Source organism: Campylobacter majalis (genome assembly GCF_905120465.1).
Lineage (GTDB): Bacteria > Campylobacterota > Campylobacteria > Campylobacterales > Campylobacteraceae > Campylobacter_A > Campylobacter_A majalis.
This window is the reverse complement of the sequence record NZ_CAJHOF010000011.1, coordinates 1-57,671: the sequence shown is the minus strand read 5'-3', so window position 1 is coordinate 57,671 and position 57,671 is coordinate 1. Positions and strand designations below refer to the sequence as shown.

The 57,671-nt window shown below is 34.9% G+C and carries 50 protein-coding genes, 1 tRNA gene and 1 other RNA gene (1 of these 52 running past the window's edge); 21 read left to right on the top strand and 31 right to left on the bottom strand.

The window, feature by feature from the left end; translation table 11 throughout:
• Window positions 1-430, bottom strand: partial view of a phosphopyruvate hydratase gene (eno, locus tag LQU93_RS06590; RefSeq protein ID WP_229933092.1) — the beginning only. The gene continues 821 nt to the left of window position 1, outside the view; 430 of the gene's 1,251 nt are visible here — the first part of the coding sequence; the start codon lies at window positions 428-430; its stop codon lies beyond the left edge, outside the window.
• Window positions 427-1,518 (bottom strand): recombinase RecA, encoded by a 1,092-nt coding sequence (gene recA / locus LQU93_RS06585; RefSeq protein WP_229933091.1) that lies wholly within the window; start codon window positions 1,516-1,518, stop codon window positions 427-429. Before recA ends, eno begins: the two co-directional genes overlap by 4 nt.
• A 181-nt stretch (window positions 1,519-1,699) precedes the next feature.
• Here recA and LQU93_RS06580 point away from each other — a divergent pair, with 181 nt between their 5' ends.
• From LQU93_RS06580 to LQU93_RS06550, 7 genes are all read left to right on the top strand, one after another.
• Window positions 1,700-1,930 (top strand): FeoA family protein, encoded by a 231-nt coding sequence (locus LQU93_RS06580; protein WP_229933090.1) that lies wholly within the window; start codon window positions 1,700-1,702, stop codon window positions 1,928-1,930.
• Window positions 1,918-4,437, top strand: coding sequence for a ferrous iron transport protein B (feoB, locus tag LQU93_RS06575; RefSeq protein ID WP_229933089.1), 2,520 nt, complete (start codon window positions 1,918-1,920; stop codon window positions 4,435-4,437). Before LQU93_RS06580 ends, feoB begins: the two co-directional genes overlap by 13 nt.
• Window positions 4,438-4,512: 75 nt before the next feature.
• Entirely contained in the window at window positions 4,513-4,821 is a 309-nt protein-coding gene (locus LQU93_RS06570; protein WP_229933088.1) for a hypothetical protein, read from the top strand.
• Between the two features lie 25 nt (window positions 4,822-4,846).
• Window positions 4,847-5,668, top strand: coding sequence for a DUF4198 domain-containing protein (locus LQU93_RS06565; protein ID WP_229933087.1), 822 nt, complete (start codon window positions 4,847-4,849; stop codon window positions 5,666-5,668).
• 39 nt (window positions 5,669-5,707) lie between these two features.
• Window positions 5,708-5,842, top strand: coding sequence for a FeoB-associated Cys-rich membrane protein (locus LQU93_RS06560; RefSeq protein WP_229933086.1), 135 nt, complete (start codon window positions 5,708-5,710; stop codon window positions 5,840-5,842).
• 904 nt (window positions 5,843-6,746) lie between these two features.
• Window positions 6,747-7,010, top strand: a complete 264-nt coding sequence (locus LQU93_RS06555) for a hypothetical protein (RefSeq protein ID WP_229933085.1) — start codon at window positions 6,747-6,749, stop codon at window positions 7,008-7,010.
• A 398-nt stretch (window positions 7,011-7,408) separates the two neighbouring features.
• Window positions 7,409-7,645 carry a hypothetical protein gene (locus LQU93_RS06550; protein ID WP_229933084.1) on the top strand — a complete coding sequence of 79 codons (237 nt, stop codon included), beginning with the start codon at window positions 7,409-7,411 and terminating at the stop codon, window positions 7,643-7,645.
• Between the two features lie 19 nt (window positions 7,646-7,664).
• Here the strand turns inward: LQU93_RS06550 and ruvB are convergent, their stop codons facing one another.
• Entirely contained in the window at window positions 7,665-8,693 is a 1,029-nt protein-coding gene (ruvB, locus tag LQU93_RS06545; RefSeq protein ID WP_229933083.1) for a Holliday junction branch migration DNA helicase RuvB, read from the bottom strand.
• Window positions 8,694-8,695: 2 nt separating this feature from the next.
• Window positions 8,696-9,493 (bottom strand): 3-methyl-2-oxobutanoate hydroxymethyltransferase, encoded by a 798-nt coding sequence (gene panB, locus LQU93_RS06540; RefSeq protein WP_229933082.1) that lies wholly within the window; start codon window positions 9,491-9,493, stop codon window positions 8,696-8,698.
• A gap of 83 nt (window positions 9,494-9,576) precedes the next feature.
• Between panB and LQU93_RS06535 the strand changes: the two genes are divergently transcribed.
• Together LQU93_RS06535 and ssrA are read left to right on the top strand one after the other, a co-directional pair.
• On the top strand, window positions 9,577-9,981 hold the full coding sequence (locus tag LQU93_RS06535) for an Hpt domain-containing protein (RefSeq protein WP_229933081.1): 405 nt from the start codon (window positions 9,577-9,579) through the stop codon (window positions 9,979-9,981).
• A 38-nt stretch (window positions 9,982-10,019) separates the two neighbouring features.
• Window positions 10,020-10,378: a transfer-messenger RNA gene (ssrA, locus tag LQU93_RS06530) on the top strand.
• A 379-nt stretch (window positions 10,379-10,757) separates the two neighbouring features.
• On the opposite strand, the gene LQU93_RS06525 is transcribed toward ssrA, so the two are convergent.
• The 9 genes from LQU93_RS06525 to LQU93_RS06485 all read right to left on the bottom strand — a co-directional run bounded on the left by LQU93_RS06525 (window position 10,758) and on the right by LQU93_RS06485 (window position 18,494).
• Entirely contained in the window at window positions 10,758-11,024 is a 267-nt protein-coding gene (locus LQU93_RS06525) for a tetratricopeptide repeat protein (RefSeq protein WP_229933080.1), read from the bottom strand.
• On the bottom strand, window positions 10,996-11,202 hold the full coding sequence (locus LQU93_RS06520; protein ID WP_229933079.1) for an SEL1-like repeat protein: 207 nt from the start codon (window positions 11,200-11,202) through the stop codon (window positions 10,996-10,998). The genes LQU93_RS06525 and LQU93_RS06520 overlap by 29 nt, the downstream gene beginning before the upstream one ends.
• Window positions 11,203-11,407: 205 nt before the next feature.
• Window positions 11,408-12,415: a tRNA (adenosine(37)-N6)-threonylcarbamoyltransferase complex transferase subunit TsaD gene (gene tsaD / locus LQU93_RS06515; RefSeq protein ID WP_229933078.1), complete on the bottom strand. Its 1,008-nt coding sequence runs from the start codon at window positions 12,413-12,415 to the stop codon at window positions 11,408-11,410.
• Complete coding sequence (locus LQU93_RS06510) at window positions 12,412-13,689, bottom strand: M99 family carboxypeptidase catalytic domain-containing protein (protein WP_418884070.1); 1,278 nt, start codon at window positions 13,687-13,689, stop codon at window positions 12,412-12,414. The genes tsaD and LQU93_RS06510 overlap by 4 nt, the downstream gene beginning before the upstream one ends.
• Window positions 13,690-13,701: 12 nt before the next feature.
• Window positions 13,702-14,955: a uracil-xanthine permease family protein gene (locus LQU93_RS06505; RefSeq protein WP_229933077.1), complete on the bottom strand. Its 1,254-nt coding sequence runs from the start codon at window positions 14,953-14,955 to the stop codon at window positions 13,702-13,704.
• Complete coding sequence (gene dxr / locus LQU93_RS06500) at window positions 14,955-16,052, bottom strand: 1-deoxy-D-xylulose-5-phosphate reductoisomerase (RefSeq protein WP_229933076.1); 1,098 nt, start codon at window positions 16,050-16,052, stop codon at window positions 14,955-14,957. Before dxr ends, LQU93_RS06505 begins: the two co-directional genes overlap by 1 nt.
• On the bottom strand, window positions 16,034-16,768 hold the full coding sequence (locus LQU93_RS06495) for a phosphatidate cytidylyltransferase (protein WP_229933075.1): 735 nt from the start codon (window positions 16,766-16,768) through the stop codon (window positions 16,034-16,036). The genes dxr and LQU93_RS06495 overlap by 19 nt, the downstream gene beginning before the upstream one ends.
• Before the next feature lie 45 nt (window positions 16,769-16,813).
• Window positions 16,814-17,137, bottom strand: coding sequence for a hypothetical protein (locus tag LQU93_RS06490; RefSeq protein WP_229933074.1), 324 nt, complete (start codon window positions 17,135-17,137; stop codon window positions 16,814-16,816).
• A 40-nt stretch (window positions 17,138-17,177) separates the two neighbouring features.
• A complete protein-coding gene (locus LQU93_RS06485) occupies window positions 17,178-18,494 on the bottom strand; it encodes an NFACT family protein (protein ID WP_229933073.1) in 1,317 nt (438 codons plus the stop codon).
• Window positions 18,495-18,612: 118 nt separating this feature from the next.
• Here LQU93_RS06485 and LQU93_RS06480 point away from each other — a divergent pair, with 118 nt between their 5' ends.
• The 5 genes from LQU93_RS06480 (at window position 18,613) to LQU93_RS06460 (ending at window position 24,343) form a co-directional block, all read left to right on the top strand.
• A complete protein-coding gene (locus tag LQU93_RS06480) occupies window positions 18,613-19,137 on the top strand; it encodes a TonB-dependent receptor plug domain-containing protein (protein WP_229933072.1) in 525 nt (174 codons plus the stop codon).
• Window positions 19,138-19,205: 68 nt separating this feature from the next.
• Window positions 19,206-20,735, top strand: coding sequence for a TonB-dependent siderophore receptor (locus LQU93_RS06475; RefSeq protein WP_229933071.1), 1,530 nt, complete (start codon window positions 19,206-19,208; stop codon window positions 20,733-20,735).
• A gap of 306 nt (window positions 20,736-21,041) precedes the next feature.
• Complete coding sequence (locus LQU93_RS06470) at window positions 21,042-22,382, top strand: DUF262 domain-containing protein (protein WP_229933070.1); 1,341 nt, start codon at window positions 21,042-21,044, stop codon at window positions 22,380-22,382.
• Window positions 22,366-24,000: a DUF262 domain-containing protein gene (locus tag LQU93_RS06465; RefSeq protein ID WP_229933069.1), complete on the top strand. Its 1,635-nt coding sequence runs from the start codon at window positions 22,366-22,368 to the stop codon at window positions 23,998-24,000. Before LQU93_RS06470 ends, LQU93_RS06465 begins: the two co-directional genes overlap by 17 nt.
• A 61-nt stretch (window positions 24,001-24,061) precedes the next feature.
• Window positions 24,062-24,343, top strand: a complete 282-nt coding sequence (locus LQU93_RS06460; RefSeq protein ID WP_229933068.1) for a hypothetical protein — start codon at window positions 24,062-24,064, stop codon at window positions 24,341-24,343.
• Between the two features lie 211 nt (window positions 24,344-24,554).
• On the opposite strand, the gene LQU93_RS06455 is transcribed toward LQU93_RS06460, so the two are convergent.
• Window positions 24,555-25,199, bottom strand: coding sequence for a hypothetical protein (locus LQU93_RS06455; protein ID WP_229933067.1), 645 nt, complete (start codon window positions 25,197-25,199; stop codon window positions 24,555-24,557).
• Between the two features lie 927 nt (window positions 25,200-26,126).
• On the opposite strand from LQU93_RS06455, the gene LQU93_RS06450 reads away from it, so the two are divergent.
• Entirely contained in the window at window positions 26,127-30,206 is a 4,080-nt protein-coding gene (locus LQU93_RS06450; protein ID WP_229933066.1) for an ATP-binding protein, read from the top strand.
• 444 nt (window positions 30,207-30,650) lie between these two features.
• The gene (locus LQU93_RS06445; RefSeq protein ID WP_229933065.1) at window positions 30,651-31,832 is read left to right on the top strand and encodes an ATP-binding protein; all 1,182 of its coding nucleotides are present in this window, start codon (window positions 30,651-30,653) and stop codon (window positions 31,830-31,832) included.
• An 86-nt stretch (window positions 31,833-31,918) separates the two neighbouring features.
• On the opposite strand, the gene LQU93_RS06440 is transcribed toward LQU93_RS06445, so the two are convergent.
• A complete protein-coding gene (locus tag LQU93_RS06440) occupies window positions 31,919-32,479 on the bottom strand; it encodes a hypothetical protein (RefSeq protein ID WP_229933064.1) in 561 nt (186 codons plus the stop codon).
• Window positions 32,476-33,111 carry a hypothetical protein gene (locus tag LQU93_RS06435; protein ID WP_229933063.1) on the bottom strand — a complete coding sequence of 212 codons (636 nt, stop codon included), beginning with the start codon at window positions 33,109-33,111 and terminating at the stop codon, window positions 32,476-32,478. Before LQU93_RS06435 ends, LQU93_RS06440 begins: the two co-directional genes overlap by 4 nt.
• 111 nt (window positions 33,112-33,222) lie before the next feature.
• Here LQU93_RS06435 and LQU93_RS06430 point away from each other — a divergent pair, with 111 nt between their 5' ends.
• Both LQU93_RS06430 and LQU93_RS06425 read left to right on the top strand, forming a co-directional pair.
• Window positions 33,223-34,086 (top strand): helix-turn-helix transcriptional regulator, encoded by an 864-nt coding sequence (locus tag LQU93_RS06430; protein ID WP_229933062.1) that lies wholly within the window; start codon window positions 33,223-33,225, stop codon window positions 34,084-34,086.
• 62 nt (window positions 34,087-34,148) lie between these two features.
• Window positions 34,149-34,646: a hypothetical protein gene (locus tag LQU93_RS06425; RefSeq protein ID WP_229933061.1), complete on the top strand. Its 498-nt coding sequence runs from the start codon at window positions 34,149-34,151 to the stop codon at window positions 34,644-34,646.
• A 407-nt stretch (window positions 34,647-35,053) separates the two neighbouring features.
• Here the strand turns inward: LQU93_RS06425 and LQU93_RS06420 are convergent.
• The 13 genes from LQU93_RS06420 to LQU93_RS06360 all read right to left on the bottom strand — a co-directional run bounded on the left by LQU93_RS06420 (window position 35,054) and on the right by LQU93_RS06360 (window position 47,487).
• Window positions 35,054-35,129 (bottom strand) — tRNA-Phe (locus tag LQU93_RS06420).
• Between the two features lie 285 nt (window positions 35,130-35,414).
• On the bottom strand, window positions 35,415-38,669 hold the full coding sequence (gene carB, locus LQU93_RS06415) for a carbamoyl-phosphate synthase large subunit (protein WP_229933060.1): 3,255 nt from the start codon (window positions 38,667-38,669) through the stop codon (window positions 35,415-35,417).
• A complete protein-coding gene (gene mreC, locus LQU93_RS06410; protein ID WP_229933059.1) occupies window positions 38,669-39,424 on the bottom strand; it encodes a rod shape-determining protein MreC in 756 nt (251 codons plus the stop codon). Before mreC ends, carB begins: the two co-directional genes overlap by 1 nt.
• On the bottom strand, window positions 39,414-40,451 hold the full coding sequence (locus LQU93_RS06405) for a rod shape-determining protein (RefSeq protein ID WP_229933058.1): 1,038 nt from the start codon (window positions 40,449-40,451) through the stop codon (window positions 39,414-39,416). The genes mreC and LQU93_RS06405 overlap by 11 nt, the downstream gene beginning before the upstream one ends.
• A 9-nt stretch (window positions 40,452-40,460) precedes the next feature.
• Complete coding sequence (gene clpX / locus LQU93_RS06400; protein ID WP_229933057.1) at window positions 40,461-41,699, bottom strand: ATP-dependent Clp protease ATP-binding subunit ClpX; 1,239 nt, start codon at window positions 41,697-41,699, stop codon at window positions 40,461-40,463.
• The gene (gene lpxA / locus LQU93_RS06395) at window positions 41,700-42,488 is read right to left on the bottom strand and encodes an acyl-ACP--UDP-N-acetylglucosamine O-acyltransferase (protein WP_229933056.1); all 789 of its coding nucleotides are present in this window, start codon (window positions 42,486-42,488) and stop codon (window positions 41,700-41,702) included.
• Between the two features lies 1 nt (window position 42,489).
• On the bottom strand, window positions 42,490-42,936 hold the full coding sequence (fabZ, locus tag LQU93_RS06390; RefSeq protein WP_229933055.1) for a 3-hydroxyacyl-ACP dehydratase FabZ: 447 nt from the start codon (window positions 42,934-42,936) through the stop codon (window positions 42,490-42,492).
• Between the two features lie 72 nt (window positions 42,937-43,008).
• A complete protein-coding gene (locus LQU93_RS06385) occupies window positions 43,009-43,431 on the bottom strand; it encodes a type II secretion system protein (RefSeq protein ID WP_229933054.1) in 423 nt (140 codons plus the stop codon).
• Window positions 43,432-43,439: 8 nt separating this feature from the next.
• Complete coding sequence (locus LQU93_RS06380) at window positions 43,440-43,994, bottom strand: DUF2393 family protein (protein ID WP_229933053.1); 555 nt, start codon at window positions 43,992-43,994, stop codon at window positions 43,440-43,442.
• Window positions 43,995-44,110: 116 nt separating this feature from the next.
• Entirely contained in the window at window positions 44,111-44,638 is a 528-nt protein-coding gene (locus LQU93_RS06375; protein WP_229933052.1) for a DUF2393 family protein, read from the bottom strand.
• Window positions 44,628-45,338 (bottom strand): bifunctional phosphoribosyl-AMP cyclohydrolase/phosphoribosyl-ATP diphosphatase HisIE, encoded by a 711-nt coding sequence (gene hisIE / locus LQU93_RS06370; RefSeq protein ID WP_229933051.1) that lies wholly within the window; start codon window positions 45,336-45,338, stop codon window positions 44,628-44,630. Before hisIE ends, LQU93_RS06375 begins: the two co-directional genes overlap by 11 nt.
• A 105-nt stretch (window positions 45,339-45,443) precedes the next feature.
• The gene (locus LQU93_RS06365) at window positions 45,444-46,562 is read right to left on the bottom strand and encodes a prohibitin family protein (protein ID WP_229933050.1); all 1,119 of its coding nucleotides are present in this window, start codon (window positions 46,560-46,562) and stop codon (window positions 45,444-45,446) included.
• Window positions 46,563-46,572: 10 nt separating this feature from the next.
• Window positions 46,573-47,487, bottom strand: a complete 915-nt coding sequence (locus LQU93_RS06360) for a branched-chain amino acid transaminase (RefSeq protein WP_229933049.1) — start codon at window positions 47,485-47,487, stop codon at window positions 46,573-46,575.
• 124 nt (window positions 47,488-47,611) lie between these two features.
• Here LQU93_RS06360 and folE point away from each other — a divergent pair, with 124 nt between their 5' ends.
• Both folE and fliI read left to right on the top strand, forming a co-directional pair.
• The gene (folE, locus tag LQU93_RS06355) at window positions 47,612-48,184 is read left to right on the top strand and encodes a GTP cyclohydrolase I FolE (protein ID WP_229933048.1); all 573 of its coding nucleotides are present in this window, start codon (window positions 47,612-47,614) and stop codon (window positions 48,182-48,184) included.
• Window positions 48,181-49,491 (top strand): flagellar protein export ATPase FliI, encoded by a 1,311-nt coding sequence (gene fliI, locus LQU93_RS06350; RefSeq protein WP_229933047.1) that lies wholly within the window; start codon window positions 48,181-48,183, stop codon window positions 49,489-49,491. The genes folE and fliI overlap by 4 nt, the downstream gene beginning before the upstream one ends.
• On the opposite strand, the gene LQU93_RS06345 is transcribed toward fliI, so the two are convergent.
• Both LQU93_RS06345 and LQU93_RS06340 read right to left on the bottom strand, forming a co-directional pair.
• Window positions 49,488-50,648 carry a MalY/PatB family protein gene (locus LQU93_RS06345; RefSeq protein WP_229933046.1) on the bottom strand — a complete coding sequence of 387 codons (1,161 nt, stop codon included), beginning with the start codon at window positions 50,646-50,648 and terminating at the stop codon, window positions 49,488-49,490. The two genes, fliI and LQU93_RS06345, sit on opposite strands and share 4 nt — an antisense overlap.
• A 23-nt stretch (window positions 50,649-50,671) precedes the next feature.
• A complete protein-coding gene (locus LQU93_RS06340; RefSeq protein WP_229933045.1) occupies window positions 50,672-51,847 on the bottom strand; it encodes a multidrug effflux MFS transporter in 1,176 nt (391 codons plus the stop codon).
• A gap of 203 nt (window positions 51,848-52,050) precedes the next feature.
• On the opposite strand from LQU93_RS06340, the gene LQU93_RS06335 reads away from it, so the two are divergent.
• Window positions 52,051-57,360, top strand: a complete 5,310-nt coding sequence (locus tag LQU93_RS06335; RefSeq protein ID WP_229933044.1) for a retention module-containing protein — start codon at window positions 52,051-52,053, stop codon at window positions 57,358-57,360.
• Window positions 57,361-57,671 lie beyond the last annotated feature (311 nt).

Sequence of the window (57,671 nt, the reverse complement as noted above, 5' to 3'; positions counted from 1 at the left end):
GCACTGGTAAAATACTAGCATTAGCCCCACCCAAATATCTATATAGTGGCATATTTAGGCTTTTTGCTGCTGCTCTAGCTACCGCCATAGATACGCCAAGCACAGCGTTTGCACCTAAATTTGAGTAGTTTTGTGTCCCATCAAGTTCTCTCATTTCATCATCTACTGCTTTTTGATTATAAGCATCTAGTCCTATAATGGCTTCAGCTATTTTTTCATTTACATTAGATACAGCCTTTAAAACGCCTTTGCCACAATATCTCTCATCTTTATCGCGAAGCTCTAGTGCTTCTTTTTTGCCAGTGCTTGCACCACTTGGAACTATTGCGTGAGCAGTTGTGCCATCGCTTAGAGTAACAAATGCTTTTATTGTTGGATTTCCCCTGCTGTCTAGGACTTCTATTGCACTTACATCTTCTATATATGTCATTCTTCGTCTCCTTTTGTGTCCTCGTCGCCATTGTCATTTAACAATCCAGCAACTCCCATTGAGTTTTTAATCGTTTCTATTATTTCGTTTGCGATATTTGGATTTTCTTTTAGATATGCTTTTGAGTTCTCTCTGCCTTGTCCAAGTTTTGATGCTTTGTAACTAAACCAAGCACCAGATTTATCAATTACGTCAAGTTTTACACCGTAGTCAATAATCTCGCCCTCTTTACTTACGCCCTCGCCGTACATTATGTCAAACTCAGCTGTTTTAAATGGAGGTGCAACTTTGTTTTTTACAACTTTAACTTTTGTGCGGTTTCCGATAGGCTGTTCGTTTTGTTTTAGCGTTGCTACGCGCCTTACATCAAGGCGAACTGATGAGTAAAATTTAAGTGCATTGCCGCCTGTTGTTGTCTCAGGTGTGCCATATCCAGTCATGCCTATTTTCATTCTTATTTGGTTTATGAAAATTACAGTAGTTCCCATTTTATGAACAATACCTGTTAGTTTTCTTAGAGCTTGGCTCATAAGTCTTGCTTGTAATCCCACGTGCTGATCGCCCATGTCGCCATCTATCTCGGTCTTAGGAGTTAGTGCGGCAACGCTATCAACTACGATTAAATCAACAGCTCCGCTTCTAGCTAACGACTCAACGATATCTAGTGCTTGTTCGCCGTAATCTGGCTGAGATACATATAAGTTATCTGTATCTACGCCTAAATTTTTGGCATAAACCACGTCTAATGCATGTTCTGCATCAACAAAAGCACATATACCACCTGCTTTTTGAGACTCTGCGATGATGTGAAGTGTTAGAGTTGTTTTACCAGAGCTTTCAGGGCCGTAAATTTCAATAATCCTGCCTTTTGGAACTCCGCCTATTCCAAGTGCTAAATCTAGTCCAATTGAGCCTGTCGGTATAAATTCTATAGGCTCTACTTGTTTATCACCAAGACGCACCATTGTGCCTTTGCCAAATGCTTTATCTATGCTTTTTAAAGCAGCTTCAAGAGCCTTTTTTTTATCGGCTTCTGTTTTTGGTTGCTCTAGCGTGTCTTTGTCTTTTTTTTTGCTTTTTTCTTCCATGATTAACCTTAGATAAAATTTCCGCTGATTTTATCTAAAAAATATGAAATTTTACTTTAACAACTGTGTTAAAATGCTACATTTTAAATATTTTTTGATAAGAATTATTGAATTTATATTATGCAAAGGTTAAAAGTATTAAAATTACACTTTGATGCTTATTAGAGTAAAAAGGGTGTGTATGAAACTGAGTGAAATTGGAGAAAAACAACGCTGTAAAATCACAGCCATCTTGGCAAAAGATAAGCTTTTGCAAAAGCTTTTAGATATGGGATTTGTCATTGGTGCCGAGCTAGAAGTAGTAAGAGAAGCACCACTTTATGATCCAATGGAGCTAAAAATACATAATTATTTAATAACTTTAAGAAAAAGTGAAGCAGTTTTAGTTAAGGTTGAGCCATGCAAGAGTTAAAAGTCGCACTAGCTGGACAACCAAATTGCGGTAAATCAACTATATTTAATATGCTTAGTGGCATTCACCAGCATATTGCAAACTATCCTGGTGTAACGGTAGATAAAAAATCTGGCTATTTTGATCTAGGCGATATAGAAGTAGAGATGGTGGATTTGCCGGGGACTTACTCGTTTAGTTCATATTCGCTTGAAGAAAAAGTTGCAAAAGAATTTATTATAAACGAAAAGCCAGACTTGATTTTAAATATCGTTGATGCATCAAATTTAAAGCGAAATTTATATTTGACATTCCAGCTTTTAGAGATTGGTGTGCCTGTTGCTATTGTGCTAAATATGTGCGATGTTGCTCAAGCTCGTGGCATAAAGATAGACGATAAAAAAATGTCTGAAATTTTAAAATGTCCTGTTGTAAAAGCTAGCGCAAGAAAAGGCGAGGGCAAAGATGAGATATATGAAATTTTAAAAAATGTTGATGAGATTAAGAAAAACTATAGCGAATTTAAAATCAACTATGACGAGCTTGAAAAACACATTGTGTCACTTCAAACGAGTTTAAATTTTGAAGATAGTGGCATCAGTAGGCGTTGGCTATGCATAAAAACACTTGAAAAAGATACTAGTATAATTGAAATTTTAACAAAAAATAATTCAAACATAAATGATGTCATAGAAAAACAAAGACAAGAATTTCATGATCATTATGACAAAGATGTTGAGAGTTTTTTGGCATCGTTTAGATATGAGAGTGCGGATATTATATTTCACAAATGTGTTACTGAGACAAAAAAAGGCAAAGAAACCATCACTGATATAGTGGATAGGTATGTGTTAAATCGGTGGCTTAGCTTTCCATTTTTACTGCTTATCATATTTATAACGTATGAAAGCAGTATTGTATTTGGATATAAGCTAACAGAATATACATGGCCTATTTTTGCATGGATTAAGAATTTTGTTTCAGATTTGTTGCCAGCCGCCGATGTAGCAAAAATACCTATGATAACCGATCTTGGCATATGGCTTGTTAATTCAGCCATTGCTTTGCTTAATTATTTGCCGATATTTTTTATACTTTTTGCCTTGATTGCGATTTTAGAAGATGTTGGATATATGCCTAGAATGGCATTTATACTAGATAAACTATTTAGAAAATTTGGACTTCATGGACAAAGCACTTTACCACTAGTGCTTGGCGGTGCATTTGTTGGAGGGTGTGCGGTGCCTGGTGTAATGACAACAAAGGGCATATCTGATGATAGGGCTAGAATGGCTACTATTTTAACCGTTCCGCTTATGAATTGCTTGGCAAAAGTGCCATTTTATACTTTGCTTTTGGGTGCATTTTTCCCACAAAATATGAGCATTATGATGTTTTATATATCAACTGTGACAGTTTTGGCGGCGTTAATTATTGCTAAGTTTCTTACTTCCACTATACTTAAAACACGTCATACCGCACCTTTTGTTATGGAGCTTCCGCCTTATCATTTGCCAACTTTCAAAGGCGTTATTTTGCGTTCGTTTGAGAGAGTTTGGGTGTATATTAAGAAGGTTTGCACTATCGTCATTGCTGTTGCTATCGTGTTGTTTGCTCTGCTTCAGTTTCCAGGTGTACCTAATGATATAAATGATAGATTAAACGCCGATGAAGAAAAAGCGATTGAAAATTTTATCAAATCTGCTGAAAAAACAGGCTATAAAGATTTGCTTGACACTCGTGAATCCGTGGCTGATGTTTTAAATTTCTACGATGGATACAGAGCCAAAAAAATGGGTGGAAGCAAGAGCGTGGATGATGAGTATGCTAAGAAAAATCCAGAATTTTATAAATTTATCAAAGTTGATAAAGATGATAAAGATGCAAGGACTATCAATACAGCCCTTCGCAAACTTTCAACCGCTAGAAACAAGATTTTAAGAGAGCAAAAAGAGGCTAAGATCGAGCATTCTGTGCTTGGAATGGCAGGTCGTGCTTTAGAGCCGATTTCTAGGTTTGCTGGATTTGATTGGAAGATAAATGTCGCATTTTTAAGCTCATTTGCCGCACGTGAATCTGCTGTGGCAACGCTTGGAAATATCTATGAAAGTAACAAAGATGATTCAAGCATCAGGCAAGTAGATGCTAATGCTAGTGTTGCTGAAGCTGGTGAATTTGTGGAGCAAACACTAAGACCAGAAGAGCAAATGGCTAAAAACAGCGGTTATACACCACTTCATGCAGCGTCTATTATTATTTTTATGTTACTTACTCCACCTTGTATTGCCACAATGATAGTTGTAAAAATGCAAACAAATAGCTACAAATGGATGGCATTTGGGATATTTTTCCCATTTGGCTTGGCACTACTTGTTTCATCGCTGTTTTTTACTATCTCATCGATTTTTGGATTAAGCGGATTAATGGCTATGAGTATTTATTATTTCTTGCTTGTATTTATTGTGATAGTGCTTTGGATGATGCCTGAAAAACAGATAAACTGGAGCGGAGGAGTTCAAAAAATATGATAAATTCAAGAAACTATTTAACTTTAATTTTTGTGATTAAGCAGATTATTAAATTAAATTTTTAAAGGAGATTGTATGAAAAAGTTTTTGTTTTCATCATTTTTAGTTGCTCTTATGAGCCAATCAGCTTTGGCACACACGGCTTTAATGAGTTGTTTTGATAATGGTGATGGAAGTGTAACTTGCGAGGCTGGTTTTAGCGACGGTTCAAGTGCGAGTGGTGTTGAATTTAGCGTTATTAAAGATGGCAAGGTTGTAGAACAAGGCAAATTTGATAAAGACAGCAACTATACATTTAAAAAGCCAGATGGTGAATATCAAGTAAGAATGTATGCTGGCGAGGGACACGAGGTTATAATTAAGTCAAAAGATATTCAAGAATAAATCAAATTTTACTGAAAGGATTTTCATGATTAAAAAAGCTTTAATCACATCAGTTGTGGCAGCTGCGTTTGCTACATCGGCGTTTGGGCATTTTCAGATGCTTTATACTCCAGAATCAGCACTAGAAAAAGGCACTACCATACCTTTAAAAGCTGTTTTTACTCACCCATTTGCTGATGAGCATACTATGGATATGGGTTTGCAAGAAGATAAAAGCAGACTTGGCGTATTGGATTTTTATGTAGTTCATAAAGAGCAAAAAACTGATCTAAAAGACAAGCTAAAAGAGATAAAATTTAAAGGCAACCATAATACTGGCATAGGATATGAGACATCATATCAAGCTAGAGGTATGGGTGATCACGTTTTTGTTCTTACTCCTGCACCGTATTATGAAGCAAACGAAGAAGCATATATTCAGCAAATCACAAAAGCAGTTGTGAATGTCGCTGGTTTGCCTACTGATTGGGATGCTGAGCTTGGCTTAAAAGCTGAGATCGTGCCACTAACTAAGCCATATTCAATATGGACTGGTAGCACATTTACAGGCATTGTTAAGGCTGATGGTAAGCCTGTTCCATTTGCCGAAATAGAAGTAGAGTATCTAAACTACGATGTAGATATCAAAGCAAATGCGACTGGCAAAAAAGCTAAAGTTGAGGCTCCACAAGACAGCTTTGTAACTTTAACAATCAAAGCAAATGCGGCTGGAGAATTTACATTTGGCATACCTAAAGCTGGTTGGTGGGGCTTTGCGGCACTTGGCGTAGGACCTGATAAAGAGTATAAAGGCAAAGAACTAAGCCAAGACGCGGTTATTTGGGTTCAAGCAAAAGATATGAAATAAAACATGGGCGAGGATTTCTCGCCTTTTTAAGGATGAAAAATGAGTGGTATAGAAGCTGTTGTATTAGTGGCACTTGCGCTTGGTGCTGGGTATTACATATATGTTAGAGAGTTTAAAAGCTCCGGTTGTGGGTGTGGCAAAAAGGGATGTTCAAATAAAAAACAAAGAGGTTAGATATTTGCTTTAAAACTATAGATTGTGCTTTTGTTGGACTTTGCTTTTGGTTTTTGTTGTGTAAATTTTATAAATTTGGCAAAATGTGCTTTGTTACAATGTGAATTTTATCTCTAAACTAAATCATATTTTGACTATGATTTAGTATTGTTGTTTGTAAATTTTAACTCTGTTTATTTGCGGCTTTAAGTTCCTTTATACTTTTACGATTTTTCAAAAATCTCATTTATTTACTTGTTTTTATTGCAATTTAGACGATATGCATTTTTATGTCTAGATTTATGCTTTATGCTATTAAATTTAAGCATCTTATCTTTGCAACACTTTAGCACAATAACAAACCTTTACTTTTACTATTGGCTAAGCGAATAATTCGTTTTTAAACATGGATTTTAAATTTATCTTTTAAGTTTGTCTTGTAAAATTTAAAACAAAACGCGGCATTTATCTTAGATACTTAATGTCACATTTGTGAGTTTTTTGTGAAAGAGATTTTGATATTAATAAAGCCAACCTTTAAAATAAAATTTTCATAAGCCACCATAAAAGATTTAAAATTTTAAACCAAATTTAATAATCAAATAAAGCATAGCAATCTTGATGCTTGATTTGCAAAAATTTAATTAGAAATTTCTCGTGATAACTAGCTTGTAATAGCATTAAACAATTTTGTTGTTTTTGTCAAACTATAACGTGGCAATAAAATCGCAAAGGACGTTGTCGTAAATTACAAAATACGCATAATTTAACAATAGCACATAAATACAGATTAGTTTGTAAAATTGCGTTTTATTTAGCAATTTTCATCTTGACTTTGTTAAATTTTGCACATATTTTATGCTTTTAAGAAAATTTTTATGGGGGGAGATAGAATAGCATTAACATTTCATTTAAAGGATATGGTATGAGTAGTTTTACACCTTTTGTTTGTGAGCCAAAGGTTTTATTTGAAGGAGAAGATGGGTTTGTGGTAGTTTTTGGAGAAATGCTAGGTGGCAAATCTCGTGTAGGCATGAGATGGAGTAAGAGTAACTATCCTACAGCAAGAAGTGGCGATATAGCCTATTTTTTGCTAAGCGAAGAGCTTGATTTGAGTTTTATTGTTAGTTTATTAGGTGGCAAGAATGATGAAAATATCAAAAATGCTATAAAAACGATAATTAGCTAAAGGGATAAAAATGAAGCTTGTAGTCTCTTTTTTATATTTTTATCTCTTTGCGTAAATGTTTTTGCAGATGTTTCTTATAGTTTAAGATACGGCACAGATGAATATTCATTTACATTAACTTCAAGAGTGGATGATTTAAAAGTATATGATTTTATCGTATATGACATTTTTAAATGCACAGATGCCTTTTAGTGCAAAACTAATATTACAACTTGATGGTCAAAATTTGATAAAACTTTTTCTCTTAGAATAATGCCTGATGTCAATGATTTAAGAATAGATAAATTCTCATGCCTTATGGTAAGGAAAATGCAGGGTGTGAAGTGCAGTGGATTAAATTCCAAGGAGAAGATTGGTTTGTGTTTTGGACTTATTAAGGAGCAAAAAATATAAAAGTTATGCATCATAAAGATAAAGGCAGAAAGCATATTAAACAATATACTGAAGACGAATTTTTAAAAACATATGATTTAAATTCGAGTATTAATTTATCAAAAGATTATACAATTAATTGGGATGAAAAAAGGTGCGAAAAAATCAAAATTTATACAAACTATGGCGAGTTTGACATAGACTCACTATTGTTGCCTTTTGATGCAGATTGGATAGCTAAAACCAATCAGCAAAACGAGTAGTGCATAAATTAATAATGCACTACTCATCAAATAGACTTTTTTGGTTTGTTTTTAAATCTTGTGGTGGCGAAATTTTAAACACCTCATACGCCTTTGCTGAAGCGATCCTGCCACGAGCCGTTCGCTCGATATAGCCATTTGCCAGTAAATACGGCTCAAGCACATCCTCAATCGTGCCTTCATCCTCGCTCATCGCCGCTGCTATCGTGCCAAGCCCTAGTGGGCGGCGTTTGGCTTCGAGTAAAATTTCAAGGTATTTTATATCCATCTCGTCAAAACCTAGCGAATTTACACCAAGTGCGTCAAGGGCTTCTTTGCTACGCTCATGCGAGATGAAATTTTCATCATTTATCTCGGCAAAATCTCGAATTCGCTTAAGTAGTCTCAAAGCAATACGCGGTGTGCCACGAGAGCGTTTAGCCACTTCAAGAGCGGCGTTTTTATCGCACTCTTTGCCAAGTTTTGCCGAAGCGATGGTGACTATCTTTGAAAGCTCTGATGGCGTATAAAACTGAAGCCTAAAGTCCATGCCAAAGCGATCACGAAGCGGTGCTGAGATCATGCCAGCACGAGTTGTTGCACCGATGAGAGTAAATTTTGGCAGGTCGATTTTGATAGTTTGTGCAGCAGGTCCTGAGCCTATGATAATATCAAGGCGAAAGTCCTCCATTGCAGGATACAGCACCTCTTCGATGGCTGGGCTAAGCCTGTGAATTTCGTCGATAAAAAGCACATCGCCCTCTTGTAAATTTGTAAGTATCGCTGCTAAATCGCCACTTTTTTCGATCATCGGAGCGGCTGTCATCTTTATAGCCACGCCCATTTCGTTTGAGATGATGTGAGCAAGTGTCGTTTTGCCAAGCCCTGGAGGCCCGTAAAATAGCACATGATCTAAGCACTCGCCACGCTTTTTGGCAGCTTTTATAAATACATTTAAGTTTTGCTTTATCTTTTCTTGACCGATGTAATCGTCAAAATTTACTGGACGCAACGATGTTTCATAATCGCTCTCAAAGCTTACCTTTTCTATCTCGACTATTCTATCCATTATTATGCCCTATATTCAAACTCTTCGCTAGGAAATTTTATTTCACGCACCTCGTTTGTGTATTTTTGCACAGCATCTTTAACTATTTTAGCACCATCTAAGTAGCGTTTTACAAATTTTGGCTTAAACTCATCAAAAAATCCAAGCATATCAGACCATACAAGCACCTGTCCGTCGGTATCGCAACCAGAACCAATGCCTATTGTTGGAATACTAATGCTTTGGCTGATTTTTTTAGCAACTTGGCTTACAACGCCTTCTAATACCACGGCAAACGCTCCTGCTTCTTGCAAGGCGAGTGCTTCGTCAAGTAAGCGCTTTTCGTCATCAATGCTTTTGCCTTTGATTTTGTAACCACCTTCAAACCGAACTTGTTGTGGCATTAGTCCAATGTGTCCGCAAACACTTATTCCCTCGTCGCACAAACGCTTTACTAGTGGCGCCACTCTTAAGCCACCCTCTATCTTTACACTATCGGCTCCACCTTGTTTGATTAGTTTAATAGCGTTTTTAAGTGTGCTTTTTTCATCGTAGCATGTGCCAAATGGCATATCGGCTATTACTAGTGCTTTATTTGCAACTTTACTGACGGCTTTTGTGTGATAAAGCATAGCATTTATGTCAAGACTAAGCGTGTCTGGCTCAGCATTAAAGCTCATATTTAAACTATCGCCTACTAATAAAATATCAACAATGTCATTAAAAATTTTAGCAAATAATGCATCGTAGGCCGTAATCATAACAATTTTTTTATTGTTTTTCATTTGCATAATCTTGCTAGTTGTTAGCTTTTTATCCATTTTGAAAACCTTTTAATAAAAATTTTATGATATTTTAGCAAATTTTTGCTACAATATCCTTTGAACCGTTGCAAGGATATATTATGGGAATGCTAAAAAGTTTAGAAGTTGATTATTCATATGATATAGTTGAGGAGTTTTTGTCGCATTATTCACTAATGTGCGATATACTTGAACCATTGGTTATTAATCTAGGCAGAACCGATAAATATGGTGAAAATATCAGAGAACTTTTTAGAATTTATCATAACATCAAATCAGCTGCGAGCTATATGCATCTTGAGCCGATTGTTAAACTTGCGACTTTTGCTGAAGAGGTTTGCAGTGAGGCTAGAGATCTTGTAGGTCCTGCAAATGATGCATTTATTGACTGGTTGCTTTTGGTTTGTGATCAATTAAATAAGTATAAAGATGACCTAGAAAATGACGCTGATTTTTTTAGTGTGCTTGAGCCTCATATCATAAATATCCCAACAAAACTTGACTAAAATTTAAAAACGCTGTAAAATACGCTTTCTTAATTTATGGGGACGACTTGGCTTCGACAGGAGCAGAGTGGTCGTGGTGGCATGTCGCTTTGGACAAAGCGTAAAAAGTCTAAATTAAATTTAAACGCAAACAACGTTAAATTCGCTCCTGCTTACGCTAAAGCTGCGTAAGTTCAGTTGAGCCCTTTGCCCTTTGATACTATCTAAGAGGTTGCAAAGGTTATCTAGATAGTGTAGTTTTGGGGTTTGACGAGCCTTAAGGCGAAGCCTAGTCTTAGTCTAGCTTTTCGTTTTGGAAAGTGAGCGTTGCTAGATGAAATTTTCACTTTTGCTAAGCATGTAGAGGCTGCGGTTGTTTTGTTTTTGGACAGGGGTTCGATCCCCCTCGTCTCCACCATTTAAGCATTTATTTAGTTTTAAATACTTTATTTAGCTTCTAAAATACGCAATTTTATACTTTGTTAAAGTTTTCATTTAATAAAATTTGATTTAGCTTAATTTGATGGTTTGAGTATATGCGGATATGTTTAAAAACAAAGATTAGTCCAACTATCTTGCTAAAAATAACTGCAAATTAAATCCGCACTACAATAAAGCTATAATGTAGTAATACAAAGGTCTAATATTTAAATTTTACACTGCTTTTATACAGTATTTTGGTAAATTATCTAAATGTCATCGCTACTGCTTAGCTTTTAGATATGATTTTTAGGGCTTTTGTAAGTATTAAGCCCTCAAATTACTCTCATAGACATAAGAGTGGACTAGAAAATAGATTATTTATTTAATATCTTATAATAATCACAACCTATCTGCAACCCCATATCACAAGCTTTGCCAAAATACTCTTTTGCTTTTTTTAGATCTTGTCTTACACCTTGACCTTGGGCATACGAAACCCCAAGATTATGGCAACCTTGCACAAACTCACCATCACAAGCTTTACTATGAAGCTCTGCTGCCTTTTTAAAATCTTGTCTCACACCTTGACCTTGACTATACAAAACTCCAAGATTATAACAACCTTGTACCTCCCCCATCATCACAAGCTTTTTTAAAAAATTCTGCAGCTTTTTGATAATCTTGCTTTTCATAATATTTAACTGCAAGATCATAGCAAGATAAAGCGTTTTTATTACTACACTCGCTTTGTAATAGTGCTATATCATCAGCAAACACCACATTAAGAGTCACTAACAACACTAAGATTAATTTTTTCATTTTGTCTCCTTTAAAGTTTAAATTATAATAGAAGAGGCTTACAAAAGATTTAAAAATATATAAAATTTAATGTGTTGGGTAAGTAATTTAAAATCAATAGTCCAAAATATAAGAATTTACTTTTGTTTAAATTTTATGCATAATAAACAACAGTAACTTTAAAGCTTAAAAGCACATGCAGTATTATATTATTAGCTTAAAACGCTTATAACAAGAGAGATGTTGTCCTAGGTGACATTTTTATGTCTTTATAATTACTTAGATCGTTGTTTATGTATCTTTCTCGTCCAGCACGTGCAATCATAGCAGCGTTATCCGCACAAAACTCAAGCGGTGCCAAAAGTAGTTCGCACTCATATTTTTTGCAAATTTCATCAAGTCTAGCTCTTAAGTTTAAATTTGCACTTGCACCGCCAACTACGCCAAATTTTTTAAAATTTCTCTCTTTAAATACACGTGATAGCTTATCCATGATATGCTCACATGCCGCATTTTCAAAGCCATAGCATATATCGCTTATATCGTTTTGATTTAATTTACCACTATCTTTTAGTCTCTGTATAGTAACCCGAACCGCATTTTTTAATCCAGAAAAACTATACTCAAGCCTTTCATCGCCCTTTAATGGCACGGGGAATTTAAACCTATCTTTGCTTTTGCAGTCCAAAGCCATCTGTGCTACTACGCTACCGCCAGGATATCCAAGCCCTAGCATTTTAGCGACTTTATCAAAGCTTTCGCCAAAGCTATCATCGCCTGTACTTGCTAAAATTTCGACATTTTTGCTTTCATCTATGCTTAGTATCATCGTGTGTCCGCCAGAAACCAAAAGCACACCAAGCGGCAAAGAGATCTCACTTTGTAAAAAGAGAGAGTAAATGTGCCCTATTAGATGATTTACACCAATTATCGGCACTTTTAAGCTCATACTAAGTGTTTTTGCCATGCTCACTCCGCCTATTAAGCTCACACTTAAACCCGGCTCATTTGTCACAGCGATGGCTTTGATTTTTGTAAAAAATGGTCTAATTTCATCAAGAAGTGCTGGTAAAGCTTTTGTATGAAGCCTTGCTGCAAGTTCTGGTACAACGCCTCCCCATGCTGAATGCTCAGCGTCTTGCGATATCTTTTTATGATGTATTAGTTTAAGTCCATCAATACTTAAAAGTGCAACTGAGCTATCATCGCAACTACTTTCAATGCCAAGTATCATTCAAACTCCACCAATATCATACCAACGTATTTGTTGGTAGAAATTTCGTAAAATTCTACTCTAAAATTTTTGCCATTTTTGTCTATTGAAAATCTATTTATCATATTTTTTAAGCTTACATTCTCGCCACTTTCATCTATATTTTTTGAGTTGTATCCGATGATATTGGCTCTAATTTTATTGATTTTTTCGATATTAAAGCTATTTTTCACGCTTATTTTATCTCCGCTTTTGGCTACAATCTTAACTCCATCCGCTATTACATTTATGGCATCTAGCTTCTTGCCGTATTCAAAATATTGCGGATTTAGGCGAGTTACGTATCTGTTGCCGTATTGAATCTTGTAGGTATTGTTTTCTTTGATGACGGCTACGAGTGGGTTTGATGAAGTGTATGAAATTTCGCCTTTTTTAAGCGGTATGTATGTTAAGTTTGCTCTTGTATCAAGAAGATTTAGATTAAACATGCCATCAAATAGGCTAAGTTGTATCTCCTTTTCTATAGCTTTTTTCACATTTTGCACGTTAAGCTCAAATGGCTTATTAAACTCAATTCCCATTGCTCTCATATACTCTTCAATTGCCAACAAGTGATAGTAGGTGCGCTGCTCGGCGTTTAAATTTTTACTTGCCTCGTTTGCAAAAGCTGATTTGTTTTGTGTAACGGCATAGTATGTAAGAGATTTTAACATCTCTATGTCGCCTTTTGCTGTGTGGGTATTTTTAACGTGATAAAAATGGCTTTGATTTAGTAAATTTTTATTAATATGATCTTTTACCCTGGTTGCCATCGACATCAAATCAGGATATGTAGAGCCTGATAAAATTTCTTGATCTATTATGCACGTGCTTCCCCATTTTTGAGGATTTATGTCTTTATTTATATATGTATCGTTATAAAATCCGCTTCCATCGTGTAAATTTAAAATGAGTGCCACTTTTGGATCGGAGATTAGTTTTTTAATGCTTGTAACAGCCTTGTAATCTGGATCATTTTTGTCAATATGTGCAAATTTCCTATTCATATCGCCTTTTGTTCCACGACTTCTTTCAATTATGCTTGGAAAATTTAAATTTGGCACGACCCAAACACTACCTTTTGTGATGTTGTAATCAGTAGCCACAATAGAAGCAGCCAAAAATCCGCCTGGCTCATCGCCTTGAATGCCACCTATTAAAAGAAGTGTGTTGTTATCTTCAATGCCCTTTTTTATGAGAGCATACTCAAGCGTATTTGCATTAATAAAAATAGAAAAAAATATGCAAAATTTTATTAAAATTTTCAATCAATACCCCTCAATATGCCTTGTTTTAGGTAACAATAAATTTAAAATTATTCCCACAATTGCACCAAGTCCAACACCAGAAAAGCTTGTAAATTCAAGATCTATAATCATGCCGCCTATTGCAAAGATAAAGATTAATGATACTATTATAACGTTTCTTGGATCGGCTAAATCGACTTGATTTTTTATTAAAATTTGTATCCCAACACTTGCGATTATGCCAAACAAAAGTAACATTATGCCACCTATAACTGGTGCAGGTATCGTGCTAAGAACTGCTCCAAGCTTGCCAACAAACGCCAAAATAATTGCAACAATTGCTGTCCATGTCATAATGGCAGGATTGTATGCTTTAGTAATACTAACAGCTCCAGTTACTTCAGAGTAGGTTGTGTTTGGCGGACCACCAAACATTCCAGCCAAGCTAGTGGCTATGCCATCGCCTAAAAGCGTGGTTTTAAGCCCAGGATTTTTTAAGAAATCCTCTTTAGCTACGTTTGATATCGTCGCCATATCTCCAATATGCTCTATGGCTGGTGCTATGGCAATAGGCAACATAAACAAAATCGCTGCTAGTTCAAAGCTTGGTGCTACGAAATTTGGCACATTCAGCCATGTTGCTTTGTCGATAGGGCTAAAGTCAATAATACCAATCAAATATGACAATAAATAGCCAGCAGCTATGCCGATTAAAATAGGTATTAGTCTAAACAGTCCTTTAGCAAGCATCATTACCATGATTGTAAAAAATAGTGTAACAAAGGCAACTAGTAGTGCTTGTGATTGTGTGTATATACTTTTTTCGCTTACACTCATTATCATTTTAACAGCAGCTGGTGCTAAGATTAGACCTATAGTTGCTACAACTGGACCAACAACAACGGGTGGTAAAATTTTGTGTAAGAAATTTTCGCCATATATTCTGATTAAAAAACTTAAAAATACATAAAATAATCCAGTAGCCATAACTGCCCCCATTGCCGCAGATACTCCCCACTGGTTTATGCAAAACTGAAGTGGAGCGATAAATGCAAATGAGCTTGCTAAAAAAATAGGCGGTATATTTTTACTGGTAGTGACTTGAAAAGCGATTGTGCCAACACCTGCAGTAAATAACGCTACACTTGGATTTAATCCAGTTAAAATAGGCACTATAACCAATGCTCCAAATGCAACAAATAAAAATTGTGCTCCCATTAGTGCTTGTTTTGGGCTAAATCTAAAATCATAGCCTTGATATTTTGTTTGTTTCATTAAATTAATCCTAAAAATTTTTTTGTTTCTTTTCTGATTTGATTATCTATGACAAATAGTTCATCTTGAGTTAAAATTTTGATATTTTTATGCTCCTTTGTAGCTTTTAAAACTGCTTTTTGGATATCCAAAAACTTGCATTTTTGCTCCAAAAACGCATATACAGCAATCTCATTTGCCGCATTTATTACTACGCCAAGATCGGGATTTGATAAAAGCATATCTTTTATGGTAAAAATTGGATATTTTTTGTGACTTATTGTATGAAATTTTAACGCTTTTAATCCTATAAGATTTTCGTGTGGCGTTATTTTGTTATTAACGTTTTTAAGTATTGCATGAGCTATGGCTAAACGCATATCAGGACGTGAGATGTGAGCGGTGGTTGAGCCATCTATAAACTCAACTAGAGCGTGTATAACAGATGTTGGCTCTATAATGGCATCTATATCACTGATCCCATAAAGCCAATACGCCTCCATTATCTCAAATAGTTTATTTGCCATACTCGCACTATCTATTGTGATTTTGGCACCCATATTCCAGTTTGGATGTTTTAATGCGTCGTTTGGTGTCACGTTTTTTAAGGCTTTTATTGGTGTTTTATAAAACGCTCCGCCACTTGCCGTGATGATTAGTTTTTTTACTTTTGTCTTATTTTGAAGTAAAAATTTCAAACCAAAATGTTCGCTATCAATAGCATCTAAGTTTTGCTTTTTTATAAATTTCCCACCCACAACTAGGCTTTCTTTGTTTGCTAACGCTAGTTTTTTACCAAGCTCTTGTGTTTTTAGGCTTGGCTTTAAACCAGCAAATCCGACCAATGCATTTACTACCGTGTCTGATTTGCACACAGATAGCATCTGCATCATGCCGTTTTCACCGACAAATACATTAGTATGTTTTACATTTTTGGCTTGTTTTTCATCATTTATGCAAACATATTTTGGATTAAACTCTTTAATTTGCCTATTTAAAATTTCAACCTTTGAGTTGCAACTTAGAGCTTCAATGTTGATTTCATGTTTTTTGCAGATATCTAGCGTATTTGTGCCGATGCTGCCAGTAGAGCCAAGTACTACCACGACAACGCCCATAACAACACTGGGGCTGCAAATAAATATCCATCAATTCTATCAAGTACTCCACCATGTGAGCCTAATGTCGAGCCACTATCTTTGATATTTGCACGGCGTTTTAAGTAGCTTTCAAAAAGATCGCCAAATACTCCAAATGCACATATTAAAAAACTTGTAAAAGCGGCATGGATTGGTGCTTCTAGGATGTAATTTCCTATCATTGTACCAACAACTGTGCCTAAAAATAGCCCACCTAAAACGCCTTGTATTGTTTTGTTTGGAGAGCTTGGGCTAAATGGTGTTTTGCCATATTTTTTGCCAACAAAATATGCTCCACTGTCACTAGCCACTATGGCTAAAATAAGCCATGCTAGATATTCTATTGAGTATTGAGAATACAACATCCATAATAAAAATATCGGCATCATCGGATATATCAGTGGTAAAACTAGGCGCATACTTTCAGCCTTTAAATATGCTTGAATTGACGCTACAACAAGTATTGCCAATATAGCGATAAAGACGGGATTTGTCACATAAGTAAGCGTATAAAAAACTAACGAAATTAAAACTAAATTTTTATGTTGATTTAGTTTATAAATTTTTAGAGATTCATTCATGGCAAAATATAAAACCACGCCTATAATAATGAAATTTAATACATAACTATTTATATAAAAAATAAACAAAATACCAACCAGCAACATGAGCCCAGTCGTCACTCGCTCTTTCATTTTCACTCCTTAAACTTATCATTTTAGCAAAATTTTGCTTAACTTTTAGATTTTTATATCCAATATATGCTTTTGTTTGCTTGTGATTTCATCTTCTGAAATTTGTTCTTGTTCTTGCTCGTTTTGGTTTTCTTCATTAAGCGATTGCTCTTGATCGCTTTTGTTTTTTTCGTGCTGGTGTTGCGGATCGATTTTATACGTTTCTTCGGTCGGACGAATTTCAGTAATTTCTTCATTTAAATCACTTGCTAGTTCGTTTGCCATTGCATTTGCTAGATCAAATCTTGCTTGTTGATTAGCTTGTGTTGCTGAGGCAACTGGGGCATTTTGGTTGATGAAGTGGATATTTGCAATTGGTGTTACTGACATATTTTTCCTTTCGCAACTTAAAATTATTTTATGACTAATCTCACTCTTTAAAAACTATAATCGTCGAATAATGAATATAATTTACATTTGAGCCATTTAAAATTTTAACATTTTGACGTCTTGTGTAGTCTATCTCGTATCTGCCAGCACTGCTAATACTCATATTTAAGCATATTTTTGCACCAAATTCTAAAATTTCATCACTTGGCTTTGCTTTATTTGTTTTTATGATAACGTGTGCTGATGGGATGTCTTTAACATGCATCCATATGTCATCTTTTTTAGCATTTTTAAGTAATTCAGCGTTTCCTTTTTGGTTTTTGCCGACCGAAATTTTGCACTCTCCAATATAAAAACTTTGTGTGTTTTCACTCTCGTTTTTTTGATTTTTGCTTTGGTTTTTGCGTTTTGGATAGATGATTTGTAGTTCATTTATTGTTTTTGCGTCTTGAAGCAATGATTTCATGCTGTGATAAAATTTTAGCTTTTCTTCTAAATTGTTTCGTTCTAAATTTAATCCATTTGCCTTTTGTATTAAGCGTTTTGCTTTGGTAAAGTATTCGTTAGTAGCCTCTTTTGGGCTTTGGATTAGGTTGTATTTTATTATTTTGCCATCAAAACCAAGAAGTTCAAAATTTCTATCATAATCATTTAATTTTGCTAAATTTGCAAGTAAAAGTGTGGCTGATGAGCGTAAAATTTCGGCTTCTTTTAGCAAGTCATTTTCATTTTCAAGATTATTTAAATTTGCGTTTAAATTCTCTATTTTTTTGTTTATTTGTGAAACTTTTATACTTTTTATCTCATTTAAATTTTTATTATTTATTCTTTGAAATTCATCTTTAAAATACTCTTTAAAATCCAGTATTATCTGAACTGATTTTTCTTTTATTTGTATTGGTGGCAGGTGTTTTAACTCTTTGCCTGGCTTTATGCTTCTGTGATCGTTTTGAGTATGACGCAAAGCATCGACAATAATGTCATTTTCATCGGTTAGCACAGCATTTGTAAAACGTCCTGTAAATTCTAAATAAAGCTTTGATTTTACGCTTTTGTATGAGCCTGATTGAATAAGCTCAAGCAGTAAAATTCTATTGTTTTCTAGACAAGTTATGTTTAAAATTTTGGCATTATTTAGCCTTTTTTTAATTGCAATGTCAAATGGTGCATTATACTCTTTTGCTGCCTTAAAATCGTCGTTTGTATATATTGATGAGTCTGATTTTGATAAGTCAAAAAAGTATTCTTGCTTATCAAAATATATAAGTATTATCATATCTGCTACACGCTTTATGCTTGTAACTTTTTTGTATGAGTTAAGATAGTTTGCAATTTGTCTTAAATGGGCGTATTTCATGCCCAATATTATATTTTAATTTGCTTAAAATTAAGAAAAGTGAAATTTGAATTATGTTTTTATTTTATTAAAAAACATGCTGTATAATGATATAAATTTTCAAAATTACAGGAGTTTTATGGGTAAAAATCTTAGTTTGATAGCTGTTTTGTGTGCTACTTTACTATATTCAAATGATAGCGTAATGCTAGATGAGATAAACGTCATAGAGAGTGCTGATGACGGATATAGGGCAAAGATGAGTGAGATAGGCAAAACTACCACGCCTATACTTGAAATACCACAAACCGTAAATGTCGTAACCAATCAGCAACTAAAGGACAAAAAGCCACAGAGCTTAGCTGAGAGCTTACAAAATGTGAGTGGCATAAGCTATGGAAACACGACTGGTGGGATATTTGATTCAATTATCAAGCGTGGATTTGGCGGTGGTAGAGATGGTTCTATTATGAGAAATGGCATACCAGCAACAGTCATGCATAGCTATAACAAAACGGTTTTAAGTGTTGAGGTACTAAAAGGTCCAGCTAGTTTATTATATGGTGCACAAGAGCCAGGTGGCATCATAAATATGGTAACAAAAAACCAAAATATGAGTTTGAAAATGAAATTTGGCTCGGTTTTGGTAACAAAAACTATATAAACTCAGGCTTTGACACAACTGGAGCCATTGGCGAGAGTGGATTTGCTTATCGTTTTATTTTTGATTATATGAAAAAAGATTATTGGCGTGAATTTGGTGATTATGAAAATTATCTATTTGCACCGAGCATATCGTATAGGGGCGATGATTATGGTATAAATTTCGCATATACGCACACAAAGTCTTTAAGTCCGATTGATAGAGGATGCTATATCTATCCAGTTAGCGGCGAGTTTTTGCCTGTAAGTGCCAAAATCAGGCTAGATGAGCCATACAACAGACTAAAAGTAGACGTTGATACGATTGATGTAAATTTTGAGAAAAATATCGCAGAGAGTTGGCTGCTACGTGGTGGTTATGGATTTTCTCAGTCTAAACACGAATACGGTCATGCAAGGGTGCAAACATACAATCCAAACACTGCAGCACTAAATAGAAGAGCTGAGTACTTTGATGGCTTCATACATCGCACACATGCTGGTAGTCTAACGTTAAATGGAGTATTTGACACAGGCATTATATCTCACGCACTACTTTTGGGCGTGGATGCTAAAGACTACTACCGCTACCGTCCAGGTGCTTTGCAAAATCCAAGTGGCACGATAAATATCTATAATCCAGTATATGGAAATTTAAGCCTACCAACAACTAGACAAAAAACCATCCAACATCAAAAACTAAGAACCTTTGGCATATATGCACAAGATAATATCAACTTAACAGATGAGCTTATTTTATCACTTGGATTAAGATATGATTATTACGATCAAGTGGCTAGAAACAGCTATGAAAATGCGCCAACAACGGATCAACAAGATGGTAAAATGACTTATCAATTGGGGCTTTTGTATCTGATTGCACCGGAGTGGAGCATATATACAAACTATGCACAAAGTTTTAATCCGCAAATGGCAATTAGTGGCGATAATATCGGCTCAATCGAACCTGAAGAGGGCGAAAGCGTTGAGTTTGGGACAAAATTTCAAAATGATAGCATTACGGCAACAGCAGCGATGTTTAACATAACAAAGAAAAATATTGCACGAACCATACAAAGCACATATGTGCCAGTTGGAGAGGCTAGATCTCGTGGCTTTGAGTTTGACTTTAATGGACGCGTGAGTAAAGGGCTTAGTTTGTCAGCTAGTTATGCTTATACAGATGCTAAATACATAAAAGATAAAGGCTCATATGCTGTGCTTGTTGGCAAGGCTCTTGAGGCTACGCCAAAACATCAAGGAAGTGTGTTTGCAAACTATGACTTTACTCACCTTGGTGCAAAAGGTCTTAGAGTAGGTGGTGGGGCTAGATACTTTGGCTCGTGGTATACGTATTATCTAGGCACAAATAAAACTCTAGCAAATGCTGGTATCACTTCAGGACATCAATACAAGCTACCATATGCAGTAGTTTATGATATGTTTGCTAGTTATGATACAAAAGTGCTAGGACATGATACAAATTTCTCATTTAATATTAAAAATTTAACCGATAAATTATACTATCAATCATCATCTATTGGCACAAATGCACAAGTTATCCCTGTGCAAATGGGCTATGCAAGGCAGTTTATGTTTAACGTAGCTGTGAAATTTTAAATGCTTTGTTTTGGTATATGTTAAAGACATATTTTTGCTTAATAGACTTATTGCCAATCAAGACAAATATTTTTTGATTGAATTATATGCGATGGTGTTTGCAAGTTGTTGCTACTTTATAACGAGGCTTGATTGAGAATTTTTCTTTGTTTTGTCACGTTTAAAGTAGCATCTGCTTAGTTAAATTTATATTTTATAAAACTCATGAAAATTAAGAGATATTTTTACAGATAAAAACAAATATTTAGCGGCGATTAAAGCCCCCTTGGTTTTGGTATAATTTATAAAAATTACAAAGGGGCTAAAATGGCAAATGAAACTGATTTAAATGTCGATAATGGTTTATGTGTCGGCACGGCTAGTATTGGGGAAATTTTGGAGCTAGAAAATTCAAATAGCAATGAAATTTTAAAGGGCAAAACCCTTTCTATCCCAAACTATCAACGCCCATACACGTGGAGTACGCAAAATGTAAATGAGCTGATAGATGATATTTTAGAAGCGATAGAGCTAGGCAAAGAACAATATCTCATCGGCAACATTATACTTCATGAAAATGATGGCAATCTTGACATCATAGACGGACAGCAAAGGCTCACGACTTTGGCGTTGATACTTAAGTATTGTGGTTCGGAGTGCAAATTTTTAAAACAAAAACCTAATATAAACTCAAAAAATGCTTTAATTAGAAATTATAATGTTATAAAACAAAAAATAACAGATAAAACACAAGCTATGGATTTTATAAAAAATAAGCTTTGTGTAACTTACAGTATGGTTAAAAGTATCGATGAAGCTTTTGATATATTTGACACGCAAAATACGAGAGGCAAGGGTCTAACCGATGCGGAGCTTCTAAAAAATCACCATTTTTCATATATTTGCGTAGATGAAACCATGCAAAAACAAATCGCACAAAAGCACAAAGAGTATCAAAACAAAAAGACTTTAGAGCTTTGGTGGAATGCGAATTTTTCAATGCTTGAAAGTGCTTTAAACGATATTTATATCGCGAGAAAAATTTTTAATGGTGAAAATTTTACGATGGGGTATTATATAGAGTGGGATAGACGAGTGTTCGGCGAATTTAAGGGTATTAAAAACAGTGGCTATACTCGTGAATTGCCGATGAAGTTTAGTTCAAACATCATCAAGGGCAATGAGTATTTTGATTATCTTTTTACCAAGACAGAGCTTTATGAAAGCATTTTTAAAAAGTGCGAAATTTCTCATAAATACTACATAAATCAAGCAATGCGAATAATGATGATATTTTACGTGGATAAATACACAATGGATAAAAATTTTGAACGTTTTTTTGACCTTACATTTTTACATATGTTTGCCGTTATGTCTTACTATAGTGCGATACATTACAATGCGTGGGCTATCATAGATAGGTTAAAGCATATTTTTGGGCTTGTAAAAACAAGTGATTTTAGTGGATATCTGATAGAAAAAATGCAAGATGATATACTTGCAAATTGTTTTAGCATTTTTTTAAAAGAAGATAAAAAAAGACAGATAAAAGAAAATGAAAGGGCTTTAAACTTACTAACAGACAATTATAAAGATAAAGAAAAAATAAAAGAAAATTCATTCGGAATTATAACTTTAAAGGAGAGCAAAAATGATAAAACATTGTAATCTTAATGATCTAAAAGATAAAAAATTTATAGTCCCATTTTATCAAAGAGAGTATGCGTGGGAAGCAGAGGATATCAAGGCATTAGTCGATGATGCACAAGAAAAACTCTACATAGGCAATATCGTTACACAAGATGAATTTATCATAGATGGACAACAGCGACTTATGAGCTTGTTTTTGTTAGCAAAATTCACAAAACAAAAAAGCTTTAGTATAGAATATGCCGTAGATGATAGCGATAATGACAAACTGCGTAATTTAGAATGTGATAATTTTGCAAATACTGATTTTGCAATGTCTAGCTTAAATAATATGTGTCGCTTTATAGCAAGAAATATCAAAAAAGAAGACGCTGAAAAATGCTTAAAAAATGTGTATTTTACCATTACCGAACTTCCTAGCGATATAAATGCTGGACGATACTTTGAAGCGATGAATACAAACAAACAGCAACTAAAACAGCATGAGATTTTAAAAGCAAAATTTGTAGATGCCCTGAAGGAAACGGGTATAAATGTAGCTAAAATTTGGGATCATTGTGCGGATATGGATAGTTATTTTATGCAAGATGAGCTTTATGAAACAAAAGATAAAATAAAAAAATTTGAAATACAAAAAGATTTTACAAAAGAAACAAATGGGGTTGCAGAAGAAAATAACGATACAGAAGACTTAAGTATAAATGGTTTGCTTGATAAAGAGATCAATAAAGAACAAGGTAAAAATAAAAAGAACTATGAAGTAAAAAGCATAGTAAATTTTGAAGAATTTCTTGCAGTTGTAGGAAGAATTGTAAAACCAGATATACCACTTTCTACAAAACATTTAGTTAAAAATTTTGATGACTTCATATTGAAAAATAATAGCGAAGATTTTATAAAAGCACTTTTTAAATACAGAAATTTATTTGATAAATATGTTTTTAAAAGAACACAAGATGAACATATACAGCAGTTTGGGGATAAAAAACTCTTAATGGCTCAGTTGCTTTTTGAAGTGCAAGGTTCAAATGAATGGCTGGTGGAGTATCTGAAATTTTGCGAGAATAATAATGAAGTGCAAGAGCAGGCAAAGCATATTGAATTTTTAGAAAATTTAGACAAAGAAAAAGCCAAAAGTCGAGAAAATAAAAATTTAGATAGTGGCACAGCGACACCACACTATTGGTTTTATAGGCTTGAGTATCTGCTTTGGAAAGAGCTTGGTGATGAAAATAGTATGATTTGGGATAATCTAAAAGACAAACAAGAACGTCAAAAACTATACAACAACTACACCCTTTCGCAGCTAAACTCAGTCGAGCATATACAGCCACAAAGCAAAAGCAATGAAAATGGCTTTTCAGAAAACAGAGATAATCAAAATAGCATAGACATTTTTGGAAATTTAGCCCTTCTTTCAAGCTCGAGAAATTCATCTTTGGGAAATTTAGATGTCAATGAGAAAAAAGCTAGGATAGACAACTGGCTACAAGGCAAATACAATCCGCAAAGCCTAAAAATGATACTCGCGCTAAATGACGTAACTCAAAATTCGGACTGGACTGCCGATAAATCACAAAAACACGGCAAAGAAATGAAAAAATTACTAGGATTAGAACAAAACTCCGAAAAATAATTAAAACCAGACACCCAATGTCTTAAAAACTTGCTAAAATTTCGAGACATTAAAGGATAAAATGAAAGCAAAAAGTCTGTTTAACTGTAGGTGCGACATCTACGATCTACTTCATAAGCTAGGCGATGAGTTTTGGGAGTGCGTGAGAAAATCAAAACGCGTTTTTGTGTATTTTGAAGCGAGTGAGCGACTAAAACTCATGAGAATAGCCGATGTCTGCATCGACCCCATACAAAGAGAGATAGCAAGAAACGGCGGAGAGTTCTCGTTTAGGGACGAATTTATCGGTGATTGGACTGATGTGAGGGTTATAAATTTTTGGGCTGTGATTAGCTATCAGTAGGACTGATACTTCTCAATTAGCCCTGCCGCTTCATATTTGCTAAAATCAGCCCTTCTAAGCACTATCGGTGCGAGTTTGGTATTTTTGGCAAATATAAAATTTTTAAAGAGAATGCACTATAATAATCGCACTTATGTTAGGCTTTTACTCATCATAGCCAACTCAAATACTTCCAGGTTGTTCCCGCATCACTTTTGCCTATAACCTTCTCTTATTTATTGTAATAAATTTGGTTAGCTATATCGCTTAAAGTATTATACAAGTCATCACAAAAATTAACAGCAAACCATGTTGGGCCACAGTCAAAACACTCATCATACATCTCAAAATCATCATCAAGCCTAGCCCACGATACATCACACATGACAAGTTGCCACACCATATCATCATATGCAAAATCCTTTAAAATTTCACGTAGCATAGCCGATGGTATGAATTCATTTTTTAACCATTTTGTAATCTCGCTTGCCAAAAAACAAAAAATTTTATAGTCTATATTTGGCATTTTTACAACCTCTTTATAAAGTCCGCATACCCATCTTTCATATGCCAAATACATATAAATGTCAAATCTCTCAAACCTTTTTAAAGACGGCTTTTTTATTTTTAGCTTTTCAAATATCAGCCACGCTATCGCCTCACAGCTTTTGATGTCATACCTGCTTAAATCATGATAAAAATTCCCCAAACTAAAACAAATCCCAGCTATCTTTGGGCTACACTCAAGTGTATATATAAGCATATCTTTTGCAGCCTCGGGATTTGATTTAAAATACTTTTTTGCTAGTTTTATACGCCTTATTTTTACTTCTTTTGTAATTATACTGATAAAGATGGACAAAACTTGTTTTTGCATCGCAAACAAGGGAAATTAAAGTAAATTAAGAGAATTATTTAGAATTGCAAGAAACTTAAATGGTGGTTAGAGGCAGAATCTAACAATCTAGTATTTCTTAAGGTTTATGTAAGTATATTATTCCTTAGAATACGATATTCTAAGTTTATATTAATTTATAATAATTTACAAAAAATGATAAAATATATGGTACCCAATATGGTACCCATTTAAAAGTTAAAGATCTGCGTGTTTTGTTTCGGCACGCAGATTTTAAATTTGTATGTTTATGCTTTTAGATTTATATATTTTAAGTTATATATTTTATAGTTAATAAAATTTAAGGATATTGTATACAGGTAATATTAAGCAAGCGATACAATAGTGTAGAGCTCAGAATACTAAATAATATTTTTCGCGAGCTTAGGATAAGTTACGTTAATCAAATATAAAAGCAGAAAAACGAAAAATCGAAGAGCCTGCAATGGATAAAAGATAAAAAACTAATTAAGTTAATAGAAGACATTACTGCAGAAATTTGTATAGCAAAAATAATGTAAGTAGCATAGATTACAAAGAATAGATATAAGCTATTTGTCAGATATAGGCGATATAATATGGATAGACTTTAGCCTTTTAAACAGAGTACGAATAGGCTAGAAGACGTTCTATTGTTAGTGTCAAAGCATATTATATAATGAAAGAACAATCTTGCTTATTTGTGTGCCACTAACTACAAAAATCAAAGGCTATTTTTTTAAAGTCATAATAAAAGGCGAAAAAGATAGCGTAGTGTTAGTGCACTACGCAAAAAGTCTTAATTGATAAGCTGGAAATGTTGCTTATCAAGATAGTAACTTGCCGTGCAATAGAGGAGGCAAAAGAAAAAGTTGGATTGTTTTTTGTAAAAATGATAAAAATTTCTAAAATAAATACAAGTGTTATATTATGAATTGGAATAATATTATAAGTTTAAATGGCTCGCAAAATAATGCCTTTGAAGAGCTTGTTTGTCAGCTAGCAAGTTTAGAATTTTCTAAAGATGGTAAATTTATCAAAGTAGGTAATCCTGACGCTGGAGTCGAGTGTTATATAATAAAAGAAAATGGTGATGAGATTGGATTTCAGGCGAAGTATTTTTTATCAACGCCACAACAAACTCAATGGAATCAACTTGATAGCTCTATAAAAACGGCACTCGAAAAGCACCCAAATTTAAAATCATATTATGTGGCTATTCCTATTGATAGAGCTGATCCTAGAGTGGATAATAAGGAATCATTTAAAGATAAATGGGAAAAATGGGTCAAAAAATGGCAAGATAAGGCTAAGAGCGATTATTCTAAAGAGATAGATATTGTTTATTGGGGAAGCCATGAATTAATTAAAATGCTTAAAGATGAAAAAAACACGGGATTAGTTAAGTGTTTTTTTGGAGAGATTGACTTATCTAATAATTGGTTTAATATACAAAATGATAATACCATAAAGAGCTTGGGGGCTAGGTATTCACCGCAAATTAGTATTGAACTTGAAATTTATAAATATTTTAAAATTTTTGATGAGAACTCACAGTATTTAGCAAAAATAAGAAGCAAATTCTTTGAAATTTATAATAAATTTTGTAAAGATTTCGTTTTACTTACAAGCGTTCCAAGTGAATTAAAAAATGAAGTTAATTTGATTAAACAATTTGTATCAAATTTGAATTTTGCCAATTTTGACTATGATAAATTTGAAAGACTTCTTGATGGTATTCAAAAAATTATATTTAAAAATGATTTGGTTTCAATAATTTCATCTGGCGAAGAATCTAATGAAGATAAATTTCAAGATAACATATATGATTTTTTCAATTTTATTGGAGAAAATAAAAAAATATTACAAATCACTAAAGATCGTTGCTTGATATTATGCGGTGATTCAGGAGTTGGCAAATCGCATCTGTTTGCGGATATAATTAAACACAGAGCCAAAAATAACCAACAATCCATACTTATTTTAGGTCAGCATCTTATAGAGATTAAAGATCCATGGGCGCAAATTTTAAATTTGCTTGGTTTTGCAAAATTTAATAAAGATGAATTTCTTGGAGCGCTTAACTCAAAGGCACAGGCAAATTCTCACAAAATTATTATTTTTATAGATGCAATAAATGAGGGTGCCGGCAAAGATTTTTGGAGAAATTTTATTATAAGTTTTGTTGAGGATATTAAAAGACATGAGTGGCTTGGTGTAGCCTTTAGTATAAGAAGCTCATATATTGAACATATATTGCCTCGCGAGTTATCTATTTCTAAAATATTTCATAACGGTTTTAGCGGTGCAAATGATAATGCTGTGGATGTATTTTTTGACTATTATAATATACCGGCACCAAGAACGCCTTTGCTTAATCCTGAATTTTCAAATCCGCTATTTTTAAAACTATTTTGCGAAGGATTTTCACAAAAATATAATTTTATGTCGCATATAAATTTTTCACAGATAGTCCAGTCATATATAGATCATATACAAAACGCTCTTATACTAAAATATCCAAATTGCAAAAGTTTAGGGTTTATACAAAAAGCTATCGATGCTATGGTTGTTCTAGTAATTGATACAAGAAGTAGCTTGATTGATTATGAGAGTGGATTCATTGCTATTAATGGAACGCTACAAAAATTTGGCATTGATGGTAATTTTTTAAACGAACTGGTAAGCGAAGGGCTTCTTTCTAAAAATATTATTGACAATAAAGAGTATGTTTATTTTACATATGAAAAATTAAGTGATTATTTCATAGCTAAATATCTTATAGAAAAATTAGATAAAAATAATTTAAAGCAAACCTTTACACAATATGTATTGCCTTATCTAAAGACTGATGGTTTTTCGTACTATACAGGCTTAATTGAAGCACTTAGTGTACAGATACCGGAGAAATTTAATGGCACTGAGATATATGAATTATTAGAACCAGATAATATGGTGGTGATTGATTGTTTTTTAAAAAGTTTGCCATACAGAGGTGCTTCTATACCGCAAAGCACAGTAGAACGAGTGCGAAAAAATATTTCTAATGAAAATTTTAATGCTGATATTTTTTATATGCTCTACTCATGTGCTACCTTGCCAAATCATCTTTTTAATGCCGAGTTTATGTTTGCGTATCTATCTAAATTTAGCATGAAAGAAAGAGATTCATTTTTTATAACCATACTAAATAAAATTTATCTTGATACAGATATGAATCCTATAGTTAGACTGATAGATTGGTGTTGGTCTAGTAAAGATAAAAGTTATATAGATGATGAGTACATTTTTTTAGCAGCTATAGCTATTGCTTGGCTCTTTTGCACATCAAATAGAAGACTAAGAGACTGTGCGACAAAAGCCTTGACTTGTGTTTTGATTGATAGAACAAATTTGACTTTAAAATTACTACAAAAATTTCAAGAGATCCATGAGCCTTATATAAGTGAAAGATTGTTTGCTGCGACTTATGGTGCTTTAGTAAAAACAACTGAAACTAGGTGTTTTAAAGAGCTTGGAGAGTATATTTATAATCAAATTTTCAATAAAGATGAAGTATATCCACATATATTATTAAGAGATTATGCTAGAAATTCTATTGATTTTATAATAAAAAAGGGCATAAATTTGGATATTAGTATTGATAAAGTATATCCGCCATATAAAAGCTATTTTCCGTCATTAAAAGAACTGCCATCAAATGAAGAGATTAAAAAATATGAGGATAGGGATAAAAATTATCATCAAAGTAGGATAATATCATCAATGGCAACTGAAAAAGGTATCAACGGATATATGTATGGCGATTTTGGAAGATATGTTTTTGAAAGTGCTTTGTATGATTTTGAATGCAAAGACAGTGCAGGACTTATAAGTAATTATGCTATAAAAAATATCTTTGAAAAGTATGGCTATGATGGAGAATATTTTAATGAAGCAGAAAATAATATAAAAGATAGAACAAAATATGATTTAAATAGATATAAGCATACGATAGAAAGAGTCGGTAAAAAATATCAATGGATTTCATTTTATGAGACAATGGCACGCATAACCGATAATTTTAAAATGTATAACGGATATGGTGATGATACAAGAGAGGTAAAATATATAGGAGCTTTTGAACCTTATGTAAGAGATATTGATCCTACGATACTTTTAAAAAACTATGAAAGAAATAGCACTTTTGCTAAAAAGTTTTGGTGGGACGCTGAATATAATTTTGCCTGGGATATGGAAAATAAAAAATGGCTAGAGTATGAAAAAGATTTACCAAATTTAAGCGATATTTTAGAGCGTAAAAATGATAAAGAACAGTGGATTACTTTAAGTTTGTACCAAAAATTTATCGAGCCCCTTGATACTGAAGATATTTTAAGCATATCTCACAAGGATGTTAGGTTATTTATTAGAAGTTATATAGTTAAAAAACATGATATAACTAGATTTGCTGAAACATTAAATGATAAACCTAACCTAATTTATAATTTGATTGATTTGCCAGATTGTTACAAGATGTTTAATATGGAGCATTACGACTATGTAACATATGATGCACTAAAAGATGATTATCGATTTGAGTGGTTTAAAATAGAAGATATAGATGTAGCAAATACAACAATTGAATATTTTTGGGAAGCGGAATTTGATACATCTAAGAGCGATATTTTTCAAATATGTAAGCCGTCCAAAATTTTATACGACGGACTTGGACTTAAATATTCCAAAAGAGATATATACTTTTTAGATAAAGATGGTAATACTGTTTGTTTTGATCCAAGTTCAGACAATCAAACCGCGCAGCGACTATTGATTAAAAAAGATAAATTAAATGAATTTTTAAATGTTTGTAATATGTGTATTGTTTGGATTATATCTGGTGAAAAGATGGTTTTTACAACAGATAATAGTGATTTAGGTCGTTTATATTTTAATGGATATGCATTTTTTGATACTGATGGAAAATTAAAAAAGTATATCAATAAGCAATTTGAAAAACATTTCAATTAGTAAAGGCAAATAGAGATATGTATGAATGAATAAATTTCCCCAATGAATAATCTTTTAAAATGCTTTTAGCATATTTGCTAAATCAGAAAACTTAGATTTTTGTTTTTAAATAATATAAACATATACCAAACTATATAACTTTTGATGATGTAAATGTATGTTAATTTGCTAAGAATGATTCAAAGAATTTTATAAAACATTCAAAAGTCTATTATTATAGAATAAGTACATATGATTTATGGTAACTCAAATAGTTTGAACTGCTTAAACATAGACAAGATGGATATTATAAATAACTTTAATAAACAGAAATTTAGAGGATGAATTTTAAATAAAATACCATGTGACATTATAAACGTTCATAGACGTTGACAATTTAAAATTTTCATGCTATCATGTCTTAGTATCGTCTACGATTATAGACGATTACATAAAGGAATAGAAATGTTAAATTTAATAGAACAGTATCAAGAAAGATTTCTTAAAAACTTTAATACGACATACAAGCGTTATTTATACAATGAAATCAATTTTAACGAAAAGCTTATCGGTATAGTAGGGGCTCGTGGTACCGGTAAGACCACAATGCTTTTTCAAAAGCTGATTGAATTAAAAGCTCAAAACAAAAAGGCTCTTTACATAAGTCTTGATTATCCGTTTTTAGGTTCTGCTAGTCTTAGCGAACTTGCTTTCGAGTTTCTAGATAGCGGCGGCGAATATCTGCTACTGGACGAAGTGCACAAGTATGAAGATTTTGCCGCGCACCTAAAAACTATATACGACATGAGTCCTTTAAATGTAATTTTTACAGGCTCATCAGCGGTAAGCATACTAAATGCAAAGAGCGATTTATCGCGTAGAGTTAGTGTATTTAGTCTAGAAGGACTTAGTTTTAGGGAGTTTTTAGAGCTTGAAAATGGTATAACGATAGATAAATTTGGCCTAGAGACGATACTAAAAGACCATCAAGCAATAGCAAATGACTTAAAAATAAAGCAAAATCAATTTAAAAAATATCTCAAATTTGGCTACTACCCATTTTACTTCAATAAGCAAAGCTCATACTACGAAAGCTTACTAAATACGATTAATCTAAGTATAGACGTAGATCTAACGTCTTTAGGCCTAGTTGAGCAAAAATACACATATAAGCTCAAAAAACTGCTTGAAGTGGTTTGCCAAAGCGAGCCGTTTGAGGTGAATTACACTAAAATCGCAGCTCTTGCCGAGATAAGCAGAGCTAAGCTATATGATTATATTGTCTATCTAAACGATGCAAGGCTAGTAAATATGATAGATGAGCAAAGCAGTGGGCTTAGCAAGCTAGTAAAACCGGCAAAAATATATATGAATAATACAAATTTAATTTACGCTTACGGCGATGATTGTAAGGCGGGCACCATAAGAGAGACTTTTTTTGCTAATCAACTAAAGGTAAAACATAGGCTAAATATCCCAAAACAAGGTGACTTTATAGTAGATGATAAATTTATATTTGAAGTGGGCGGTAAAAATAAGGGCTTTGAACAGATAAAGGATATCTCAAACTCATATATAGCTGCTGATGAAATAGAGGCAGGAAGTGGCAATAAGATACCGCTTTGGCTATTTGGATTGTTGTATTAGGCATTAAAATGGCGATTAATAAACTCAATTATAAAAAGGTTGAAACTTGCTTATTCATGCATAAAGAAAAACCAAACGTCTTTTTGCTAAGAAAGGTTATAGGAAGCAAGTACTTTACAAAAGTGCTTACGCTTGAAATTCGTAGTGGATGGAGCAAGAGAGAGTATAAAAATGAAGCCAAAAAAGATTCTAGTAGCATTTAGCGCGGCTTTTTTACCTTTTGCTTGTGCCTGTACTACAGCTACGGTGCCCCGGCGGGTAATGAGTTGCTCGACCTCGCACGCTAAATTTTTGCTTTGGTTATTTCCCTTGAGCGACACCGCTATTAGCTCGCAAACTATCTTACTTAGCGCTCGATCGAGTATTTTTAAAATTCGGCGCAAAGGGCTAAGCTCAAATGAGTTTTTGGATTTTAGCCCTTCTATTCTTTTTTGCCTTTTTGCTAGCCATTCGTTTATTTTGTAGTATTCGTTAAATTTAAGATCGTCATCTGCGCCTAGCTCGGGATTATTGATAATGTTTTCAAAACTCTCAAACCTATCTTTGTAATACCTCAACACTTCATCGGCGTCCTTGTATGAAGTTGTATTATCGGCGATTTGTTTTAAAATATCGCTTATTTTTGCAAAAGACTTACTCGTGTTCATTTTTCCTCCTTGACTTTATCGCAAAATTCCACTCCGCATACCTCCCAATCATACTCCCCGGCAATAGTCGCCAGGTTTTGCGCCATAGCCTGCAGTTGCCTTAGGGCTTCTTTCATCGCACTTGCCTTACTGCTTCCGTTCATGCCGGCTTGTAGGTTTTGAACGCTTATGGCTATTTGGAGCTGAGTTAGCGTCCAATAAAATTTGATCAAAGCCTTATCTAGACCTATCTGGGCTAGTGGGTTTATGGCTAAATTTATAGCATCATTTTCCTGCTCGCCGTAGTCTTTGCCGATTTCTAAAAGCAGCTCAGGTAAATAGTTTTCGTGAAATTTACTCTCCATCCTAGATAGCTTTTTTAGGATATTCTCGTCTATTTCATTATACTCATCTAGTCCCATAGCCGTTTTAGCAGCGTATCCGATAGTTTTTGCTACGCCTCCAAAGGGACCAAAGGCATCTTTATAGTACATATCGTCTATTTCTTGCTCATCTTCGTCGATCGGTTTTTTAGTTAGCTTTATGCTTTGGGTTAAATTTAGCATTTGACCTGCTAGTTCGCTCATCTTAAAGCTCTTTGCTTTAGCTACCGTCTCGTTAGCCTTTTGGATAAAATATACGTTTAAACTCATTTGATCTCCTTTGATTTAAATTACAACGTAAATTTAGCATTGCATAGCGACAGGTTGTGTTGCAAGGAAAAAATTAGCTAAAATACGTCAAATTTAAATAGGAAGGTTAAAATGCGCTCTCACGATAAAATCGCCGTCAGGCTTACTCAAATCATAGTAAAGCTAAACAGCGGTGAAAGACTAAGTATAGACGAGCTCGTAGAAGAGTTTAGCGTAAATAAAAGGACTATTTTAAGAGACTTTGAGCGGCTTAGTATCCTACCTATCCAAAAAGAAAACGGCAAGTATTTTCTAGAGGAGTACGCTCTTGGCAAACTAGGCTTTAAGGACATAAAAGCCTTTGCCGCGCTAATTGGCGCAAGATCGCTATTTCCAGAGCTAGACAGTAGATTTATCAGCGACGTTTTAAACGAGAAGCTAAACAAAGCCTATCTAATCAAAAACCAAGGGTTTGAAAGTATACAAATTTCAAGAGACGACTTTGAAGCTGTAAGTGCCGCAGTCATCAAAAACCGTATCTTGGAGTGTGAATATAACGGTAAAGAGCGCAAACTAAACCCGTATAAACTAATAAATAATAGCGGCATATGGTATCTGCTAGCAGATGACGAGGGTAAACTTAAAAATTTCACTCTCTCTAAAATAAAACATATAAAGATAAAGGGCGATATGTTTACTGCAAACGCCGAGTTTTTAAAACGTATCGAAAAAAACGACACAAACTGGTTTTCGGATGCTAAATTTAAGGTTACGCTTGAAATCAAAAACGAAGCTATGGAGTATTTTAAGAGAAAAGAGTTTTTGCCAAACTACGAAGTAGTGCAAGAAGAAGATAAAATTATCATAAGCACAGAAGTAGCTTATGACGACGAGATACTGTGGGTCGTAAAATACTGGCTACCGTTTATAAAGATAGTCGAACCTTTAAATTTAAAGAAGAAATTTGAAAATTTGCTCAGGGGTTATCTAAAATGACATAACCTGTCACAGATATTTTATAAAATCTCCTAAAATAGTTTTAATTTAGGAGATAAACTATGAAAGAAAATATGACGAGTAAAAATTCGAAAAACGCTAGCGAACTCAAAAGTGTCGGCGAAGATCTAAATTTAAATCTGCCTATCACTAAATACGAAATGGCTAGAAGCGATCTTTTTAATCTAGTTTATTCCTTGGGACGTAAATTGAACGAAGCCGACGTTTTGGTAGTATCTCTGGATGCAAACACCAAACAATACATGCAAGATGTTTGTCTTTTGTTAGATAAGCAAGTGGAGGATTGGAGAAAGGTTTATTATGTCCAATGGATAGAAGACTTTACGGGCGTAATCAAAGACGTCAATAAAATTTTACGCATATACGTTAAATATTTTAACGAACGCGACCTTCAAGAGGCTGCCGCGGCGCACGACGTATGCAAAAGATTAGTATCGATAAATATGTTAAGCGATAATAAATTCGATAGAAATGCTAAACTAGATTTGATGATCTGTTTTAGGCGACTAAGCCATATTTTAAATTTGGATATCGTTTAGCGACTGTATTTATAAGATTTTCACATTCTGCAATGGGCTTTAAAAGGGTTTTAGGGATAATCCCTAACGAGGTCTTTTGTCTGACTTGTCGGACAAAAAGTATCCTCGCCCAGATAAGAAAATTTTTGATTGCTACCATTTTACTAGCTATATCCCTGGAATAAAAACTTAAGATTTATATAAGAATTATCCATTTGTCTAATTTGGATTAAGTGGCTGTTGTTAAAAAAATATTAAGATTTTTAGGTTGTTCGATTTTTATAAAAATGTTTTATATATATTCTAGACTATATCATCTGCTTTGACCGTATGGCTATGGTTTTAAAAATAGAAAAATTACTAAAAGATGGTACCTAGCCAAACCTTAAAGCTTCAAAATATCGATAAAATGGGGATTTTAAAAAGAATGGTGGTTAGAGGCAGAATCGAACTGCCGACACGCAGATTTTCAGTCTGCTGCTCTACCGACTGAGCTATCCAACCACTTAAAAAGAAGTGTGATTATATAATAGTAAAGATAATTTTTTGCTTAAATTTAAAATATTTTGTAAATTTAATAGTGAAAAATTAATTTTGCCAAAGTCAAAATAACGACCTTGGCTAGTTTGATTATCTAAAAATTTTAAAACACAAGCAATGTGTTAATAGAATTTAACCCATTTTTTTAACACTATTCTGATAAGATTTATGCAAAATTAAATAAAGAAAGAAGCAAAAATGCCTTATTAATTTAAGCATTTAGCACAAGCCAAAAGCTCATGCTAAATTTTATTTTAAATACTCTTGTAAAGATTTCACATTTAACGCAAGTCCATCTTGTGCGGACTTGATAGACTTCGCACCAGCTAAAGCTGCACGCATTGTTGTGAAGTATGGCAATTTAAATCTAAGCACATTTTGGCGTATTTTTTTGCCATCATTTGCATTTGATTTGCTATCGCTTGTGTTTATTACAAGTGCAATATCGCCATTTTTTAATCTATCTTCGATATTTGGGCGTCCTTCGCTGATTTTATAGACAAACTCAGCCCATATGCCATTTTGCTCTAAAATTTTATGCGTTCCGCTTGTTGCGACTATATTAAAACCTAAATTTACTAATTCTTTGGCAAGTTCAATGCCTATATTTTTATCGGCGTCAGCCAATGTCAAAAAGACATTTCCGCTAGTTGGAAGCGTGTTTGAAGCGGCGATTTGTGATTTTGCAAAGCTCGTTGCAAAATCACCGCTTATACCCATGACTTCACCTGTGCTTTTCATTTCTGGTCCAAGTATCAAATCTGCACCACTTAGTTTATTAAATGGCAATACCACCTCTTTTACGCACACGTGGCTTAATTTTTTATGTGTTAATACGCCATTTTCTTCGGTTAGCATATTAAACTTATCGTAAAATTTCAGTGCTTCGCGTAAATTTCCCTGCCACATTACGCGAGTTGCTACTTTGGCGATTGGCATACCAGTTGCTTTGCTGACAAATGGGACGGTGCGACTTGCACGAGGATTTACTTCTATCATGTATAAGTTGCCTTCAAAAATCGCAAATTGTATGTTTAAAAGTCCTATGACACCGAGATTTAAGGCGATTGTTTTGGTTTGAGTTTGTATCTGTTTTATCATCTCATCACTAAGGCTTTGAGCTGGTAATATACATGCACTATCGCCTGAGTGAATGCCGGCCTCTTCGATATGCTCCATTATACCGGCTATATATACATCTACGCCATCGCTGACTGCATCGACGTCTAGCTCAGTTGCATCTTGTAAAAATTTATCCAAAAGCACAGGTGAGTTATTGCTGACATTTACTGCCTCGCTCATGTATTCTCTTAACTCACCATCACTATGCACTCTTCTCATTGCGCGTCCGCCAAGCACGTAGCTAGGACGAACAAGCACAGGATAGCCGATTTGATTTGCTTTTTGTATCGCTTCGCTTTCACTTGTGGCGGTGTCGTTTTTTGGTTGTTTTATGCCAACTTTATCGATAAACTCGCTAAATTTCTTTCTGTCTTCGGCGATATCTATAACCCTAGCACTTGTGCCGATTATTTTTGCACCAGCAATGCTAAGGCGTTTTGAAAATTTAAGCGGAGTTTGTCCGCCAAAATGCACTATCACGCCATCTGGTTTTTCTACATCTATAACAGAGCGTAAATGCTCAAAATCAATCGGCTCAAAATAAAGCACATCTGATGTGTCATAATCGGTGCTAACGGTTTCTGGATTGCAGTTATACATTATCGTTTTTATGCCAAGATCGCGTAGTGCAAAACTTGCATGAACACAGCAATAATCAAACTCTATACCTTGTCCTATGCGGTTTGGTCCGCCACCTATTATCATTACTTTTTTGTCATTGTGTTTTTTATTTATTTTTGGTAAATTTGTTACATTTGTGCTTGAGTAAAGGTATGGTGTTAAAGCTTTAAATTCGCCACCACAGGTATCTACTTCGTTATATTCTAACTCGATATTAAGTTTGGTTCTAGCAAAAAATATGTCGTTTTGACTTAGTTCTAGATTGTCTTTTTCGTTTATTAGTTGTGCTATTTTTTTATCAGAAAAACCCATTGTTTTGGCTTGTCTTAATAAATTTTCATCATTTAATATATCCATATCAATTGAGTTTTCAAATTCGACAATTTGTTTGATTTGGTTTAAGAAATATCTATCTATTTTTGAAATTTCATGCACTTCGTCTATGCTAAAGCCATCTCTAAAGGCTTGTGCGATCATTAAAATGCGTTTTTCGTTTGCATTTCTAAGACCAAAAACAATCTCTTCGCGACTTAGTTTTAGCTCATCAAAGCCTCCAAGATCTCGTTCTAGACTACAAAGTGCCTTTTGAATACTCTCTTTAAAGGTTCTGCCTATTGCCATTACTTCGCCAACTGATTTCATGGCGGTGCCTAAATATATGTTTGAGCCTGGAAATTTCTCGAATGCAAAACGCGGAATTTTTGTAACTATATAATCAATTACTGGCTCAAAACTAGCAGCTGTGCCTGTGATGTCGTTTTTAATCTCATCTAGACTAAAGCCAACCGCAAGAAGCGTGGCAACTTTTGCTATTGGATAGCCTGTTGCTTTGCTAGCAAGTGCTGATGAGCGTGAAACGCGTGGATTCATCTCGATGACTATCATTCTACCGGTTTTTGGATGTATGGCAAATTGGACGTTTGAGCCACCAGTATCTACACCTATCTCTTTAAGTATAGCAAAGCTTGCATCGCGCATAGCTTGATACTCTTTATCAGTTAGAGTTAGGGCTGGTGCCACTGTGATGCTATCTCCTGTATGCACACCCATTGGATCGAGATTTTCTATAGAACAAACAATTATACAATTATCATTTTTGTCGCGAATGACCTCCATTTCATACTCTTTCCATCCAAGCAAACTCTCTTCGATTAAAATTTCATGTATCGGAGATGCTTCAAGTCCAAGTTGTGCTAGTTCTTTAAATTCATCTATATTGTATGCTACACCAGAACCAGCACCACCTAGCGTAAATGATGCTCGTATCATGAGAGGAAAACCTATTTCATTTGCCGCCTTCATGGCTTCGTCGTAATTGTATGCGTATGCGGATTTTGGTAAATCCATGCCAATGCTTGCCATTACTTCTTTAAAAATTTGCCTATCTTCGCCCTTTTTTATAGCTTTTGGATTTGCACCTAGAAATTTAACATCACCAAGCATATTGTTCTCATAAAGCTCCATGGCGACATTTAATGCAACTTGTCCGCCCATTGTTGGTAGTATTGCATCGATGTTTTCTTTTTGTATAATCCTTGATATGGCTTCTTTTGTGATTGGTTCTATGTATGTAGCATCGGCAAAATCAGGATCTGTCATAATTGTTGCTGGGTTTGAATTAATTAATACAACCCTATAGCCTAGTTCTTTTAGCGTCTTTGCTGCTTGTGTGCCAGAGTAGTCAAACTCACATGCTTGTCCTATCACAATAGGTCCAGAGCCTATTAGTAAAATGGTGTTTATATCTTGTCTTTTTGGCATTATTTTTCCTTTATAACTACATACAAATAACTTGGGCTATTAACTCTAACAAATGGTTCAACAATGGCACTTTGGTATCCGTTTTCATCATATACGTTTGTTACTTTTCCTACCAAAACGCCACTAAAAAATATCCCATCAAGACCACTTGTAAAGACTTCGTCACCGATTTTTGGGCTAAGCCATTGTGGGATGTATTTTACTATTATCGCCTGTTTGTTTCCATGTGCAACACCTGGAATTTTATCATTTCCTATATGCACCGAAAATATACTTTTTGGATCGGTTTGAAGTATTGCCATTGGCTTTTGGTTTTTTGAGATTACAATTCCTGCGCTTTTGCCTTGATAGATTAATCCGTAAATTTTACTAGCATTATAATCATCAAAGCCTGTTATAAAAATTTTATTATAATCGCTTATATTTGCATATCCTAGACTTTTGACAAGCTTGATTTTTGGCTCATAAATTGCTGAGCTTTTATCGATTAAAATCTGATTTAACTCGTTTGCAAATGTTGATAAAAGCGTTGCTGCATGTTCAAGTTCGGCATTTTGTATTCTTAAGTTGCGTATCTCGCTAGCTTGTTTGAAATGTTCATTTATAAAATTACTAATACTATTTGCAACATCGGTGTACACGCCTAGGACATTATTGTTTATGCTTATTGCTATTTTGCTAACACTTGAGTTTTTATATAAAGAAAAACTTGTAAGCAAAATCAGCAATAAAAATAGTAAAATTTTAGTCTTCATTTGCTAGTTGTTGAAGCAGTCCTATTTCACTTAGTGCCTTACCTGTGCCTCTAGCAACTGCTAATAGTGGCTCATCAGCTATACTTACTGGAAGTTTAACTATATCGCTTAGATATTTGTCTAGCCCACGTATCAATGCACCACCTCCAGTTAATACTATGCCGTTTTCTACTATGTCTCCGGCTAAATCAGGTGGCATCATCTCAAGCACTGTTCTTAGAGCGTCTGCTATCTCTTTCAGTGGCTCACGCATAGCTTCTCTAACGTCTTCGCTTGTTAATTCTATGCGACTTAATAGACCAGTCATTTGATCGCGACCCTTTACTATAATGCTTAATTCTCGCTCTAATTGAACGGCTGAGCCGATGTTGATTTTTATCTCTTCGCCAGTTCTTTCGCCTATTAATAAGTTATATTTTTCTTTGATGTAATTTACTATGCTAGTATCCATCTTATCGCCGGCTGTGCGTATTGATTTAGATATAACTAAGCCACCAAGCGACACTACGCCTATTTCAGTTGTGCCACCACCAATATCTACAACCAAGCTTCCTTGTGGCTCACGAATAGGCAAATCCGCCCCAATAGCTGCTGCCATCGGCTCTTCTATCAAAAACACCTCTCTTGCACCAGCACTTAATGCACTCTCTTTAACAGCTTTACGCTCAACCTGTGTTAGGCCGTATGGGACTGAGATTATAATGCGTGGTCTTAAGAAGCTCTTTCTGCGGTGAGTTTTTTCTATGAAGTATCTTATCATTTTCTCAGTCATGTCAAAATCAGCTATTACACCATCTCTCATTGGACGAATTGCTTCAATATCGCCTGGAGTTTTACCGACCATATCTTTTGCTGCTTGTCCGACTGCTAGAATTTTTTGTTTGCCATATCTTTCGCGTTGCACAGCTACAACTGATGGCTCGTTTATAATTATACCTTTGTCTTTTACTAATACTAAGGTATTTGCTGTACCTAAGTCTATTCCCATGTCACTTGAAAAAAATCCAATTAGTTGATCTAAAATCATATACTTCCTTTATGCGCTTTTGTTTTGTTTTATAAGTATAGGCTTTTGTGCATCTTTGACAACTTCTTTTGTTATAATGACTTCATAGTCATTTAATTCAGGTAAATCATACATTAAATCTATCATTGTTTCTTCCATTATAGATCTTAATCCTCTAGCTCCTGTTTTACGCTCTATTGCTAGTTCGGCTACTGCAAGTAGTGCTTCGTCATTGAAATTTAGCTTAGCTCCATCTATAGCAAATAGTTTTTGATACTGTTTTAAGATAGCGTTTTTTGGCTCGGTTAAAATTTTAACCATATCATCTTTTGTTATTTCATTTAAAGTAGCAACGACGTGCAAACGACCAATAAGCTCAGGTATTAAGCCATAATGCACCAAATCATCAGGCTCTAATAAATTTAGTAAATTTTCTCTTTCGCTTTTATTGCGTTTTTCTTGATTAAACCCAAGAACATTTTTGCCAAGTCTATTTTCTATGATGTCTATAAGTCCGTCAAATGCTCCACCACAAACAAATAAAATATTTGTCGTATCAATTTGTATGAAGTCTTGATTTGGGTGTTTTCTGCCGCCTTTTGGTGGTATATTTACCACGCTTCCTTCGATGATTTTTAAAAGAGCTTGTTGCACACCCTCTCCAGATACGTCGCGTGTAATGCTTCTATTTTCGCTTCGCCTTGCAATTTTATCTATCTCATCGACAAAAACGATACCTCGTTCGGCTTTTTTTACATCGCCATTGGCTGCTTGAAGTAGGCGTGTTAGTATATTTTCTACATCTTCGCCAACATAACCAGCCTCAGTAAGACTAGTGGCGTCACATATGGCTATTGGCACGTCTAAAAATCTAGCTAACGTCTGAGCCATAAGGGTTTTGCCGCTACCTGTTGGACCTACAAGCAAAATGTTTGATTTTGAAATTTCAGTATCGTCTTTAATGTTTGATTGTTTAAAAATTCTCTTATAATGATTATAAACACCAACACTAAACACTTTTTTGGCTTTTTCTTGCCCGATTACATAGCTATCTAAAACGGCTTTTAGCTCTTTTGGCGTCAGGCTACCGTGTTCGCTTACGGCTTTTTCGCTTATGCTTTGTGCCCCTTCGTCGCCATATAGCATATTATATGCGGCATTTACGCAGTATTCGCAGATATAAGCACTATCAGTTTCATTGACTAATATTCGTCTATCATTGGCTTCTGCCTCGCCACAAAAACTGCATATCTTTTTATTTTTATCCATTTAATCTCTTCCTTTAGCAAGTGGTATTCCACGCTTTGTATTTAGAATAAACTCGCACATTTTTTTTACATTTTTATCTTTTGTTTTGCTTAGTAAAATTTCTGATTGCTCTTTTATGCTTATGCCTTGATTAAATAAAAATCTATATGCACTTACTAAACTCTCAACCTGCTCTTTATCAAATCTTCGGCGAATTCCTACTAAATTTAGACTTCTTATGTAGGCTCTATTGCCCTCGGCTAGACAAAATGGCACAACGTCTTGAGATAGTGCTGAAGCACCAGCTATCATGCAGCTTTCTCCAATTTTGACAAACTGATGTATTGGAGTAAGTCCGCCAACTACTGCAAAATCACCAATTTCGACGTGACCAGCTAGCGTGGCATTGTTTGCAAGAATGATGTCGTTTCCTAATATGCAATCATGTGCTATATGGCAATATGCCATTATAAAAGCATTATCGCCTATTTTTGTTAATCCATCGCCTTTGTGTGTGCCTGAGTTTATTGTGCAAAATTCTCTAATTGTGGCATTTTTGCCTATGATTACGCCAGTGTCACTTTGTGCTTGATAGCTGATATCTTGCGGTATATCACCGACTATTGCATAGCTAAAAATACGCGAGTTGTCTCCAATTTTAGTTTTGCCAAGAACTCTTGCACCTTGCTTTACTGTTACGTTATCGCCTAAAACAGTATCTTTGCTAACATAAGCATAGGCCTCAATAACGCAATCTTCGCCGATAATTGCACCATCTTCTACTACTGCTGTTTGATGTATATTTTTCATTTTATTTATCCACTATCATGGCTTTTAGTTCAGCCTCGGCACAAAGGATATCATCCACATATGCTTTGCCCTCTAATACCCAAATGCTGCCTTTGTGTTTTAGCACGTTTAGCCTATATTCTAAGCGATCCCCTGGGCGAACTGGATGGCGAAATTTTGCCCCATCTATACTCATGAAATAAACAACTTTGTTTTCGATGCCGATTTGGTGTTCATCACTCATGCTTTTAAATGCTAAAACACCACCAGCTTGTGCCATGCCTTCTATTATCATTACGCCTGGATATATTGGGTGGTCTGGAAAATGCCCTTGAAATATCGGCTCACCTATCGTGACATTTTTGTATGCTACGATACTTTGTGCTTGTTGCATCTTGGTAACACGATCTATAAGTAAAAATGGAAATCTATGCGGAAGAATTTTTTGTATTTCAACTACGTCTATCACGTTTAAGCCTTTTAGATAAATTTTGCTAGATTTTATCTAAAAATTGCTTTGATTATTATTTAGTTTGTTTAATTAGCTATTAAATTTTACGCTCATTGGTGCTAGATCTAGTTTACCACCATTTGATAAAACCTTATCTTTTAAATCTTTAAATTTTGAAAATTTCCAAACTTCAGCACAAAGTCCATCGTCTTTTATATCCATTGTTAAAACCCCATCTGCAGTAATGTGCAAAATACGCAAACAAGCATTTCCTTTTATTATAACTGGAGGCAAAACATTTGTCATATTATTTACTTGACTTATATCTTGCATTTTGTGTCTTGTCAAGTAATATGTTTTTAAATCGCTTAATAGTATATTTATGTTTGTTGCTGCTTTTACTATCTCAGCGTCATCGCGTGTTGCAGCTAATTTTGGCAGGGCAACAGAGGCTAATATCCCAAGGATTACTATTACGAAAATAAGCTCTATCATGGTAAACGCTTTTTTCATAAAATTCCTTAATAACAACTTATTTTATTTATAATTGTGGTATGAGAAAAGTATGTTGGATATGGCATAGAAACACTAAAAGTCTCGCTTTTTTTAGCGTCTAAATCCTTAACCACAGCAAAGCTATATTCAACTGTGTTTGGTTTATTGTTTGTATTGTTTTCTGTAAAAAGCCATGAAAATAAAGAGGCTCCACTTGATTTAAAAAACGACTCTCCACCCATATTGTTTTTGCTTAATGCCTGATTGATAAGTTTTACATTGAAGTTGCAAACGCTTATTTTAAATTTACCTATATTTTTTACTGTTCCGTTAAAAACTATACTTTCGTTACGTAAAACTCGTTGATGTTTTACATTTTCAAGAACCGCTTTTTTTGTATATTTATCAAGTACTGGCATTAAAAATACTGCTAAAAATGTGCTTACTAAAACATTTGTAAATAGCAACGATATAAATAACTTCCTATCCGCCTTAAAAGACAAAAATAAAAATAACATAGACAATACAAATATGACAATAAGAACCAAAATATGCACTATAGTAAAGTAGCTACTTGTCATTTTGTCCCTTTTATTTTGTGTGTTTTGTTTTTAATTATTATACACTTTTAATAACAAATTAAACTTAAAATTTTATCTAAATGATAGTTTTATGTATAAATTGTTAAATTTTGGTTTTAAAAGCATAGGGGTTTTATTGTGATATTATAATCAACAAAAGCAAAATTGTTTATTGTTGATTTTATGTCTTTTTCTTCGAATGCTGAAATTTCATTGACAAATATCGTGTGTTTTACGAATGGATTTAGTGCATTTAGTTTTTCTTTATATTTATTTTTATTTAGAGTGTAAAAATTTAGATCAATTTTGCATATTTTTAGCTTTTTGGGGCTTAAATTTTTAGCACTAAAATCAAGCATTAGGGCATTTGAATACTCTAGTTGTTTTGTGTTGATTTTAGAAATTTCAATTTTTCTTAATCTATTATTGAGCTCGTCACTCACATAATAAAACCCAAAAACCATGCCAAAAAATCCAAAAAATATAACCAAAAATCCTATTGTCCACCACCATTTAATTGCTAAATACACCCCAAGAAGTAGCAAAAAAATGAACGCTATAACAATCCAAGAATAAGCAAGATAATCTATAACTCCAGCGTTTTGCAAGATAAAAATAAAATTTTGTTTGATACTACTTAACATTACGTTGGTTTTTTTCTTCAATTCCACTTAGACCAAATCTTCTTGAAAGCTCATTTAAAACGCGTTCAGGGTGAATATTGTGCAAACTTAATGCGACTAATGAATGAAACAATAAATCAGCACATTCATATACTACATCGCTTTTTGTTTGCTCGTCTTGATTGTTTTTTGTCGCATCTTTAATGGCTAGAGCTAATTCAGTCGCTTCTTCGCCTATTTTTTTTAATATCGCATTTTCGCCTTTTTTAAATAGACTTGCGACATATGAATTTTGTGCATCTGCGTTTAATTTTCTATCTAGTATGACATGATAAAGTTCGTCTAAAATATTGTATTTTGGTCTATAATTTTCTTGATTTGTGTTTGAAGTTTTAAAATCATCGTCTAAAATTTCAGTAAAAAAGCAAGACTTAGCACCAGTGTGACACGCTATGCCGCCATTTTGTGTTACGTTTAATAGCAAAGTATCGCTATCGCAGTCTAGTTTTATTGAGTGTATTTTTTGTGTATTGCCGCTCTCTTCGCCCTTTTTCCAAATACGATTTTTAGTGCGTGAAAAGTAGTGTGCAAAGCCAGTTTTTAAGCTTAAACTTAGTGCTTCTTCGTTCATATATGCAAGCATTAATACTTCATTTGTATCTTTTTCTTGAACGATTGCAGGGACTAATGTGCCAACCTTTTGCCAGTCTATATTTATCATTTTTACGCCTTGATTTTACGGTAAAATTTTATAAATCATCTAAAATCACTTATAAAATTTCACTTTTAGGGTGGTTTGCTCACCCTAAAATCTAATTTTTAAAATTTACTGACCTATCGCACTTTGTTTTGCTTTGTCTTTTGTATCAACCCAGATATTTGGCACTGCGCCACCTGGAGTTAGGAAAATTTTCGCATCTTTATTTTCGCGAAGTGCTTCATTAAATTTGCCTTGAGTTTCAATCTGCTTTAAATTTAATAAGTTAGTATCAAGGCTTTTTGCGACCTCGCGGTTAGCGTATGCTTGTGCGTCTGCTTCGATCTTAGCAGCATCTGCACGACCTTGAGCCTCGATGATAGCAGCTTTTGCCGTGCCTTCAGCAAGGGCTGCTTTTTTAAGTGCTTCTTGATTTGCTCTTTCGACTTCATATTTTGTTCGCTCGGCTTCTTGTTTGGCTATTTGAACACGCTCGATTTGTTCTTTTACCTTTTCAGGCAATATTATCTCACGAAGTTGAACTGTGAGTAGCTCGACTGGTTTATTTGGCTGAGCGTCGATGTCTTTGCGGATGCCATCATCTATGGCAGTTGCTATCTCGTTACGTTTTGTTGGAAGCTCTTCTGCTGTGTATTTACCGGCAATGCTACGCACCACGTCGCGGACGACAGGATCTACTATCTTGCTCTCCCAGCTAAAGCCCCACGCAGCGATGGTTTGCGGTGCATTTTCTGGATTTAGACGATACTGAACCGTAATGTCGATGCTAACTGGTAAGTTTCTAGCGTCCAAAACTGAGATAGAGTTTTTGCGAATGATACCTGCTTGGGCTTGTGTGGAGTATTTTTGTGCCTCGCCCATATCTTCGCCTGATGTGTAGTTTATAAGTCTTACACGAGTATCTACGATGGCTACCTTTTGGATAAATGGTACGAAAAAGTGAAAGCCCGGCTGAAGTGGGCTTGGCTCGTATTTACCTGCAGTTGATTTGATGCCAACTTCGCCTGAGTTTATCACAACAAATGGCTGAGTAAGTGCGATGACTGCTACGATGGCAATCACTACATAAACTAATGCTCCAAATTTACCAAAATTAAAGTTGTTTGGTATATTTGGACCTTTAAAATTTGGCTTTTTAAAGCCTTTTTCTTCGTTGCTACTTTCGTTATTTGATGAGTTGTTTGTATTGCGTTTTTTGTTAAAATAATCATTTAAATCTGCTGGCATTTTAATCCTTTCATATGTATGTTAAAAATGAGCTGTATTTTTCGTTACGTCCATAAACTACGTCAAAATACGCATCTTGTAAGCGTTTTGTTACCTCGCCACGCTCACCGCAACCAATCACGCGGTTATCGATGTTGCTTATTGGTGTGACTTCGGCTGCTGTGCCTGTGAAAAATGCTTCATCAGCCGTATAAGCCCTATCTCTTGTGATGCGTTCTCTGCGAACTTCAATGCCAAGATCTTTTGCGATTTGTATCACAGTATCTTGCGTGATACTTAAAAGACTGCTATCATTTGGCGGAGTTATAACAACGCCATTTTCCACGATGAAAAAGCACTCACCAGGACCTTCTGAGATATATCCTTCGCTGTCAAGCAATAACGCCTCGTCATATCCAGCGTCTTTTGCCTCGTAGTTTGCCATTTGCGAGCTTAGATAGTTTGAACTAGCCTTTGCACGGCTCATTTGACCGCCTACATTTAGCTTTGTAAAGCTTGAAATTTTTACTCTAATACCCTTTTTAAGCCCCTCTTCGCCAAGATACGCTCCCCATTCCCACGCAGCAATTGCTGTATTTACAGGAGCTTTTGTGTGAGCAAGTCCCATGATACCATATCCTAGATAAACTAGTGGGCGGATATAGACATTGCCTTTAAATTTATTTGCACGAAGTAGCTGTATTTGTGCATCTTCTAGCTCTTTTTGGCTAAATTTTACATCCAAAACAGTCATTTTAGCTGATTTTAAAAGCCTAGCGGTATGCTCTTTTAATTTAAAAATAGCCAAGCCCTTATCGGTCATGTAAGCTCTTGTGCCTTCAAATACAGCATTTCCGTAGTGCAATGAGTGTGTCAAAATATGCACATTTGCTTCGTTCCATTTTACTAGCTTGCCATCCATCCAGATGCATTCTGCAGCATTCATTAAAAACCTTTCAAAATTAAAATTCTTGCGAGTTTATCAAAATAAAGTTTAAAATATCATATAAAAAATGTGAGAATTTTAAGCATACTTAATATAAAATCAGCTTTTTAATAAGGATAAACTCATGCAAGAAAGTTTTGAAAATTCTGTAAAAAATATATTAAGCATAATTGGTGAAGATATAAACCGCGAAGGACTTATTAAAACGCCTGAGCGTGTATTTAAGGCATATCAGTTTCTTACATCAGGATACAAACAAGATCCGCTAGAGGTGCTTGGTGATGCATTGTTTGAAAGTAGCAATAACGAAATGGTTTTAGTGCGTGATATTGAATTTTATAGCTTATGTGAGCATCATATGCTTCCTATAATAGGGCGTGTTCATGTAGGTTATATTCCAAATGGAAAAGTTGTTGGACTTAGTAAAATTCCTCGCATGGTAGATATTTTTGCAAGACGTCTTCAAATACAAGAGCAAATGACTGAGCAAATTGCACAAGCATTGCAAGATGTAATAAAACCAAAAGGTGTAGCGGTCGTGGTAGAAGCACGTCATATGTGTGTTGAGATGCGTGGTGTTCAAAAAATTAACTCAACTACGACTACATCGGCATTGCGTGGAGCATTTATCAAAAATGCTGACACAAGACGAGAGTTTTTCTCTCTTATAAATTCTCCAAAAGAGGTTCATTTTTGAGTCTTTTACGCCTAAAATCAAGATTAAATGACGAAAATGTAAATTTAAGCAATATATTTGGCGTAATAACCAAAATAACCCCAACTACCATTGAAGTAAGTGGTTTAAGGGCAAGTATTGGCGATGTGGTTAAAATTTCAAGCAAAGATAAAAGTAAAACTGGACTTGCAATGGTTACTCAAATCACAAGCCAAAATGCCTATATTAGCCCATTTGGATTTGTTGAAGGGTTTAAGATAGGCGATTTTGTTTATGAGAGCGATCAGGGCATGAGCATACCTGTTGGAGATGGGCTTTTAGGACGTGTTGTAGATCCATTTATGCGACCAATTGATGGCAAAGGCGAGATGCACTTAAGCGATAGTATGCCAATCATGAAAGCACCGATAGATGCCATGAAAAGGGGGCTTATAAATGAGCCTTTTAATGTTGGCATAAAGGCAATTGATGGGCTTTTAACTTGTGGCAGGGGGCAAAAACTAGGGATTTTTGCTGGTTCTGGTGTCGGTAAATCAACACTTATGGGAATGATAGTAAAAAATACAAATGCTTCGATAAAAGTTGTCGCACTTATCGGCGAGAGAGGTCGCGAAGTGCCTGAGTTTATCGAGAAAAATTTAAAAGGCGATCTAACAGGCACGATAATTATCGTAGCGACTTCTGATGATAGTGCTTTGATGCGAAAATACGGTGCTTTTTGTGCGATGAGTGTGGCTGAGTATTTTAAAGAACAGGGCAAAGATGTTTTGTTTATCATGGATAGTGTTACGAGATTTGCCATGGCACAGCGTGAAATAGGGCTAAGTTTAGGCGAACCACCGACATCTAAGGGTTATCCGCCAAGTTCGCTTATGTTGTTGCCACAACTCATGGAAAGAGCAGGCAAAGAAGAGGGCAAGGGTAGTATAACGGCGTTTTTTACAGTGCTTGTTGAAGGCGATGATATGAGCGATCCAATAGCCGATCAAAGTCGCTCTATACTAGATGGGCATATTGTGTTAAGTCGTGATTTAACAGACTATGGCGTGTATCCGCCTATAAATATTCAAAACTCAGCTTCTCGTGTTATGAGCGATGTTATTGATCAAACGCATCGCCAAAATGCAATGATGTTTAAGCGTTTGTATGCGTTATTAAAAGAAAATGAAGTCTTGCTTCGTATCGGTGCATATCAACGCGGTAACGACAAAGACCTTGATATGGCAATTGCTAAAAAAGAGTTTTTTTACGATTTTTTACGTCAAGATTCTGATGAAAATTTTAGCTTTGATGATATTAAATCGCTACTTGCTAAGATAAATGATTAGCTTAGCTTTTGTATAGCGATTTTTAGTCTGTTTAATCCATCTTTTAAAATCTCTTTTGGTGTTGCTATATTTAGCCTAGCAAAGCTTTTATCTCCAGCTTTAAACTGCTCTCCGCTTGATAGATAAAGCCCTGAAATTTCACGTATTTTTTTTGCAATTTCATCATCTGCTTTGAAATTTTCAAACTCAAGCCACATTAGGTAGGTAGCATCACACGGATAGACTTTAACGCCCTTTAACTCTGTTTTGATAAATTCTTTTACTATCTGTTTGTTTTGCTCTAAATATGCATTTAATTCATCTAGCCACTCTTTGCTGTGATTAAATGCGGCTATAGCGACATCAGCGGCAAAGATATTGTTTTCACATAGAGAATTTTGAGCATATTTTGTGTGTAAAATTTTGCGTAAGTTTTTATTTGGAGTGCAAACGGCAGCACTTTGAATACCTGCTATGTTAAATGCTTTAGTTGGTGAGATATACGTGACAGAAATTTGTGCGTTTGTGTCATTTACTTTAGCAAATGGCGTGTATTTTAAACCAGGAGTAATTAGATCGCAGTGTATCTCATCGGACAGAACTGTTACGCCATATTTATGGCAAAGTTTGCCCATTTTCTCAAGCGTAGTCTCATCCCAAATTTTTCCTATTGGATTGTGTGGGTTGCAAAGTATGAAAATTTTTGTTTTTTCATCGCTTAGCTTTTTTTCGAAATCTTGCCAGTCTATCTCATAGCCATTTTTGCCGATTTCTAACTCATTTTGCACTATATTTACGCCATTTTGTTCTATAATCCTATAAAACACATGATAAACAGGGCTTTGAACAAGCACGTTATCATTTTTATCGCATAGTAATTGTATGGCAAAATTTATAGCAGGAACTATACCGTTTATAAAGCTTAACCACTCTTTTTTGATGTGAAAATTATGGTGTTTTTTCCACCAGTTTTGATATGCTCTATACCATTTGTCTGGCGTTTTTGTATATCCAAATACGCCTAAATTTAGCGTGTTTTGCATGGTTTTAATGATGGCTGGAGCTACTTTAAAGTCCATATCGGCCACCCACATAGGCAGTTCGTTTTTGCTTACGTCCCATTTTAGGCAATTTGTGTCGCGGCGATTAATTATAGTATCAAAATCATATTTTGGCATCTTTATCCTTTGGAGTTTTTGTATTATAGCTTAAATTTTACTTTTGTAAAAATACTTAAACATGCTAAGACTATAAATGTAAAAATCATTATGCAAAATTGAGTTACATTATTATGCTTGATTAATACAAAAAGTATTGATGAAAATATACCACTTGCGTATTGTAATGAGCCAATTAATGCAGATGCCAAACCAGCAATATGAGTGGCTTTGTCTAATGCTTGAGCGATGATGCACGGCACAATTATGCCATTTAGTGAAAATATAAAAAACACGCTAATTACGATCGCCAATAACCCAAGGTCTAAAAAAGCACTAAAAACTAGGGCAATTGCACCCATTAATGAAATACTTAATGCTACTTTAAGGATGCTGTCAAGGCAAAATTTCTTAACTAACAAGCGATTTGCTAAGCTAGATAGCATGATACCTATTATGTTAATTGCAAAATAGTAGCCGTATTCTTGCTCACTTATGCCGTAAGTGTTAATATAAATATGTGCTGAGCCTATCACGAATACGTAAAGCCCAGTATAAAAAAACATAACGCATATACAATAACGCATAAATGGCTTGTTTTTTAGTAGCCAAGTGTAGTTTAAAAAGGCTGTTTTTAGATTGTTTTGTTTTTTTTCTGGATTTAACGTTTCTGGTATGAATAATACTAAGAAAAATATCACAACACCAAAAACAAAAAGCAACCAAAATAGCATATTCCACGTATAAAATTTAATTACCCAGCCACCAATTACTGGACCTAAAATCGGTGCGATTGCCATCACGAAAAAAATCATAGACATCACAGATGCACCTTTGGTCTTATTATACATATCTCGCACCATTGCACGTGCCAACATAGGACCAGTGCTAGCACCTATGGCTTGGATTATTCGCCATGCTATTAGCTCATTAATACTTGTAGATATAGCACATCCAGCAGAGCCAATTATAAATATTAGCACTCCGATAATTAACGGCTTTTTGCGGCCAATCATATCGCTTATTGGCCCCCATATAAGTCCAGCTAAACTAAATCCTATTAAAAATGCTCCTACGCTAAGCTCTGCTTCGCCATTAAGTTTATCAGACATCATCGGAATGGCTGGCAGATAGATATCGACCGAAACAGACGTAAATGCCATTAGGCAACAAAGCGTGATGAAAATATGCATATTTGAAATTTTGCTGTTTTTTGTCATGCTTCAAATTTTAGCAAATAAAACTTATTTAAAATTTATTAATGTAATAATTTTATTTTTGATAATTAAAATTATTACAAGTAAGATGGTGTTAGAATTAACTTGTGCTTAATGACACAATATTGTATCCAAGTACAATAGACATGTGACTTTGTCTTTGGATATAATCGTATAAAATTTTCAAATTTATGAAAGGATAGATTATGGCTACTCAAGTTGGCATAGTTAAACAAACTTCAGGCGTTGTCGTAGCAGTTGATGCAAACGGCAATGAAAGAGTGCTCCAAGCAGGAGACGCTATATATTTAGGAGAGGTTGTTAAAACTCAAGGGTTAGGCTCAAATGCTGTATTGTCTATGGATAATGGCAATGATTTAAGTATCCTTGAAAACGACACTATAAGCGTAGATCAAAGCACTTCAGACAACACAAGCTTTGGAACTGATGCTGTTGCTGATTTAAGCGATTTACAAAGAGCGATTTTGGCAGGTGAAGACTTAAGTCAATTAGAAGAAACGGCAGCAGGTGGTGATACTGGTGCAGGTGGCGATGGTGTTGGTATGCTAAATGATAGTGTATTTGCACAAGGCGGTCACTACTCAAACGTATATGCTGATGGCAGAGGTTTAGGCTCTGTTGGTGCTGGACTTACAGATGTATTTAGATCGCTAGAATCAGATGGTAGCTTGGGTGGAATAAGTGTTGATATAGTAGATAACAGAATACCAAGTGCCCCAGATTTTTATTTTCCAGAAGATAAAAATAAAGATGGTACGATAAGTATCAATGAAAATAAAACAGAAAATGGTGGTGATAATACTCAAGACAAAACAACAGTAAGGGTTCTGATACCAAATGACGTAAGACCTGGTGATACTATAGTGATAACAACACCAGAGGGTGACCCAGTGACCCAAGTGGTTCCAGAAGATCCAAAAAATCCTGGTAATCCTCCAAAAGAAGTAGATGTGCCAAATGTGCCTATTAAACCAAATGGAGAGACGCCAGTCACAGTCAGAATAGACACGCCAAATAATCCAGGAACTCCAAATACTAAACCAATCAAAACAGATTTTGAAGGACCTAAAGAAGATCCAACTCCAGATACCAAACCAGATCCAAATAACCCAGATGATGACAATGATGTAAATTTAACAGTTAAACTAGAATCAGCAGACGGAAAAGACAATATCATATCTAAATCAGAAATCAATGATGGCAAAGATGCTGAGACTATCACAGGAACACTTCATGTTGGTGCTGACATAGTTGTTAAGCCAGGTGTTGATACAGTAACTATATATGTAGATGGAGCAGAGGTAGGTAAAGCTACAGTTCAATCTGATAATAATGGTGGCTATACATACACTCTTGAAAACATTCCTACTGATAAATTTAGTAATGGTAATGACAATGGAAAAACTGGAGAGATAAAGGCTGAGTATAATGCAGTAGATAAGTCAGGTAATGAAGCTACAATTCCTGCTAAAAATACATACAGTGTTGTTTTAGATGGACCTATTCCAGATAACACTCCAAACACTGATCCAATAGGCAAAGAGGTTTTATTAACTATAGATTATAAAACTACAAGCGGAGATAGAATTATCAACGTAAGCGAAGCACAAGAAGAGACTCAAACAATCACTGGCACACTAAAAGCTGGTGGTGAGATAGTTATTAATCCAGGTGATACAGTAGCTATATATGTAGATGGCAAAAAAGTGGGGGATGCTAATATAACACCTGATAATAATGGTGGCTATACATATGAACTAAAAGTTCCTACTAAAGAATTTACTGATGGAAAAACAGATATAGTCGATCCTAAAGAGATTAAAGCTGTATATAATGCTAAAGATAAAGTAGGTAATACTACAGATATAGATGCTAAAACAGACTATACTGCTGATGTTACTAAGCCAGGTGATGATGATGGCGAAGATCCACATAGTCCTGATAACCCAGTAAATACACCAGATGAGCCACAAACTCCAGAAAAACCTGAAGATCCAGTTAAAGATAAAGACAACTCAGGAAATGAAATTTCTATTAATGCAATTGCAGGTGATGACTTAATTGATGTTAAAGAAAAAGAGTCAGGGAAAGATATAACTATAACTGGTGAAGTAGATAGTCAAGATGTTAGAAATGGTGGAACATTAGATAAGGTAATTGTAACTGTAAATGATAAGCCTTATGAGGCTAAAGTAACAGATAATGGCAATGGTAAATTTACATACTCAGTAGATGTACCTGTACAAGAGCTAATAGCTGGTAAAGACAAAGGCGTTAATGCATTAGCCGACATTACTGATAAAGCTGGTAACAAAGGTGATGTAGATGTTACTAGGGCATATGGTGTGGATATTGAAGGACCTAGAGAAGACCCAACTCCAAATACTAAACCAGATCCAAACGATCCAGAACAAGCTAACGATGTGAAGCTAACAGTTAAATACGACACAATTAATGGAGATGATGTATTAACAGCTGAAGAAGCTAAAGCAGACAAACAAACTGTAACTGGAACGCTAGATGTTGGTAGTGATATAGTTGTTAATGCTGGTGATAAAGTAATGATCTCTGTAAATGGAAATGCCCCAGTAGAAGCAACCTTGCAAGGAAGCAAAGAAAGCGGCTTTGCATATACAGTAGAAGTTCCTACTGAAAACTTCATCAAAGACAGCACTGGAAAAACACTAGACGAGACGTCCAAGCCAGAAGTTGTAGCTACATATCAAGCAAAAGATACAGCTGGTAATGATAACAATATAACAGCTAAAGATGGTTATAGCATAGACACCCACGCTACTATCGACATCACTCACATCGCAGGAGAGAATCAAATAGGAGCAGATACGGGCGATACTGATAAATATGCTACTATCAATACGGTTGAGAAGTCAGGCTTTACTATTAGTGGTACAACTGATGGGGTTGAAGCCGGACAAGAGATTACTATAATACTAAAAGATGCTGATGGCACCACAGTGACAGCAAAAGCTAATGTTACAGATGGTGGCAAGTGGTCTGTTTCTAACGTGGATGCTTCATCGCTAAAAGCTGGAGATGTCACTGTTACGGCTACTGTTACAGATAAAGTAGGCAATGTTGCTACTGATACAGATATCGCAACTGTTGATCAAGGTATAGAATTTGATACTCAAGATCCAGCCGTTGTTGTCTATGAAAAAGGATTAAGTGATGGCACAGGCAGACTTAAAGATGCTTCGTCATTGACTAGTGACTCTACTGAGCTTTCGGCTAAGGGTAACTTAGCGGATATAGCCTATTCGTTTAAAGATTTGCCTACAGATACACTACAGACGTCTAGCAATAAGCCTATTACTTGGTCGTTTGATAACAACGATAAAACAAAAATCATAGGCACATATAGTGACAATGGCGTTACTAAGACTGCTGTTGAAATCAGTATAGATGCAACAAGTAGCGATAAACCTGTTGTTAAGACTACATTACTCCAGCCAATCAAACATGATATTCAAGGTCAAGATTCTAAAGATATTGACGTTAAAGTTGTGGCTAAAAATGCAGTTGGTAGCACGGCTGACGTGAATGTAAAAGTCTCCGTTATAGACGACACACCATACGTCACTAGCGATAGTACTCAGGCGGTTGTTGTGGGATTTGAACATCCTAAGACAAACGTTACGCTTGTGCTTGACTACTCATATAGTATGCTTTATGGTATGAATGATACTAAGATTAAGGATTCAGAGACTGATACAAGATTGGCGGCAGCTAAAGAGGGTGTGTTAAAGCTATTGGATGGATATAGCATCAAAGGTGCTGATAATGTCAAGGTAAATTTAGTGATGTTTGCAGGAACGGCACAAAGTATCACTAGTAAAGACGGCAAGACTTGGCTAAGTGTAGAAGAGGCTAAAGAGCTTATTAATAAGACCTATACACATGCTGAGCTTACATCGGCATATCAAAATGGTGACAAGGGTTACCCTAACTCTAGCGGTATAAATATCAAGACTGGCACTAACTACGATGCGGCATTGAAAGTAACTATGGATTCATATAAGGAAGATGGTAAGCTGTCTGGTATAGATGTGGACAATAAACTATATTTCGTCTCTGATGGTATGCCATCTGTTTCGGATGGATATGAAGGATTATATAATTATAAAGCTATTACTACAGCAGAGAAGGTTGTATGGCATAATTCTTCTGCATATTATCCAAACGGCGAAGATGAGAGTGGGAGATTTAAGTTTGCTTACGCTGGTGGAACATATTCTTCTGGTATAAGATATATATATTTTGATAAAGATGGTAAATGGACGGATGAATATGGTCGCGATATTACAAGTGATGTAAAATCAGACTTGGGTATATCTGCTAGTGAAGAAAAAACATGGAGAGATTGGCTTGAGGCAAATCAAATAGATGCTGAAGCATTTAAGCTATCAGAAGATGCTAGTGTGCCACTACTTAATCCTATAGCATATAACGGCTCTACTAAAAGCGACGCTAATGCTAAAGACTTTAGCGAGTTAGCACTAGCTACTAGACCTACAAAGGGCAACTTCATAGATACGCTAAAGCCTAGCGATAGCACAGCTAGTGGAAAGACCGCTATAGAATATGGTGCTGATGGTGATGGTTCGTTGCATATTAGTGTCACGCTAAATACAAACCAAGGCACTATGACATATGTGTATAGTCCGACAAATAACCAATATACCGTCTATGAAGTAGATAATGGCAATAGAGCTACTTCGCATAACGGCTCGGTATTTACTGCCAAGATGAAAACAGGCAGCGAGCTTACGCTAGATATGTCTAAGGGATCGTATGAGTATAAGCCAGATGCGTCTATAGCTAAAAGCAACGGCTCTGAGACGATAGATATCAAATACTCTATCACGGATGCTGATGGCGACAAGGTAGAAGCTACTACTACACTTAAGGCTGGAAGTGCGGTTGATTATCAAAAGATAGTTTATGGCACGGCTAGTGATGATGATAAGCTAGAAGGCACAACTGGCAATGACGTCATAGCTGGTGGCAAGGGCAATGATACTATAGATGGTAAGGGTGGTGCAGATGCGTTGCTAGGCGGTGAGGGTAACGACACTATCTACTACGGCAAAGATGCTAAAATTTTAGATGGTGGAGAGGGCTATGATACGCTTGTCATCAAGCCTAGTGCTGGCAGATCTGAGAGTATAGATCTAAGCAAGGTGGCTAATCTAGATGAAAAAATAAGTAATTTTGAAAAGATAGATCTAGGCAAAAATGGCTCAAGTGATGCGATAGAGCTAACTATCAGAGCTGAAGACGTGCTAGATATCACTGATAACAAAAATACTATCTTAAAGATAGATGGAGATAGCAGTGACACTATAAAAGGTAGCTGGAAAGAGACTAGCGATGTCAAGGCTGATGGTGGCTATAAAGCATACGAAGGCACTACTGAAAAAGGTCAGACTATATATATCCAAATCAGCGATGATGTAAAGACTGATTTTAACTAATTTCATGGGCGGGGTTGTACTCGCCCATTTTTCCACCCCCCCCCCCCCCCCCACAAAAACACCAAACAATAATACTTTAAACACTTATAAAATTAAAAAACTATTTTTCACTTCTGTTATAATACAAATACTACTTTAATAAGCAAATTATTAAATATAAATCATAATACAATCAATTGCTATTTATGATTTTAAAACTAAAATTTATAAATACCAGAAAGCTAAATTTGATAAGATTATCATCAGTAGCATAAAGCTTAATAAAAGCTATTTTAAAGCTAGTCGTATAAAGGGAAATAAGGTAAAACCAA

Coding starts and splice junctions, on each gene's coding strand:
- LQU93_RS06580 (WP_229933090.1), top strand. CDS start 1,700: ATGAAACTGAGTGAAATTGGAGAAAAACAACGCTGTAAAATCACAGCC.
- LQU93_RS06475 (WP_229933071.1), top strand. CDS start 19,206: ATGAAAAAAGATTATTGGCGTGAATTTGGTGATTATGAAAATTATCTA.
- LQU93_RS06490 (WP_229933074.1), bottom strand. CDS start 17,137: ATGTCAGTAACACCAATTGCAAATATCCACTTCATCAACCAAAATGCC.
- LQU93_RS06435 (WP_229933063.1), bottom strand. CDS start 33,111: ATGAGTTTAAACGTATATTTTATCCAAAAGGCTAACGAGACGGTAGCT.
- LQU93_RS06380 (WP_229933053.1), bottom strand. CDS start 43,994: ATGACAAGTAGCTACTTTACTATAGTGCATATTTTGGTTCTTATTGTC.
- LQU93_RS06430 (WP_229933062.1), top strand. CDS start 33,223: ATGCGCTCTCACGATAAAATCGCCGTCAGGCTTACTCAAATCATAGTA.
- LQU93_RS06555 (WP_229933085.1), top strand. CDS start 6,747: ATGAGTAGTTTTACACCTTTTGTTTGTGAGCCAAAGGTTTTATTTGAA.
- hisIE (WP_229933051.1), bottom strand. CDS start 45,338: ATGATAAATATAGACTGGCAAAAGGTTGGCACATTAGTCCCTGCAATC.
- LQU93_RS06520 (WP_229933079.1), bottom strand. CDS start 11,202: ATGAAAAAATTAATCTTAGTGTTGTTAGTGACTCTTAATGTGGTGTTT.
- clpX (WP_229933057.1), bottom strand. CDS start 41,699: ATGGATAAAAATAAAAAGATATGCAGTTTTTGTGGCGAGGCAGAAGCC.
- LQU93_RS06550 (WP_229933084.1), top strand. CDS start 7,409: ATGCATCATAAAGATAAAGGCAGAAAGCATATTAAACAATATACTGAA.
- ruvB (WP_229933083.1), bottom strand. CDS start 8,693: ATGGATAGAATAGTCGAGATAGAAAAGGTAAGCTTTGAGAGCGATTAT.
- LQU93_RS06560 (WP_229933086.1), top strand. CDS start 5,708: ATGAGTGGTATAGAAGCTGTTGTATTAGTGGCACTTGCGCTTGGTGCT.
- LQU93_RS06525 (WP_229933080.1), bottom strand. CDS start 11,024: ATGATGGGGGAGGTACAAGGTTGTTATAATCTTGGAGTTTTGTATAGT.
- feoB (WP_229933089.1), top strand. CDS start 1,918: ATGCAAGAGTTAAAAGTCGCACTAGCTGGACAACCAAATTGCGGTAAA.
- LQU93_RS06445 (WP_229933065.1), top strand. CDS start 30,651: ATGTTAAATTTAATAGAACAGTATCAAGAAAGATTTCTTAAAAACTTT.
- LQU93_RS06365 (WP_229933050.1), bottom strand. CDS start 46,562: ATGCCAGCAGATTTAAATGATTATTTTAACAAAAAACGCAATACAAAC.
- LQU93_RS06505 (WP_229933077.1), bottom strand. CDS start 14,955: ATGAAACAAACAAAATATCAAGGCTATGATTTTAGATTTAGCCCAAAA.
- LQU93_RS06335 (WP_229933044.1), top strand. CDS start 52,051: ATGGCTACTCAAGTTGGCATAGTTAAACAAACTTCAGGCGTTGTCGTA.
- LQU93_RS06385 (WP_229933054.1), bottom strand. CDS start 43,431: ATGAAAAAAGCGTTTACCATGATAGAGCTTATTTTCGTAATAGTAATC.
- lpxA (WP_229933056.1), bottom strand. CDS start 42,488: ATGAAAAATATACATCAAACAGCAGTAGTAGAAGATGGTGCAATTATC.
- LQU93_RS06565 (WP_229933087.1), top strand. CDS start 4,847: ATGATTAAAAAAGCTTTAATCACATCAGTTGTGGCAGCTGCGTTTGCT.
- LQU93_RS06570 (WP_229933088.1), top strand. CDS start 4,513: ATGAAAAAGTTTTTGTTTTCATCATTTTTAGTTGCTCTTATGAGCCAA.
- LQU93_RS06440 (WP_229933064.1), bottom strand. CDS start 32,479: ATGAACACGAGTAAGTCTTTTGCAAAAATAAGCGATATTTTAAAACAA.
- tsaD (WP_229933078.1), bottom strand. CDS start 12,415: ATGATACTTGGCATTGAAAGTAGTTGCGATGATAGCTCAGTTGCACTT.
- LQU93_RS06405 (WP_229933058.1), bottom strand. CDS start 40,451: ATGATTTTAGATCAACTAATTGGATTTTTTTCAAGTGACATGGGAATA.
- LQU93_RS06465 (WP_229933069.1), top strand. CDS start 22,366: ATGATAAAACATTGTAATCTTAATGATCTAAAAGATAAAAAATTTATA.
- dxr (WP_229933076.1), bottom strand. CDS start 16,052: ATGGGCGTTGTCGTGGTAGTACTTGGCTCTACTGGCAGCATCGGCACA.
- LQU93_RS06375 (WP_229933052.1), bottom strand. CDS start 44,638: ATGTTAAGTAGTATCAAACAAAATTTTATTTTTATCTTGCAAAACGCT.
- recA (WP_229933091.1), bottom strand. CDS start 1,518: ATGGAAGAAAAAAGCAAAAAAAAAGACAAAGACACGCTAGAGCAACCA.
- LQU93_RS06485 (WP_229933073.1), bottom strand. CDS start 18,494: ATGAAATACGCCCATTTAAGACAAATTGCAAACTATCTTAACTCATAC.
- folE (WP_229933048.1), top strand. CDS start 47,612: ATGCAAGAAAGTTTTGAAAATTCTGTAAAAAATATATTAAGCATAATT.
- LQU93_RS06360 (WP_229933049.1), bottom strand. CDS start 47,487: ATGAATGCTGCAGAATGCATCTGGATGGATGGCAAGCTAGTAAAATGG.
- LQU93_RS06425 (WP_229933061.1), top strand. CDS start 34,149: ATGAAAGAAAATATGACGAGTAAAAATTCGAAAAACGCTAGCGAACTC.
- LQU93_RS06495 (WP_229933075.1), bottom strand. CDS start 16,768: ATGAAAGAGCGAGTGACGACTGGGCTCATGTTGCTGGTTGGTATTTTG.
- LQU93_RS06450 (WP_229933066.1), top strand. CDS start 26,127: ATGAATTGGAATAATATTATAAGTTTAAATGGCTCGCAAAATAATGCC.
- mreC (WP_229933059.1), bottom strand. CDS start 39,424: ATGAAGACTAAAATTTTACTATTTTTATTGCTGATTTTGCTTACAAGT.
- LQU93_RS06480 (WP_229933072.1), top strand. CDS start 18,613: ATGGGTAAAAATCTTAGTTTGATAGCTGTTTTGTGTGCTACTTTACTA.
- LQU93_RS06535 (WP_229933081.1), top strand. CDS start 9,577: ATGGGAATGCTAAAAAGTTTAGAAGTTGATTATTCATATGATATAGTT.
- LQU93_RS06455 (WP_229933067.1), bottom strand. CDS start 25,199: ATGCAAAAACAAGTTTTGTCCATCTTTATCAGTATAATTACAAAAGAA.
- LQU93_RS06460 (WP_229933068.1), top strand. CDS start 24,062: ATGAAAGCAAAAAGTCTGTTTAACTGTAGGTGCGACATCTACGATCTA.
- LQU93_RS06345 (WP_229933046.1), bottom strand. CDS start 50,648: ATGCCAAAATATGATTTTGATACTATAATTAATCGCCGCGACACAAAT.
- carB (WP_229933060.1), bottom strand. CDS start 38,669: ATGCCAAAAAGACAAGATATAAACACCATTTTACTAATAGGCTCTGGA.
- LQU93_RS06340 (WP_229933045.1), bottom strand. CDS start 51,847: ATGACAAAAAACAGCAAAATTTCAAATATGCATATTTTCATCACGCTT.
- LQU93_RS06470 (WP_229933070.1), top strand. CDS start 21,042: ATGGCAAATGAAACTGATTTAAATGTCGATAATGGTTTATGTGTCGGC.
- panB (WP_229933082.1), bottom strand. CDS start 9,493: ATGGATAAAAAGCTAACAACTAGCAAGATTATGCAAATGAAAAACAAT.